Consider the following 57,671-nt stretch of genomic DNA (forward strand, 5'->3'; position numbering starts at 1 on the left):
GTACTGGACCACCTTAAAATACAATCGGCCCATTTTGTCGGCATGTCTCTTGGTACCATCATCGTGCGCAATATTGCTGAACTGGCAATGCCAAGAGTGCGCTCGATGGTTCTGGGTGGAGCGGTAACGCGCTTTAACACACGTTCACAAATACTGGTAAAAATTGGCAACATGAGTAAGCACATAATCCCTTATATGTGGCTCTACAGCTTATTTGCGTACATTGTGATGCCTCAGAGGGGACAGAAAGAGTCTCGCCACTTGTTTGTTAGAGAAGCTAAGAAACTGTGCCAAAACGAATTTAAGCGTTGGTATCGACTAACTACGGAAGTCAACCCACTGAATCGTTACTTCAAGGAGAGGGAACTACCGATTCCGACCCTGTACCTAATGGGTGAGAAAGACTACATGTTCATCAAGCCGGTGAAAGAAATGGTGGCTGAACATAAGTCCAGCCAACTATTAGAGATTAAAGATTGTGGCCATGTTTGTAATGTCGAGAACCCCGAAGAGTTCAATCGTCACTCAATTGCCTTTATTAAGTCGGTGACACCTCAGTAGGCGCTAACGCTTGGCAACTCCAACAGGCGCCAAACTGCGCTTCATTCACTTCATGACACCTTGGACACACCCAATCCCTTTTTTCCAAATCTGCTTTTAACTGTTCTTGCCACTCGGCTATGATAGCTTTCGCTTTAACATGTTGTTTGTTATCGATTAGCCAGACATAAGGCAAGGTATTTTCATCAAATGGCACTTCACCTCGAAGCGTGTAAACCCCTTCACCTCTAACTTCACAAAGGATTCCTTCATTTTTCAATTGTTGTTGAACGATATGCGCCTCCGTCGGACTATTGCCAATAAAAACCTTCATTATTCTTGTACCTGTGGTGAGCGAGAAATTCGCGCCATAATCCACTTAGCAATCAGTGGAAATAATCCCAACAAGGCAAATGAAGCTAAAACTGCTGGGGAAACGATACCTGACAAACTGTTAATATTGGCGAGCTGTGTACCGGCATTTAAGTAAACCGCAGTTCCAGGCAACATGCCTAGCTGGCTCACTAAATAGTACTTTGACACTTTAATTGGTGTTAAGCCCATTAATAGGTTGATTAAGAAGAACGGAAATACCGGAATCAATCTTAGCGAGAACAGATAGAAAGCCCCGTCCTTTTCTACACCTTTATTGATAGTTTCTAACTTTGAACCGAACTTGCTTTGAACCCAGTCACGCAATAAAAAGCGACTACTCAAAAATGCAATGGTTGCACCAATGGTACTAGCAAAAGAGACAAGAAGAAGGCTGGTCCAAAAGCCAAATAAAGCGGCACCTAGTAACGTAACGACTGCAGCTCCCGGAATTGAGAATGCGGTAATGGCAATATAGGCAAAAAAGTACACTAATGCGGCAGTAACAAAATTCTGACTGATATATTCGCTGAGTGCAGCTTGCTGAGCCTGAGCATTTTCCAGTGTTAAATATTGTCCAAAATTAACACCTAGAATGATAATGACGGCGAGAAGTGCGATTCCGAGTATTAGCTTTTTGCTCATGATGCTGTCCTTGTGACGACTCTGTATTAGTTTAGTAGACAGGGCGTGGATAGATTTACTTTCATCATAAACTAAAAAAATCAGCCGTTAGGCTGATTTTTTGTATAGAGCGATAAGGGCTAGTTTATAAGACTGGCCAATTCTTCTCTTTTATTTTGCGGAATCACGGACCAGTGCGTGCCATTAATGGCACCCTCTAGCGCCCAAAGTAACTCAAGACCTACAGTATTTGAGTGAGTTCGTTGGATTGCTTTAAAAGCCTCCACAGAACCTTGCTCTTGCAGATCGTATACCGATTCAATTCCAGCTTTCTTAAGCATACGCTCAGTAGCCAGTCTTAAATTAGGTAAATCTTTGAGTCGATTGGGTTTTGTTTCCGACTGTTGCACTTTTTCTGTTTTTGCGAACTCTAAGGCAGAGCGAGCATGAGTCAAGATAACATCCTGATCTTGCCAACAGTCCTCAGGGAGTGCGAAATACTTAGTGACAACGGGGAACCCACGCTTCTTATAAACGTATGGCTTGTAGCCAAGTTGCTTAAATTTAGCGATCGTCTGACGGTTAGTTCTGATATGTAATTTGTTATTCACTGCTAATGCAAACATGGTATCGTCAATAAAGATACCAAATCCACCAAACATAGAACGAGACTTAACTCTTCCAAGCTGAGCGAACAATTGCATCGAGTTTTTTAGTATAGGATTGTCCATGCTTATTCTTTTCTCGGTGTTATTGATTGTGTCACCAAAATCAGGTCCGAGAGTATAGCAAACGGGTGTCAGCCTTCTGTTAGCGGTAAACCAAAAGAATGCTAATACCTTTGCCATCGGTAACCCCGCTACCTATCAAATAAATTTGGTTTAGGCCGGTGGCTTTGCGTCCCACCCTTTCAAGTGGTTTGCCCTGTGCGTGACATATTTAGAATAAATGAAAATGACTCACATCTATGACGGTTGTATGGTAAAAGTGTGATATTGCTTCAGATAATCGATTGGGATTTGTGCGGGAGAGTGTGTCGAAACAAACAATAAAGCGTTCAGTTTATTGGATGAGGATCAAAAAAAAGTGCCTAGAAAGGCACTTTTTTCAGGATTATGTGAGTTTTTTGACAGAATCACGTTCTACAATCTCAGGGTGCATTTCGAAAATGCGTTTTTCGTGACCTTTATCTTTGATTCGTTCTAGAAGAATCTCAAACGCATTCTTACCTACACGACGCTTCGGTTGGTGCACTGTTGTTAGTGGTGGAGAGAAATACTCAGCCAATTCGATATTGTCATAACCGATAACGGAAATATCTTCTGGAACTTTTACACCTAATTGTTGCAGGCGACTCATTAAACCGAATGCCATGGTGTCGTTGAAGCAGAATACGGCAGTTGGACGAACTTCCATTGCTGCAATACGGTTAGCGGCAATCACGGCCGTATCACATTCGAAGTTACCTTCTAAGATTCGGTCATCTTTCATCTCGATACCCGCTTCCGCTAGAGCACGCTGATAGCCGACAATACGCTCTTGGCAAACGGCTTTCTCTAGGTGTCCGCTCAAGCATGCAATGTCAGTATGACCGTTATCGATCAGATATTTAGTTGCGAGATAGCCGCCTTCTTCCGAGTTATCAATGATCTTGTCGGCTTGAGAGCTTTCTGGGCCCCAGTCCATAATCACTTTCGGAATATCTGAATGACGGTCTAGCATTTCTAGTAGCTCTTCAGTTAAGTCGGAGCACATAACCAAAATGCCATCAACACGTTTTTCTGCGAGCATGCGAATATAGTCGCGCTGTTTCTCGTAGACACCACCCGTGTTACATAGGATTAAAGTATAGCCTTGGCGATAGCAGTAGCTTTCAACACCGTCGATGACTTCCGAGAAGAACAAGTTTGTAGATTGAGTGACAAGCATTCCAATCGTTTTGGTCGAGTTACATTTCAAACTACGAGCAACCGCACTTGGTGCATAGTTAAGTTCATCTACCGCTGCCATCACTTTTTCTTGTGTGGCTTCTGCTACAAAACGAGTTTTATTAATTACGTGAGAAACGGTGGTCGTTGAAACGCCAGCCAGACGGGCGACATCTTTGATTGTTGCCATAGCTATATCCTTTTATCGCGGAGTGCTATTAATAGCCAATACCGCTTCGAATTCTGGAAGCCAATATATGGGTTCCTAATAAGTAGTGCATTCTGAATGAAAAAACCGCTTTTCAGCGGTTTGGTTCAACAGTTCGACAGATTATTATTGTGCTTGTTGAATACCAAAGCGGCTTTTGCATTTAAACGGCGGATTGTAGTCTTCCCCATTGATACAAGCAATCACTTATACAACAAATTTATAGATAAGGCGCACTTTTGTCTGTAACGGTGAGTGATAAACAGTACATGCGCCTCAAAATCTTAGGCTTGATCACCTTTTAAGTAATCAAGATCTAGCTTGATGAGTGCTTGAAGTACTGTTGATACCGCGGCGTAAAAACCAAACTCATCGTGCTGCTGACATTTAGTCACGAATTGTGGCACCCAAGTTAGCAGGTGTTGTTCAATAAACTCTGCTTGCTGCTCCATCGCCTCATTCATGTGAGCTTCTGACTCTAATTCGTTGGAACGAATAATGAGGTTCCCGAGAAAATCGAGCTCAATAGCCAAATGATCCGCTGGTTCGTTTAAGTTTTCAGTTACCGCAATATTGTGCTCCGCAAGCAACTCTGACATGACTTGAGCGGGTTTGTCGTTTAACAGACCTGACTCACCAATATATAAAGAAGCATAAGGTAGTGCCCCATGCTTATCTGTTTTCAAAAACAGATCACAAAAATCAGCAGACAACTCAAGTTGGGCATCTTCTCTTACTTGCAGTCTGTTTAGTGCGTCGACCATAGAGGCGATAGGAGCTGATAGTGTTGGGTTTTCACCCAGTCCAGTAAGGAAAGCGCGTATATCTGGGCTTTGATATTTCTCGAGTTCTTCTGTGGTTAGTTCTCTAGCAAAGAGGCTCGAAAGCCACCAGTATAATTCAGCACGTTGTTCGTTAAATGCTTTGATTTCTTGCATTTTCTTATCTCCAAAAGTGTTATCTCTATTTTAGCTAATAAAGATGAACAACAGTAATCATTGATGTGAAAAAAAAAGATGAAAAATGAAGGGTTGTGAAGACATGGTCATGTGGAACAAGGTTTTTGGATAAATCTCTGTTGCATATCTGAAGTTAAGATTTCTATTTGTTTTGAATCAAGAAAAAGCAAGTTTTCTTCAATTCACGTCAATGTAGGCTAGAATTGTGACTAATTATGAATAGAATGACTCTGTCATTGAAAGATTGAGATAGAAAGACATGAAATATCACGTACTAGTAGTGGAAGATGATGTCGTTACGCGCAGCAAACTAGCGGGTTACTTCGAAAGTGAAGGTTACTTGGTGAGTGAAGCGGAGAGCGGCGAACAAATGCGTCAGATTCTACAGGAAGCCAGCATCGACTTGGTGATGTTAGACATCAACTTGCCGAAAGAAGATGGACTGATGCTAACGCGTGAATTAAGAAGTCAATCGGATATTGGCATCATTCTAGTGACGGGTCGCACAGATAGTATCGACCGTATCGTTGGTTTGGAAATGGGCGCAGATGATTATGTGACGAAACCATTCGAATTGAGGGAACTCCTAGTCCGCGTCAAAAATTTGCTATGGCGTATTTCTCTAGCCAGAAAACAACCTATTATTGAAGAATCGGTGCAGAATGAGAACTTGATTTACTTTGGTGAATGGGTGTTTGACAAGCAACGCCGTTCGCTAAGTAACAATGGAGAGCCAGTAAAACTCACTAAGGCAGAGTACGAACTCTTAGTAGCACTATCGGCATATCCTAACCAGGTACTTAGCCGAGAGCGTATACTTAATATGATTAGCCATCGAGTTGACGCGCCAAACGACCGCACTATTGATGTTTTAATTCGTCGCATGCGTGCGAAGATGGAGCTGGATCCGAAGAACCCACAGATTTTCATTACTGTTCACGGTGAAGGGTATATGTTCGCCGGTGATTAGCTTTCTATTCTGTTGCAATCATGACATAAAGTCCGTTGCAACTAGACTTTTTGAATAGTCGAAAAAAACGCCTCACTTTATAAGTGTGGCGTTTTCTTTTGTGCCTGACTTTTATTGAGCGTTTGCGGCTTCTTGCGGTTCTTCAGGAGCAAGCTGCGCTTCAATGTCTTGCTCAGTGATCTTATCTACACCCTCAGAAGACTCTAACTCAGAAACGGAAGGTAAAAACTCTTGGTTACCTTCGTTAGCCACCCAATCACGAAGGTTTTGCCATATTAACCCCATGGTCTCGTGCCAGTACCGCTCAGTTTGCTCCAAGTAGCGAGATGATGGAGTATATTTCTGCCATGCTTGCTCGATGTCTTTTTGTGCTAGGAAGTTAGTTGGCGCCGGGAGTGGGTTTAAGCCTGCAGCTTCAAATTCGTGCATAGCGCGCTTCATATGGCTAGCTGACGTCACCAAAACCAGCTTCTTATTTTGCACGAATCCAGCAGCTTGTCGGGCTTCTTCCCATGTGTCTTTTGCTGTTTCCAACAAAATGATATCCGGTTTAGCAATACCTAAAGCAAGGGCAACTTTCGCCATGGTTCTAGCGTGACTGACACCGGTACCACCATCATAACCAGATAGAATTAATTTAGCGCCTGGATACATTCTGAGAATCCGGATACCTTCACTTAAGCGCATTAATGAAGCTCGGCTCAGTTCTGAAGTGGGCGGAATTTGGTCGTCGACCACGTGCCCACCACCAAGGACCATCACGTAGTCGATGGTTTCATTAATGGGTAAGAACGCACTGTATTGGCGCTCAAGTGGCATTAACAGGCGGCTAGATAAGGGTTGGAATGAAATAAGAAAAGTCCCACACAGAGACACGAGAATAATCAGGCTTCCTAGTTTACGGCGTGCCGTAAACATGATGAGAACTAAGCCCAAGAAGCCAAGAATTAACATGGCAGGTAAAGGCATTAGTAATGAAGACACAACCTTTTTCAGCTCAAACATAGAATAATAGTCCGAAAAAACACCACTTAACGCTAAAAAAGGGAGTTGCCCCTTTATTCCTGTCACTTATATGACAGAATAGCTGTACAACTGGTTATCTTAACTCAATATACCGTGATGCAAGACCGAAATTTCGACGATATCGCCCACAAATTTGCAAAAAATATTTACGGCTCAGAGAAGGGTGAAATCCGCCAAACTATTGTTTGGGAAGACTTAACCCAAGCTCTCGCTGCGCTGGATGATACAAGAAAAAAACTAGAAGTTTTAGATGCAGGTGGTGGATTAGGGCAAGTTTCGCAACGAATTGCTGAGAGAGGACACAAGATCACATTGTGTGACCTCTCTTCTGAAATGCTCAAGTTGGCCAAGGCAGATGTTGAAAAAAACGGGCTACTCTCGCAATATCGCTGGATACATAGTCCAGTACAGCGTATTGCAGAACATATGAGTCAACCAGTAGACCTGGTGTTGTTTCATGCCGTTATGGAATGGTTAGCTGAACCTAGACCCGCTCTAGAAGCGGTTTTACAGCAAGTGAAACCTGGTGGTATCGCTTCTGTCATGTTTTACAATCATCATGGATTGGTATTTAAGAACGTCATATGTGGCAATATTCCTCATGTACTTGAAGGCATGCCGCATAGAAAAAGATTTAAGCTTCAGCCACAAAAAGGGCTGAAGCCAGAGGAAGTGTATCAATGGATAGAGGATGCGGGATTTGAAATATGTGGCAAATCTGGCATTCGTTCATTCAGTGATTACATTGGCAATATGCAATACATGGGAGACTACACCGCTGAAGATGTTCTAAAAATAGAACAGCAACTGTGTCGCCAAGAACCCTATCTCTCCATGGGCCGATACATACATGTATGGGCGAGGAAAAAACAATAACAGGAAAGACCATGAGTGATAACACTCTGATTGCAGATGACCGACCGATTGATGAACTTGTCGGCTGGGTCAAACAGCATGATTTTGCATTAAATCTTTCCACTGAACGGTTGGCATTTCTCATATCCATTGCGGTATTGAGTAATGAAAGATTTGATGAAGAACTTGGGGAAGGGGAACTGCATGATGCGTTCAAGATCGTCACCCAACAGTTCGAGCAAACGGGCGAAGCGACCGCGTTTCGTGCCAATAATGCAATTAATGAATTAGTTAAACAGAGGCTGCTAAGTCGTTTTACCAGTGAGGTAAACGATGGCGCGAGCATCTACCGTCTCAGTCCACTTGCGATTGGCATTACGGATTACTACGTCAGGCATCGTGAGTTCTCCAAGCTCAGACTCTCTATCCAGCTTTCAATGGTGGCGGATGAAATGGCGAAAGCCATTCTCGCGGCTCAGGAAGGCGGAACGGTTGGTCACTGGCGCAAGAACGTATTTGGCGTTTTGAAATACTCAGTGGGTGAAATCTTCGACCAGATTGATTTGAACCAACGAGTTATGGATGAACAGCAGCAATCAGTCAAAGTGCAAATCGCAGAGCTACTCAATAAAGACTGGCGAGAAGCAATCAACAATTGCGAAGCTTTGCTGTCTGAAACCTCCGCGAATCTTCGTGAGCTTCAAGATACTCTGCAAGCAGCTGGGGATGAGCTACAAACTCAAATTCTAGATATCCAAGAGATCGTCTATGGTGACGATGAGCTTGAGTTTGTGGGAGAGGCGCTCTTTGGCTTGCAAATGAAGCTGGATCGAATCATTAGCTGGGGTCAGCAAGCGATCGATTTATGGATTGGTTACGATCGTCACGTACATAAATTTATTCGTACTGCGATCGATATGGATCAAAACCGTGCATTCAGCCAAAGACTTCGCCAGTCAGTAACGGACTACTTTGATGCGCCATGGTATTTAACCTATGCCGACGCAGAAAAACTCACAGATCTTCGTGATGAAGCTTTGGTGCTTCGTAATGACGAAGTGACGGGAGCTGTGCCACTTGAAGTGGAATATGAAGAATTTGAACAAGTAAATGATGAACTAGCCGAACGTATTGGAGACATGCTGAAAGTGCATAAAGAGCAGGGTGCTCCAATTGATTTAGGCATAGTGCTTCGAGATTATCTTGCAGCACACCCATACACTCATCATTTCGATCTCGCAAGAATCGTTGTGGATCAAGCAGTTCGGTTGGGCTACTCCCAATCCGATTACTCAGCCATTCAACCAGATTGGCAAGCTATCAACGATTTTGGTGCAAAGGTACAAGCAAATGTCATCGACAAATATTGACGAATACATGTCAGAAAAACTGGCAAAAGCGATAACAAATCCGCTTTTTCCTGCACTAGATAGTGCACTTCGTGCGGGTAAACACATCTCCTCAGAGGACATGGATAATCACGCCCTTTTGTGTGATTTTGATGTGGAGCTGGCGAGTTTCTATCAGCGTTATAACACCGAATTGGTGAAAGCGCCTGAAGGATTCTTCTATTTACGCCCTCGTTCGACTACGTTAATCGGTCGAAGTGTGTTGTCAGAATTAGATATGCTGGTGGGCAAAGTACTGTGCTTTTTGTATTTGAGCCCAGAGCGTCTAGCTCATGAAGGCATCTTTACCAATCAAGAACTGTATGACGAGTTATTGGCACTCGCTGATGAAAAGAAACTGATGCGCCTCGTCACTAATCGCGCAACAGGATCTGATCTCGATAAAGAAAAACTGTTTGAAAAAGTACGTACGTCTTTAAGACGTCTACGCCGCCTAGGTATGACGATCTCTATTGGTGATACAGGTAAGTTCCGTATCAGTGAGGCGGTGTTCCGCTTTGGCGCCGACGTTAGGGTTGGTGACGATATGCGTGATGCTCAATTGAGACTGATCCGCGATGGCGAAGCGGTAGCGCATACTCAAGCACCATCACAAGGTAGCTTAATTCCTAACGAAGAAGTGAAAGAGACAGAGTTAACCGAACAATTGGATATTCAGCAAGATGATCAGGAGGCTGACGTATGATTGAAAGAGGTAAGTATCAATCAATGACGATGGTCAACTGGAACGGCTTTTTCGCGCGTACTTTTGACATTGATAGCCTAGTGACCACGTTATCTGGAGGTAACGGTGCGGGCAAATCTACTACAATGGCGTCATTCATCACGGCTCTGATCCCCGACCAAAGCTTGCTTCACTTTAGAAATACGACAGAAGCCGGCAGTTCTCAGGCATCGAGAGACAAAGGCCTATACGGTAAGCTGCAACCAGGTACATGTTACTCGGCACTCGACGTTGTGAACTCACGCAATCAACGAGTCTTGTTCGTGGTTAAGTTGCAGCAAGTTGCTGGACGAGATAAAAAAGTCGATATTAAACCGTTTATTATTCAAGGTTTGCCAAGCAGCGTTAAGCCGACCGATATCCTAATTGAAGCAGTGTCTGACAACCATGCTCGTGTCCGCCAAATCAATGAAGTGAAAGATGCGGTCAGTGGTATGGAAGGCGTTCACTTTAAGGCGTTTAATTCTATTGTTGATTATCATGCGCAAATGTTTGAGTTTGGTGTCTTGCCAAAGAAATTGCGCAATAGCAGCGACCGCTCGAAGTTTTATCGCCTGATTGAAGCCTCGCTATATGGTGGTATTTCAAGCGCCATTACTCGCTCGCTTCGTGACTATCTATTGCCTCAAAATGGTGGCGTGAAAAAAGCATTCCAAGATATGGAATCGGCACTGCGCGAAAACCGTTTGACCCTAGAAGCAATCAAAACGACGCAAGCCGACCGCGACCTGTTCAAGCACCTAATCACCGAATCAACGAACTATGTTGCTGCAGATTACATGCGCCATGCCAATGAGCGCCGTAATAAGCTCGAAAGTACAATGGCGATGCGCAATGAGTTGTTTGGCTCAAGACAGACCTTGATTGCACAGAATGAATTGCTCAACAAGGTTCAGAAAGAATTGTCTATGCTTCTCGAAAGCGAATCTGGGCTCGAACAAGATTATCAAGGCGCGCAAGATCACTTACTGTTGGTTCAAAATGCTTTGCGCCAACAAGAGAAGATCGAACGTTATCAGGAAGATCTTGAGGAGCTCAACGAGCGTCTTGAAGAGCAAATGATGGTGGTTGAAGAGGCCACCGAACGCAAGTTAGCCGCAGAAGAGCAAGCGACATTCGCTGAAGAAGAAGTGGATAGCTTAAAAACGCAGCTCGCAGATTACCAACAAGCTCTGGATGTGCAACAGACCCGCGCGCTGCAATATCAGCAGGCGGTCCAAGCGTTAGAGAAAGCGCGTGAGCTGCTTGATGATGATGCTCTTGAACAAGATGGTGCTGCGACTAAGCTAACCCAGCTGAAAACTGAAGAAGCTGAACGTACTACTCAATTGCTGGAATTTAAGCATAAGCTGGATATGTCTTCTGCTGCGGCGAAGCAGTTTGAACTTGCATTAGAACTCGTCCAGCAAGTTGCAGGCGATGTACCTCGTAATAAAGCAGCAAGCGCAGCGAGACTAGCGTTAAAGCAAGTGGATGAGCAGCGTCAACTGCTAGGCAATGAATCCCAGTTAAGAGCACAGTTCCGCGATACTGAAAAGAATATTGAACGTAAAGAGCAAGCTCAGCAACTGGTTAACGATCTCCATAGTGTTGGCGTCACAATAGCCAATGAGATGGATATTGAGATAGAAGCGGAGCGTCAGCGCGAAAAAGTGCTAGAAGGCGAGCAACGACTTGAGCAGTTACGTGAATCATCAAGTGACGCGAAGCAGCGTGAACAGGAACTCGTTTCTGAAATTAGTAAACTTGAACGTTATGCTCCTCAATGGATTAAGTCATACAATGCGCTAGAAGAGTTAAGAGAGCAAAGTGGCCTGGAACTGACAGATCGAGCGGATGTTATCAGCTCAATGCAAGAAGTGAATGATAACGAACGTAAGACCTCATTTGAGCGCGACTCACTAGCGAAACGTCGTGAAGAACTTGATCTTGAGATTGAACGTCTTGCGTCTCCGGGTGGTTCAAATGATCCACGCTTGAAAGGCTTGGCAGATACATTGGGTGGCGTGCTTCTCTCTGAGATTTACGATGACATTACTATTGATGATGCGCCGTACTTTAGCGCAATGTATGGTCCTGCTCGTCATGCGATTGTAGTGTCAAACCTTGACGGAATTAAAGAAAAGCTGGTAGAGCTTGATGACTGCCCTGAAGATCTGTACATCATCGAAGGCGACATCGATGCATTTGATGATAGTTCATTTGATGCTGACGAATTAGATGGTGCAGTGTGCGTACAGCTTAATGAAAGACAGTTACGTTACTCGCGTTTTCCGAAGATCCCTCTATTTGGCCGAGCGGCGCGTGAACAGCGTTTGGAGCTACTGCGTGAACAACGTGAAGAGACCGTTGAAAAACACGCGAAAGCGGCGTTTGATGCTCAAAAGCTGCAACGTCTATACCAAGCATTCAATGCTTTCGCAGCACAGCATATGCAGCTAGCATTTGAATCCGACCCTGAAGTACGGCTAGCACGTCTGCGTGAGCAACGAAGTGCTGTAACTCGTGAGCTAAGCGACCACAAACAACATGAACAGCATATCAACGCGCAGCTGGTGGCGACAAAACAATTGGTTGGTTTACTTGACCGATTGGCGATTTCATCAAATGTTTTGTTTGATGAGACATTGGTTGAGCGATTTGCAGAGCTGCAATCGCAAATGGAACAGCTAACCTCAGCGAAATCGTATGTTAATCAACATGGTTCCGCATTAGAAAAACTATCTAGTGTGGTCAATGCGTTGGATAGTGACCCTGAACAGTTTGAAGCGTTAACGGAGCAATACCAATCTGCGGACAAAAATCTACAAGCATTAAAAGCTCAGATCTTTGCCGTTGCCGATTTGGCTGAGCGTCGTCCTTACTTTGCTTATGCAGATTCCATAAATATGTTGAATCAAAGTAGTGAACTTAGTGAGCAACTTAAAGCGAAGTTGGTGCAAGCTGAATCAACGCGTGCTCGTTTGCGCGAAGGCTTAAAGCAAGTTCAGGAGCAAGCTAACCAATACAACCAAGTACTGGCGTCTCTTAAGAGTTCTCATCAAGCTAAACTGGAAACGGTTCAAGAGTTTAGAGCAGAGCTTCAGGAATACGGTATTGTCCCTGATGAGTCTGCATTGGAACGCGCAGAGCAGCGTCGTAATGAGCTTCAGTTAGCGTTGCAAACATCTCGTACTCGTAAGAGCGAATACGAGAAAACCATGACGTCCACTGAACTTGAAATGAAAGGTTTGGCGAAACGTCTGAAAAAGGTTCAGAAAGAGTACGTTGAGTTACGTACTTATGTGGTAGCAGCAAAAGCGGGATGGTGCAGCGTATTGCGTCTAGCCAAAGCTAATGACGTAGAACGTCGATTACACAAACGTGAACTCGCCTACATGAGTGCTGGTGAATTGCGTTCAATGTCGGATAAGTCACTGGGTGCACTGCGTTTGGCAGTTGCTGATAGTGAAGACTTGCGTGATTCACTGCGTCAGTCGGAAGATACTTCAAAACCAGAACGCAAAGTCCTGTTCTATATCGCTGTATATCAACATCTAAGAGAGCGCATCCGTCAGGATATCATCCGCACCGATGATCCTGTTGAAGCTATTGAAGAGATGGAAGTAGAGTTGGCCCGCTTGACCGAAGAACTGACGCAACGCGAAAACCGTTTGGCTATTAGTTCGGAATCGGTATCAAGCATCATCAAGAAAACGATTCAGCGTGAGCAGAATCGAATTCGTATGCTTAACCAAGGTCTATCGAATATTCATTTTGGTCAGGTGAAAGGCGTAAGACTTAATGTCAAGATTCGTGAGAGCCATGAGCAATTGTTAGTAGCTCTAACGGCTGAGCACAAAGACTTGTTCGAGACAACACGTTATACCTTCTCTGAAGCGATGGCCAAGTTGTTCCAGCGTGTTAACCCACATATCGATATGGGGCAACGCTCTCCGCAAGTATTGGGTGAAGAGCTACTAGATTATAGAAACTATCTTGAGCTCAGTGTCGAGGTTAACCGTGGTTCTGATGGCTGGTTACAGGCAGAATCGGGCGCACTATCGACAGGTGAAGCCATCGGTACAGGTCAGTCAATTCTGTTAATGGTAGTGCAAAGCTGGGAAGAAGAATCGCGTCGTTTACGCAGCAAAGATATCTTGCCTTGTCGTTTACTGTTCCTGGATGAGGCTGCGCGTCTTGATGCTAAATCCATCGCGACATTATTTGAACTTTGTGACCGCCAAGGGATGCAGCTACTCATTGCCGCTCCGGAGAACATTAGCCCAGAAAAAGGGACGACGTACAAATTGGTGCGTAAAGTGTTCAAAGATCACGAGCATGTTCATGTTGTCGGTCTTCGCGGTTTTGGTGAGAATAAACGATTAGATGACGCTGAAAAGTTAGTTGAACAAGCAACAGCGTAAAGAAAAACCAAAAAGCCTTCTTGTTAGAAGGCTTTTTTACGGCTTATGAAGTTTGGGTGGAGGTTTTAGCCTAAGAGTTCTCCGTTTTTCTTAATAGATCGCTTTTCACGATTTCTAGCGCCTTGAGTGCCACTTTAGGATCAATCTCATTACTTTCCAGTAGAAAGATGAGATCAACGGCAAGTTTGATTTCTTCAGGTGCGTTATCGAGCCCAGATTCAGAAGACATTATATAAACCTCATCTTTTGATTGATGGTGTGCTGAATCGCATTCATAGCATTGCGGCAGCGTTGTAAACGTTGTTCGGTCGAGATAAGTTGTGGTTTGGTAGTTTGATCATCTATCAGGCACTGTTCTTGTTGCCTCACAAGAGTGCACAACTTTTGTTCCCAAACTTGATGTTGTTTAAGATCAGCCCTCAGTTGTTCGAGGGACTTGCATTCTAAAGCAGTATCAGTGTGTGTATTAGCAATGAGCAAGACTCGCTCAATCGCTTCAAGCTGCTCGGTAAACTTTGTCACCCAAATCTCTGAAGAAGAGCCGCTAATACCTTGTTTACTCAATGTGATGATTTTATCTAAGTTTCGCTCGGCTTCTATAACGCAAGGTTGAAGCAGTAAGTTGGAAGCGGAGAAAAGGTGTTCATCAAAGAGTGGCTTTTTATGACCACGATTTCGAAAATCAAATTCTTGAGCATCTTGATGGAGTTGCTTTAGTCGAGCTTTAACTTCAGACAATTTCATTGCAGACTCCTTCTCTCTTCTATCAAATTATAACCAAGCATCATACGCTAGTTTGATGGCCAGAATGCTTACCACGGTAACAAAGATAGGTCGAATGAACTTGGCACCAAATCGAATAGCGGAATGTGCGCCGATATAAGCACCAGCCATTAAGCACAGCCCCATGGTTAAGCCCAAGACCCAATTAATATGGCCCAATACCGCGAACGTTATTAATGAGGTAAAGTTACTGGTGAAGTTCATAGCTTTTGAGAGGCCGGAAGCGAATAAAATGTTCAGTCTATATAAAGCCATTGAACTGACGGTCCAGAATGCACCAGTGCCGGGACCGGCAACACCATCGTAAAAGCCTAAAGACAGCCCTTGTAAGTACTGCTTTCGATTAAACTTTGGACAGCCTACATGGACCTTGTTCTGTTCATCGCCTTGAGGTGCTTTTTGAAAAACCGTGTAGAGCGCTGCGGCAAGAATAATAAGAGGTAGGATCTTTTCTAACCATTCGGTGCTGATCATATCAACAACGAGAGTACCAATAGTCGCGCCGATGAGTGTCGCAATAAAAGCTCGATACCAGCATTCAGGGCTAAATAACCTTTTGCGATAGTAGGTAAACGCTGCGGTAGATGAGGCAAACGTAGCTGCTAGCTTGTTAGTACCGAGTGCTATGTGTGGAGGAAGCCCTAGCGATAGCAGTGCAGGTACCGTTAGCATTCCGCCGCCGCCTGCGACCGCGTCAATAAAGCCTGCAGCAAAGGCGACAAGCGCCAAAATAACCAACATGCTAGGTTCGATAAATTCCATCGAGATTTGAGACCTTAGTATTCTATTGTTCTTTTAAAAGGGGGTAGGGAATCGAGCAGAGACTTGCCATACCTTTTTGTGACGATTCGCCTATCGAGAATATAGAGAGTTCCACAGTCTCTTTCTTTACGTAGCAAACGGCCTGCAGATTGTATCAGTTTTTTACTCGCCTCTGGAACTGTAATCTGAAGAAACGGATTGCCACCTTTGCTCTCTATATATTCGGCGTGTGCTTGCTCGATGGGAGAAGTCGGCACCGCAAAAGGTATTTTAGTGATAATCAAGTTCTCTAGTAGCTCCCCTGGTAAGTCTAGCCCTTCAGAAAAGCTTCCTGTTCCAAAAAGCACACTGGTTTTTTGACATTGAGTCAGTGTTTTATGTTTATTTAGAATTTCTGTACGTGATTTCTCGCCTTGAATCTGCAGATGCCAACCTTTTAGAGCGAATTTCGATCGCACCTCATCGGCAACTTTATTCATTTGCCAATAAGAGGAAAACAGCACTAAATTACTTTTGCCGTCCTGAATAAAGTCGAACAGCTTTTCAGTCAACTCTTCAGTAAACTGAGGGGCCTGCGGTTCATTACGCATTTTGGGCACAATAAGCTCTGCTTGTTCTGCATAATTAAAAGGTGACGCTAAAGCTAAAAATTGGACGCCATCTTCAGATTTCTGACTGATACCTGCTTGGTTACAGAAAAAAGCGAAGGAATTGAGTGCACGCATCGTCGCTGAAACAAGTACGGCGCCTACACATCGAGACCATAACTGCTGATCTAATTGCCAGCCTACCTCAAGAGGCGCGACACTGATTACGTAGTCACCCTCACGCTCTTTGCTTTTTTCTACCCAGCGTGCCAATGGTGCACCTTTCTCTTTTTTAGGCTCGGCCATGAGTCGCCATACCGCAGCTAGATTATCAAATCGCTGAATATAGAAACCCAATTCGGCTAAAGCGGGTTCGGCTAGTTTGGCTGAAACCTCTCCGTCTTTGAGTCTTTCTGAAATGAGGTCAGCAATTTTCGCCGATGCTTGTGCGCCTTTTTGAGAAAACTGTTTGAGTGCTTTAGACTGCTCTTCTAGCCAGCTGGGTAACTCGCCATTCTCGAAACGACAACTGTCTTCTTCAAATGGAAGACCAGAGCAATAAGAATTGACCTCATTTAATAGAGGGATGAGCTGCTGTATGGAATCCTGTAGTTCGTTGCGAAAGCGACCAACCCGCTTCTCGTCAGCTAAACCAGAGAACTTACTCGCAGACTGATTCAATCTTTCTAACCAAGAGGCGGCACCCTTTAAAGTAGCCGCTGCGGATGCATGGTCTCTAGCTACGTGCGGTAGATGGTGAGCTTCATCGAAGATAAAGATGGTATTTTCGGGATCTGGGAGGATGACGCCGCCACCAAGGTCTGCGTCCGCCATTACCAAACTATGGTTGGCAATAATGACATCGTTTTTATCAAGTTCAGACCGCGCTTTAGCGAATGGGCAGCCTCGGTGAGCAGGTAAACTGTTATTGCAGCTGTGCTTTTCGCTAACGATGGTTTGCCAAATGACATCATCAATGGGCTTCGGCCAGGAGTCTCTGTCTCCGTTCCATTTACCTTGAGCTAGCTTCTCGTACATGAGTTGAAGCTGTTCGATATCAGATTTTTTAGGCTTACTTTCAAACATGGCCATTTGACCACCATCGGCACCGCATGCCACGGCCAATTTCTCGGCGCAACAATAACGCTGTCTTCCTTTAGCAATAATAAAAGAGAAGTTTTGATCGGTAATACGTCGGAACAGTGGCAAATCCTTATCAAGTAACTGTTCTTGCAAGGCAACTGTTGCGGTAGAAATAACCACCTTACGATTATTTTGAACGGCAACAGGTATAGCTGCCATTAAATAAGACAGACTTTTTCCAATCCCAGTACCTGCTTCTGCAACAATAATACGAGTTGATTTGTGATACTGGCCACAAAGTGTTTTAGCGATCTCTGAAACAAGATAGTTCTGAGCTCGACGCGGAACAAAGTTTTCTAGCTGATTCTGAAGGTTTTGATAACTCTGGCGAATGGATTGTTGGATTTTACTGGTAAGCATAAACAGCCCTAAATTGACGACGAGCGAGTGTAGCACACTTTAGCTAGTGAAAAATATGTTCAAAAACAGTCGTATCTAGTGTGGGTATTTAGATCAAAGTCACAAAAAATAAGTGAACTTTCACATTAGGTTATATTTTTCGCATGATAAAAAATATAAAACGCCAAAAAACATACTTGTAACGAATAAAGTTCTGATTGATGTATATAATTCACACTGTTTATAGAATTATATTTATGAATGTTACCCAAAAACAAGACTAGTATTGCAATCGAAAGGTGTTCAAAAAATTTGCGATACGTCACTATGAAATTCACAAGTTCTTGATTTTTAATGTTTTACATATATTTATTTATTTTGTTTAGAGTGTTTGACATTGCCTGATAACTTTTGCATTCTTGGTTTCGAGATTTAAAGACGCTGAATCAACCAAAGGACAAAAGGTTGTCGTTCTGAAGGAAGATTTAGACGTCACATATATTAAAAAAGGGAACCGAAAAGGAATTCCCATCTAAGAAAAGGCAGTGGATTATCATGAAAAAAACTCTAGTAGCTCTAGCTGTACTAGCAGCGGGTTCTGCGCAAGCAGGTATCGAAATCTATAACGAAAACAAAGTTACTGTTAACCTAAAAGGTGACATTGAAGTTGTTTACAAAAAAGGTTTCGAAGACGGCGCTGAAACTAAGCAAGAAATTCAAGACGCAGATTTTGGCTTCGACGTACGTTATGCAATTAACGATGACCTACAATTTGGCGCTTACTGGGAATTCGACGGTAGTGCAGATAACGGTCTAACTGGTAACGCAGTTAAAGCTGGTAACACTTATGTAGGTGTTTACTCGCAAACTGCTGGTTCTTTAATCGTTGGTCGTCTTGACTCTATGCTTGACGATGCTGGTATCGGCTCTGACTATCAATTCGGTCTAAACTCTTTCTTCTCAAACGGTTCACCATTCGGTGCTGATGAGTCTATCCGTTACGATATTGATAAAGGCAACTTTTACGGTGGTATCGCATACAAGCAAGATAAAAACGGCAACGCTGGCCTAGGTACAGATGGCTATATGGTTGATGCTAAAGCTGGTTTCCGTGTTGCTGACTTTGATTTCACAGGTTTCTTTGGCCAAGCTGATTTCAAAGGTGATAACCTAGCATTGATTCCAGATTCAATGAATGATGGCGATAAAGAAACTCTATACGCAATCGAAGGTCGTTGGTCTGGTGTTGAGAACCTAAACCTTGAGTTAGGTTACTACAACATGAAGATGGATCCAAAAGCTGGAGATAGCGTTACAGCACAAACGTTCGGCTTCGCGGCAGATTATACTATGAATCAGTGGATATTTGCTGCTGGTGTTAGCCAAGTTAATCTAAGTGATGACAACTATGTAGACACTTCTGCTACTAGCCAAGTTAACAACGATAAAGAAACAAACTGGTTCGTGAATGCTGGTTACAAGGTTGCTCCATCTGCAACTGTATATGCTGAAGTTGGTGGTAGTAACGGTTACTCTGAAACAGACACAACTAACGGCTACTACACTCAAAACGGTGTTGGCTTCGCAATCGGTGCTAAAGCTGAATTCTAATTCAATTTAGAATTGCCTACTATATAGAAAGAGCCACCTTAGGGTGGCTCTTTTTTGTGCGTGCAATCAATCTTCTACAGCTAAATATTCCTAAAAATAGCTATTTTAGGATTCAAATCTATGGCATTCTAGCTCAATAACCCAATCGTATTTTGTAAGGGAGTCGGGTCGTGAAAAAAAGTATGGTGGCCGCATTAGTAGCACTTGGTTGTTCTTTTTCAGTAAGTGCTGCAACACTAATTCCGCTCAAAGGTGTTTCGGTTTATTTTATCAATGGACAAGAAGCCGAAAGCCGAATAGGAAAAAACGAGTTGGTGGAAGGTGAAAACCAAGTTGTAGTGAGAATGGATAAGAAAGTAGGGAAAGGCAGTAGCTCAGGTCTGTTCACCTCTGCTCCATACGTTCTTACCTTCAATGTTTCTGGTGATGAAGTAAAGATCAATCATCCAGTTGCCAGAAGTGAACAAGAGGCAAAAGCCGCATTTAGAACAGATCAACCTGCCTGGCGCATCACACAAGACGGCAGTACCCTTTCCTATTCCCAAGAGAAACTTCAAGCACAAAGCGGTTTCTTACCTTATATGAAAATGGATGAGCTGATTGCAGCACACAATGCTGAAAGAGGTATTGTCTTCGATAATGGTCAAATGACTAAGGCGGAACAAGCTGCTACAGCAACCATAGTGACAACAGCTGCGGTAGCAACTTCTAAGGATGTTACTGCTGTAAATAATAACGTTCCGAAAACTACAGTAAAAGCTGAACCGACAAAAGCAGAAAATGTCGAGCAGCTGAAAGCTTGGTACCTTAAGGCCTCAAAAGAAGAACGTAAAGAATTCCGCAAGTGGATGATTGATCAGGAATAATCACTTCATGTGATGAATATTACAAAAAGGAGGCGTCTGCCTCCTTTTTTTATTAGTCGGGTCTGACAGGAAGTTAACCAACGTTTAGCGATTTTAGGCTATCATTGCTTTAACTAACGTTTGTCTCAAATCTTACTGTGAACCGATTTATCTCTCATATTCTACGCTTTCCTAAGCTAACACTTTTTCTCGTCCTTTCTCTGACCGCCCTTTGTGCTTGGTATGGTCAACAACATTTTAAAATGAACGCGGATTTGTCTACTCTAGTAAAACAAGAGGGGCAATGGGTTGAGAACTTAGCAACGTTAGATCGCACGTTCCCTGATACTGGGAATGTCGTATTGCTTATTACTAGTAGTAGCGACCCGCAGTTAAAGCAGCATGTTGACGATTTATCGGACGCCTTAGCAAACGAGGCTTTGTTTAAAGACGTATTCGCGCCAAGCTCACTGTCTTGGTTTGAACAATACTCGCTGGGCTTCTTTTCAGACACAGAATTTCAACGTTTATTAGAGACAGCACAGGATGAAATTGCACCTGCCGCTCAAGCAGCAAGAGCACAAAACATCAACCAGTACTTTGGCTCCCTCGATAAGCAAGATCAAGCATCCCTTGGACCTCTGCTGTCAGCGATTGATAGCAAAGTAGTGGATTGGCAACAATTATTAAAAACTAACTTAGAGCTACCTAAAGCATTTGCTATTACGATAGTGGCTCAGCCTGACGAGACAGTAAAAGAGCCCAATAGGGCGATAATAGAAACTATTCACCGTGTTATCGAATCTCAGAATTTACCGAATGACATCAAAGTCCAAATTACTGGCCAAGCAGCCTTAGACTTTGATGAAATCGCCGATGCGAACAACAGTATTACTATTGCTGGATCTGCGTCTTTGTTAGGTTTGGTTCTAATACTAGCTATTGGCATTCGCTCTCTACGTGTCATTCTTGCTTGCTACGTAACAGTACTAGTCGGTTTAGTATGGACATTTGCGGCAGGTCTATTTGTTGTTGGTTCTTACAATACGATATCCATCGTATTTATGGTTATGTTTATCGGTTTAGCCGTCGATTTTTCCATTCACCTCTGTTTGCATATTCATGAACTGAGAACGAGAGGTGATAGTAATGTGACAAGTTTGAAAGAGGCAGCAGCCCATTCCATTAGACCGCTTACACTGTGTGCTTTATCTTCGGCCCTAGGGTTCTTAAGCTTCTATCCTACTAGTTACACTGGTTTAGGTGAATTGGGCATTATATCTGCGTTGGGTATGATTTTAGGTCTAGCCGCCACGTTTATCATTATACCGTTGTTCTTCACTTTGTTTGGGTATCCAACCGTGAAGCACCAAGTGGATACTCACCGATTTGTATGGTTTGGAAAAAAACTGAATGAAAACAAAAAGCTGGTAGTCGCAGCTTCATGCCTTCTTGCTGTCGGTATGGGGTATGGTGCAACACAATTTAAATTCGACTTCTCGACATTGGTTCTTAAAAACCCTAATTCCGAGTCGGTGGCGGGCTTAAATGCACTTCAGCAACACGGTCTTGGTTCGAGTTACCAATTGTATGCTATAGCAAAGGATCAGCAAGAAGCTCAGCAGTGGAAAAAAAGGCTATTGAATCAGAAGAGCGTTCAAGACGTAACAATTGCGAGTGATTTTATACCTAATAATATCGAACAGCGATACTCACAACTAAACAATGCTATAAATGCTCAGTCAGTCGACGAACCAATGGATTATGCCGAATTTAGACAGTCTGCATTGTCAAAACATTGGGTTGATGCTGAGAAATTACCTACAGATATTGACACCCAGAAAGTGACAATGGACCTCTTTGAAAACCTTTCATCACTTGCGAATAATCCAGAAGCTAAGCTTGTCGCTCCGACAGTCAGTCAGTTACCAAAATCACTTCAACAACGCTACATTGCTAATAGTGGAGAGTGGTTGGTTGCCGTTACTCCCAAGGGAGATATGACAAATGTTCATGAATTAGAACAGTTTATCTCCCAGGTGAAAAAAATCGCTTCTAATGCAACAGGACGTGCAGTAGCAGAGCAAGAAGTTGGAAGCATTATTGTCCAAGCGTTTCAAGCCGCCATCTTGATGTCGGTATTTGGTATTGCACTGATTTTGATTTGGACAGTAGACAAGAAGCGTGATGTTATTTTGATCTTTATTCCGCTTGGCCTAGCTGCAATCACCACTTTAGGCATGATGCATTGGTTTAATCTATCAATGAACATGGCCAATATTATTGTCATCCCTTTGATATTTGGATTGGGAGTCGATAATGGTATTCACATCGTTAAGCGTTTTAGAGCCGTTAGAAACATCGATGCTTTCTTTAAAACCTCTACACCTAAAGCGTCCTTGATTAGTTGCCTAACGACACTCGCCACGTTTGGAGCGCTAATCGTCGCAGAACATAGAGGGATGCATTCTATTGGCTTAGTGCTAACCATCGCACTTAGCTGCATCTTGGTATTTAGTTTGGTTTTACTACCGGTATTACTAGAACTAACAAAGAAAAAAGCGACATAATAGGCGCAAAGACAAGACCAAAGCCAAAAAGGTGGTCATCCCTGCACAGGCAGGGACCTACTTAAAGCGCGCATTCAGTGCCGTTGCAACAAGACCCCAGCCTTCGTAGGTAATCAATCACCTGAAGCGACCCTAGCGAAGAAGCAATGTCATTCCTGCACAGGAATGAATCTATCCAAAGCGAACATAAGCTCAAATTAGATGCAAATTCCATTATTATCTAATTAAATCGATGCGTTAGATTTCTCTTCAGCAATCTCGGTAGCTAGAATCGCGCATCCAAAGTAACAAAAAAGCTCTTACGTTGCCCCAAACCCATTTCAGTTACTAAAACCCAATTTGGAGTAAACTCGTACTGAGCGCCTAACAGGGTGTTCCAGTTATTTGCAAGACTTTGATTAACAGTAAACTTGGCGTTTTGTATGAAGCCTAGGTCTCCTAATCCACCAAGAGGCAGATCTTTGACGTTTCCAGTTAAAGTTTGTTCGATGTTTTGATACTGAGCACCAATCCAAGCTCTAACTGGAAAGTCCGTATTTCTTGAAAAGTCGTAGCCAATTCGCGGCGATACAACAATAGAATCTATTTCACCATCAATTACTGTCAATTTTGTTTTTGTATAACTGGCGTCAACAAGAGCAAATACACTTTCGTAGCCACCGGCTAGAACCGTACCTGCACCGTACATATATCCATCTAAGTCCAGACGAAATGGTGCATTAATATCGTCAATACTAACTTCGTGCTGGCCCAAAAAGCCTAAGTCAATTGTACCGTTGGCGGATGTAATAGTGGTTTCTGAATAGCCATTTAACTTACCACCAATTGCATAGAAATTAAGAAATGGCAGGACCCAAACATCCGCCTTTAATGTAAGTACTTCACTTTCTTGGTAGCCGCCCTGTGTGTTGATATTCAGGTCTTTAATAATGCTAGGTAAACCAGTCAAAGCAATAGAGTCGACATTAATACCTTGAGACACATTCATATACCCTAAGCTAAGCCCAACCGCTTCGGGTAGAGTATATCCACGCTCTTCTGCTTCTTTCTTAAATAGAGGTAGCTCGATGGCGTTCGCTGAACTTAGACCTAGAGAGATTAAGGCAGAAGTGCTTACGGCACGCTTGAAAACGGTAACAAGAAAATTGGTCATTTAAGGACTTACTATTGGCTCAAATTATAAGATCGCGGATTGTAGTGGACTAAAACATATATGGGAAGAGAATTAGTGGTGAGTCTGAGCAAAAAGTCCGCTAAATGATCATTGCGGACTTTGGTTAGAAGCGAGCTATTAGTTATTTGTCGACATTGAGGGCAATTGAGTTTTCAGTTGCGAACGCTGTCGCGACGTTACCATTAGCTAATGTGATTCCAGAAGCAGACAAGAGTACGTTTGTCGTTCCAGCGGCTGCGACGGCAAAATCATAGGTTCCAGCATTGACCTCTAGTACAGCGGTATCTTTAAAGTTAACGCCTTCCAAAACAACGGTGTTCGCAGAGAATCCGGTGCCCGCTGCTGCTGCGTGAATATCAACGGTGCCTGCAACTGGATTTGCGTGTAATACACGTAGTTTTGCGTAGGAGGCCACACTTCTGAGATCATCTTCGATCACCACAGGTTCAATAGATTGATCCGAAAAACGTCCCACGGCAAAAATCGTCGTTTCCGAGCCAGCAGAAAATAATGTTCCTGGAGCTTGGATTGCTTCTGGTGTAGTTGCTCCAGTAGGGGTGACGGTTAAGTTATACGACGAAGCGGCCAAATCAAGGCTTTTGATTTTTTCAAAACCAATAACATTTAATCCTGTCACTACGTTACCTGATGCTCGAACGTCGACGTCACCGAGGTCGGCAACGGCATGACCTACTCGCACTGTTGCTTTTTCTCCTGTACTACGCAACACGCTGACAGCGGAACCGTCAGCAACCAGCAAATTAACAGGTGATACCATTCCTCCACTGACATTTGGCACAGCGGTAACCATTAGATCGCTGCCACCGTCTAATGTCAGGGTTCCACTGTCGTAAACTACATCTGCATCAGTACTCTTTCCAGCCAGCGTAATTCTAATGCGATAATCACCCGCAGGTAATGTAACAGGGAGCTGAGATTCGTCTTCTTTGAAAGTAAGGTCTGAAACAGCGATAGTGCTGGCACTAATACTTGGATCTGTCGTCAGGTGAATATCGACGCCACCAACTCCCGGATGACCGTGTAATACGTCCAATCGCACGGATTGAGCGCCTGGACCGCTGGTCGAACGTGACAAAATTACAGGCTCGATTGCGTTAACGTTATTTACCGCAAAAACGTCATACTGCATGTCTGGTGCAAAATTGACAGCATTAGCAGTGATGACATCCGCGGTCGTATCTCCTGCCAATAAACCTCTGACGATGAGGTCGTGATTGCCCGCATCTACAGTAATTAGCCCGCTGCCTTGTTGATAATCTACTTCAGAAAGTCCGCTGGCGATAGCTCCGTCAAGTAATATTGAAACCTGCGGTGCATCAGCACTAGCATGCGTTACACGAAGTTGAGAAGTAGGGGTTGAGTCGTGAGAGTCGCTTCCACAGCCAGCTAGGAACGTTGCTGCAGAAGCAAATAGTGAAAGTTTGACGATGTTCATGTTAAGCCTCATTGCATTCATTATTTGCAATTTGGCTTACGGTTTCCCTAGGCTATCAGTTCATTGCGTGTAGAGTAATTAGCTCTTTAGTTAAGAATAAGGTGGTAAGTTCTAAACTAAAAGATAAGCACTCGGACTGCTATGATTTCTAATCTAGTTGTTCTAAAGGTAGCCAATTTACATGAACACCTGCTTGCTCAAACATATCTTGGCTCAGTGAAATTTTTTCACCCCAACGAGACAGAAAGTCTTCCGTTTGTTGCGGACAGTGCACGACCGAAATACCAGTTTGAATAATCTTTGCAGCGCAATTAGGGCATGGGAAATGGGTAACCCAGATCTCACAACCGTCTAAATCTCTCTTTGCAAATAAAATTGCGTTCTCTTCAGCATGCAGAGTTTTGAGATATTTGGTTTCTCGTTCATCGACTTCTGCACTATCAGAAATGCCATGGGGATACCCATTAAAGCCGACAGAAACGATTCGATTATTTTTGGTAATAACGGCACCAACTTGCGTCGATGGGTCTTTACTCCAGGAACCAACCAGTTCCGCCATCTGAATGAATCGTTTCGCCCATTTAGAGACCATAACTACTCCGTTCTTTATCTAATTTGACCAATTCAAAATCTTTTTTGAGTGTACAAAACTTACTAGGGTAAAACGAGGGATTTCTGTAAACGATTGCAAGGCTGAGCCTTGTAGGCTCAAATAGGGCGGGACTTGAAAAGGCAAACGATATATTTGTGCTTAGTTTGCGTTCAACCCACAACATTTTTGTGACTAATACGAAATTCTTTGTCAGAGTATCGCTAATTCTGTTTTAATTAGTCAGAAGATTATTAATCATATGGCAGAATTTGACGACGTCTTTAAGGATAGGAATAAACAATGCGAAAAACACTGTTAGCGGTTTCCCTATGTGGTCTGTGTTTTAGTGCAGGAAGCCTTGCGTTTGTAAAAGATTGGTCAACAGTGAGCGTAAAAAAAGTTGAGCAAGGTGCCAAGCAAGGCGATCTATTTGCTCAAATAGAGTTGGGTGACCGCTATGCTGACGGCAATGGTGTCAAAGAAAATGACGCCAAAGCGGTGGAGTGGTATCACAAAGCGGCCAAACAAGGCAGCGAATCCGCCATGTACAAGCTAGGCATGATGTACGACAACGGTCATGGTGTAAATTACGATGCCAAAGAAGCGGCGTCATGGTTCGAAAAAGCGTCTCAAAAAGGTAGTGTTCAAGCCCAGTATTATTTGGCTGGTATGTACAAATGGGGACGCGGTGTTCCCAAGAGTAATAGTAAGGCAGTAGAGTATTATCAATTAGCTGCTGAACGCAACTTTGATGTAGCACAGAATAGTTTGGGCGTAATGTATGCTAAAGGGCTGGGCGTCGAGCGTGATGATCTTGAAGCAGTAAAGTGGTATCGAAAGGCTGCTGAGAACGGATACGCTTATGGGCAGCGAAATTTGGCTTATAAGTATTCATTAGGAGAGGGCGTAGAGCTCAATAATGTAGAAGCTTATGCTTGGGCCTCTGTTGCATCTACTAATGGTTATGCGACGGCGGAAAAGCTCCGTGATGATTTAGCGCTCAAGTTAAACGCGGACGAGTTACAGCAGGCTCAACAGAAAGCAAAGCTTTATTTAGAGTCGTACTCTTCGCATCAATGATAGAGCGGAGCCTTCTTAGAAACAAAAATGAGGAGCTGTAGCTCCTCTTTTTGTTTCATGTTGCACCGCATTGAGGCTGAACTACCACTCATTTTTTGGTGCGTCGTATTTTCTGCGATAGCGGGGTAGCATGGTCTCATTACCCAGTATGCCACCTTGGTGAATGTACAATAGAGAAACATCTGGGTTATCACTTAACCAAGGTAGTAGGCAACGCCACATCATTGGGTCGTAAAGTAGATCAAACTCTACGTGGGTTTCAGCTTGTAGTAACCGCCAGATCTCATAATCTTCTAAATACAGCTTGCCAAAGTGATGTTTGTTTTCGAGCTCAAGAATGGTCGGGTAATAAGAAAAGTTACCAAGCTCGTCAAACTGTTGTATTAAGTAATCTTTACCGCCCACACAAGGGCAAGTAAGAACCTCAATACCTTGGGGGGCGAGAACTTGTGCCAAATACAGAGCTGTCGTTCCAGTTCCTGAAGGTAATGCCACTTTAATCTGCTTGTTTTTTTCAAACCTCGACCAACTTAGAATTTCCTCTGCTAACTGCACGATACCTTGACGGGCTGATTGAAAGCGTCCCCCCTCTGGTACGATATAGCTGTCAGTAGAATTGGCGAAGTTGGCTTGTATATAGGCATGCGGATGCAGTGCGTTGGGACCTAGTAGCTCTTTGAGGGAGACTATCTCTGCACCAAGCTCTTTAGCTGCCCTGTAGTTACCATTAGGGTTTTGGTCTAACCATTCTGGTTTGTGATCAACAAAATACTTGAGCTTTATACCTTTTATTTTAGCCAGCGCAGCCAAAGAGGTTAAGGAGTTTGCTTGAGCGGAGCCCCAACCAATGAGTTGAGTAACGTTCGTCAAATCTGTTTCAAGCAACTCAGCGAACTTCCTCGCCTTATTGCCGTTGAAATGACTATGTAGCAAGTCATCTCGCTTCAAATGAAAATCGTGTCCTTGAAACTGATGTTGTGTCACAGGACTGTTATTGAGGTTCACGATCATACCTGACTCAAAAAAGTGGACGCTGATTCTACCTTCTCACCATGATAGACACAAACAGAGCACATACAAATGATTACATTGGCGAGCCATTAAATGTGGCAGAATAGCGCGTTTTCTTAGCTTAGCTTAGAAAGTGTGAAACAAGAGTCAGCTAAATTTACATAAAACTGACTTAGTGCCCTGAGTGCTATGCTGATTAGATAAATCATAGGATTTTCACTGTTAGGCCAAGAATATTTATCGATAAGTGGCACTTTAGTAAATATTATTGTTAATTTGCCGATACACACATAGGTGTGGGTTATATTTGCGGTAATTATGTTCTAAAGGTCAATGTTTTGTATTGCTAAAACGCATCGACCCTTTTAATTCTTTGAACGCCCTAGTAAACTTTGTTGTCCTTCTTCGTGTCAGAGTACACGATTTAACTGTGAGTTTAAAAAATGAGCCAGCCTTTTCTCCCTTTATGTAGACCTGCTGTAGATGAGCAAGACATCCAAGCCGTGGTCGATGTCCTTCGTTCCGGGTGGATCACCACGGGTCCCAAAAATGCAGAGTTAGAAAATAAAGTGTCTGAACACACTGGTGCTCCACATGCCGTTGCTCTTAGTAGCGCGACTGCAGGTATGCATCTAGTATTGTTGGCTTTAGGTATCGGTCCTGGAGATGAAGTTATCACTCCATCACTTACTTGGGTTTCTACCGTCAATATGATTACGCTTGTTGGAGCAAAACCAGTATTCGTAGATGTTGATGCTGACACCTTGATGACGGATGCTGAGAAAATTGAATCACTGATAACTAGCAAGACGAAGCTTATCATCCCGGTGCATTATGCTGGGGCATCGCTTGACCTTGACCCTATTTACCAGTTAGGTGAGAAGCACAATATCCCTGTGATTGAGGATGCGGCTCATGCTTTAGGTACCGAGTACAAAGGCAAACCAGTGGGCAATCGTGGTACATGCCTATTCTCTACTCACGCAATCAAAAACGTGACGACGGCAGAAGGTGGTGTACTTACCACGCATGATGCTGAATTAGCTGACAAAGTGCGTCGTTTAAAATTCCATGGTCTGGGCGTTGATGCTTTTGATCGTGAAACTCAAGGACGAGCGCCTCAAGCAGAAGTCGTGGAGCCTGGCTTCAAATACAATATGCCTGATATCTGTGCAGTGTTAGCGCTTGGACAAATGGATCGAATTGCGGAAATCACCGAAAAACGTACGCAGTTAGCGCTGTCTTATCGCAGTCAGTTGGCGTCTATCAAAGGTGTGACGCCACTAGGTTTGGCTTCTCATGAGCACAAACACTGTTGGCACCTAATGATCGTTAGAGTGGATCCTGCTGTTGCAGGCCTTACGCGCGACGACCTAATTGCCGCACTAAAAGAAAAAGGTATCGGAGCAGGTATTCACTTTAAAGCCTGTCATACTCAAAAATATTACCGCGAAAACTACGCGGAATTGTTCGGGGCGATTAACCCTGATTTACAGAATACAGAACGTAACAGTAATCAAATCTGCTCACTACCGCTGTTTCCTGATATGACTCAGGATGATGTCGAGCGTGTAGTTAGCGCCGTTTCAGAAATAATTGGGTAAACCATGAAACACAATCAAGCAATCAACTTTGTCTCTATCGTTATTCCGGTATACAACGAAGAAAACTGTCTACAAGAACTCATTGACCGTACGACCAAGGCGAGTGATAGCCTAGGTAAAGATTACGAGCTCATTCTTGTGGACGATGGAAGTCGTGATCGCAGCGCGGAAATCATTGAAGAAGCATCAGCGAAAGAAGGGAGCCATGTTGTTGGCGTTATCTTGAATCGTAACTATGGCCAACATAACGCTATTATGGCTGGCTTTGAGCAAGTACGTGGTGATTTGATCATCACACTTGATGCAGACCTTCAGAATCCACCAGAAGAAATCCCTAACCTTGTAGCAAAAGCTGAAGAAGGGTTCGATTCTGTGGGGACAGTTCGTAAGAATCGTCAAGATAGTGCACTTCGTCGTTACCCATCAAAGCTTATCAACAAGCTAGTGAAACGTTCTACTGGCGTAGAGATGAATGATTATGGTTGTATGCTTCGTGCGTACCGCCGACATGTTGTTGACGCAATGCTTGAGTGTCACGAGCGCAGCACGTTTATTCCTGTGCTAGCGAATGGCTTCTCTCGCCACACCACTGAGATCGATGTGCATCATGATGAGCGTGCTGATGGTGAGTCGAAATATAGCTTTATGAAGCTTATTAGCCTAATGTTTGACTTGATCACCAGTATGACAACAGCGCCATTACGCCTGTTGAGCATTGTTGGTGGTGGTATCGCTGCGGCAGGTATCGCGTTTGGCGTCATCCTTATGTTGATGCGCATTATGTTTGGTTCTGAGTGGGCAGGTGATGGCCTGTTTACTTTGTTTGCTATCCTATTTGTATTTGTTGGTGCACAGTTTGTGGGTCTAGGCTTACTTGGTGAGTACATTGGTCGTATTTACTCTGATGTAAGAGCGCGCCCACGTTTTTACGTGCAAGATGTTTTAGTCGGTGAAGCCACTAAAAATGCACGTGAAAGCGACGAATTAAAAAATAAAGAATAAGATTTGTATTTAGAGGAATATTCCATGAAAGTAGTAGTGTTTGCCTACCACAATATCGGTTGTACTGGTATTCGTAGCTTGCTAGACGCGGGTGTAGAAATCGAAGCAGTATTTACTCATGTTGATGACAGCAACGAGAACGTGTTTTTTGACTCTGTAGCGAAACTTGCAGCAAAGAACGGTATTCCAGTTTACGCACCTGAAGACGTGAACCACCCACTATGGGTTGAGAAAATCCGTGCGATGAAGCCAGATGCACTGTTCTCTTTCTACTATCGCAATATGATCAGCCAAGAAGTGCTAGATATCGCTCCTAAAGGTGGTTTCAACCTACATGGTTCTTTGCTTCCAACATACCGCGGTCGTGCACCAATCAACTGGGCATTAGTTAACGGCGAAACTGATACTGGTGTAACGCTGCACCAAATGGTTCAGAAAGCGGATGCTGGCGATATCGTTGGTCAAGAAAAAATTGCTATCACTGACGCTGATACGGCAGAAACGCTTCATAAGCGTATGAACACAGCATCTAGCGATCTACTGAGCAAAGTGCTTCCAGCTATCGTAGATGGTTCATTCAAAACAACGGCTCAGGACGAAAGCAAAGCAACTTACTTTGGCCGTCGTACTCCTGCTGACGGTGAGATTAAATGGTCTAACGATTCTCGTACCGTATTTAACCTAGTTCGCGCGGTAACAGAACCGTTCCCAGGCGCATTCACTTTCCTTGGTGAGCGTAAGCTGACTATTTGGAGCGCGGAAGCAAGCGACAAAACATTTGATGTAACTCCTGGTACTATCGTTTCTACTACACCATTAACGATCGCTTGTGCTCAAGGTTCACTGATTGTTAAATCTGGTGAAGCAGAAAACGGTCTATACCTAGGTGGTGAGCAGCTAGCTGCTGAGCTTCACCTTGTTGAAGGCATGCGCTTTGGTCCTCAAGCAAGTGCACTTATTAACGCTAAGAAGCGTCAAAAAGTACTTATCCTCGGTGCTAACGGCTTCATCGGTACTCACCTAACTAAGCGTCTTCTAGACGACGGTGGTTACGAAGTTTATGCAATGGACATGAACTCGAATCAAATCGAAGAGCACCTAAGCCACCCAGATTTCCACTTCGTTGAAGGTGATATCACTATCCACAACGAGTGGATCGAGTACCACGTTAAGAAGTGTGACATCATTCTTCCACTAGTGGCTATCGCAACACCAATCGAATACACGCGTAACCCACTTCGCGTATTCGAACTCGACTTTGAAGAGAACCTGAAGATCGTTCGTGCGTGTGTGAAATACAACAAGCGCATTATCTTCCCATCGACTTCTGAAGTTTACGGTATGTCGACGGATCCTGAGTTCAACGAAGATACTTCACCACTGATCGTTGGTCCTATTAACCGTCAGCGTTGGATCTACTCAGTATCTAAGCAGCTACTTGACCGTGTTATCTGGGCTTACGGTAAGAAAGATGGCCTTAAGTTCACGCTATTCCGTCCATTCAACTGGATGGGCCCACGTCTAGATAGCTTGAACTCTGCACGTATCGGTTCTAGCCGCGCGATCACACAACTTATCCTAAACCTAGTTGAAGGTACGCCGATCAAGCTTATCGACGGTGGTGAACAGAAGCGTTGTTTCACTGACATCTCTGAAGCGATTGAAGCGCTATTCCGCATCATCGAGAACAAAGAAGGTCTGTGTGACGGTCAAATCATCAACATCGGTGCACCAGAAAACGAAGCGAGCATCAAAGAGCTTGCTGAGACATTGGTTGAGAAGTTTGAGAACCACCCACTGCGTGATCAGTTCCCTCCATTTGCTGGCTACAACCTAGTAGAAAGCAAAGCGTTCTACGGTGACGGCTACCAAGACGTTCAACACCGTAAACCAAGCATCGCAAACGCGAAGAAGCTGCTTGATTGGGAACCAAAAGTTCACATGAACGACACAATCGAAGAGACTCTAGATTTCTTCCTTAAAGGTGCAGTAGCAGAAGAGAAGTAATGGAACAGAATGAAGTCACTAAAGTCGGTCTTCGTATCGATGTAGACACTTTTAGAGGCACCAAACTTGGTGTACCTAAGCTACTCGAAATTTTCGAGAAGCACGGAGTGAAGGCTTCATTCTTCTTTACTGTTGGACCTGATAACATGGGGCGCCATATATGGCGCCTTTTGCGTCCCGCATTTCTGAAGAAGATGCTTCGCTCTAAGGCCGCTAGTCTTTACGGTTACGATATTTTAATTCGTGGCACTATCTGGCCAGGTCCTGTGATTGGCAAAAAACTTCGTCCAATTATTGAGGCGGCTGATAAAGCTGGTCATGAAATTGGTTTGCATGCTTGGGACCACCACAAGTGGCAGATGAAAACCGATACCATGTCACCGGAAGAGCTGCGTAGTGAGATTTCCAAAGGCTATAACATGCTGAAGGATATTACTGGTAGAGATCTGCCTTGTAGTGCAGTAGCTGGCTGGCGCTGTACTGATCAAACGCTTATTGAGAAAGATGCTTTCCCATTTAAGTACAATAGCGATTGTCGCGGCGATTCTATCTTTTCTCCAGGTGAAGGAATGGCACCTCAAATCCCAGTGACCTTGCCTACCTATGACGAGCTTGTCGGGCAAGATGGTGTCGACAACAGCAACTACAATGATGCTATTCTTAAGCTTATTAAGCGCGATGGTTTGAATGTTTATACAATCCACGCGGAAGTAGAAGGTATTGTTTGTGCTGAAATGTTTGAAGATTTGATTGTCAGAGCTAAGCAACAGAATATAGAATTCGTACCCATGATAGATCTGCTTGAAGGGGCAGAATCGCCACTTCCAAGTGATGCAATAAAAAACATCGAAATGGAAGGACGAGAAGGGTGGCTAACACACCAAGCGTCATTTGTAGAACGCATGGGATTGTAGTCGCTTTTACGCCTTAAATGTCGCTGCATGTAGATTTGAAACTAGTATAAGCCCATGATGTCATGGGCTTTTATTCAATTGGATGAAGAATGCAACAATCACGAATTAACTGGGCGGTGTGGATACCGCTTTTCTTTATTGCGTTATACATACTACCGCTTGATCTGCGCCCACTGTGGTCACCAGATGAGCTACGCTACGGAGAGATCTCTCGCGAGATGGTGGCTTCCGGTAACTGGATAGTTCCTACCTTTAACGACTTACGTTACTTCGAAAAGCCGATCATGGGTTATTGGTTTAACGCCATTGCACAAGTTATTTTTGGTGACACCAATTTTGCTGTGAGAATTGCGTCGGCACTTGCTATGTTTGGTTCTGCACTATTTTTAGTTTCTCTCGTTGGCAGAATGACAGATCGCCGTCAAGGTTGGCTAACCGCAGGTGTGTTTCTTAGCATGTTTATGGTGGCAGCAATCGGTACTTATAGCGTACTCGATGGCATGTTGGCATTCTGGCTTACTGCTTGTTATGCCGCCTTCTATTTTGCAACGGAAGCGACCTCTACGAAACAGCGATGGTTACACTATGGCTTAGCTGGGTTCTTCTGTGGTTGTGCTGTTTTGACGAAAGGCTTTTTAGCGCTAGCGTTACCAGTTATTGTCGTTATACCTTACATGATTATGCAAAAGCAGTTCCTAGAGATATTAAGATGGGGCTGGTGGGTGATGTTTGTTGCGCTTATCACTTGTTTGCCATGGTCTCTAGCTATACATGCAGCTGAACCAGATTATTGGAATTACTTCTTCTGGGAAGAGCATATCCATCGTTTCTCTGCTGAAGATGCGCAGCACGCTGCGCCGATATGGTATTATGTACCGTTCCTATTCTTAGGAACTCTACCTTGGGTATTTTGGGCTCCGTCTGCTCTTGTTCAGTTAAAGGGTGAGTTTTCAAAGCCACTTATTCGCTACTCTATTCTCTGGGCGGTAATGCCATTTTTGCTGTTCTCCTATGCAAGTGGAAAACTGGCGACGTATATCTTACCTTGCATGGCTCCAATTGCGATTCTATTGACCCATGGCATTATCAAAGCCTATAACAGCAAAGCGAAAGGCCTAACAATAGGTTCGATTATTAATGGTTTATTCTTTGCAACGGTTGCTATTACACTAATGGTGATGTTCTTTATGGGTAAGCTACCTTTGGATGAGTCTGAATCTTATCGTCCTTGGATTGCGTTGTTCATACTAGGATTTTGGGCTACTTGTGCTTTCTATGCAGTGAAAGCCAAAGCGTTCGAACACAAGTTTGCTGCGTATATGGTATCGCCTTTGGCTCTTTTCGCCTTGTTCTCCACTGTGCTTCCAAATACGACGATTGACTCAAAAATGCCAGCACGTTTCATGGAGCAATTAGCACCAAAAGTCACCGATGATATGGTTCTTATTGCGGACTATCCGGATACAATGTCAGCACTAAACTGGTACTTGAAGCGCAGCGATGTCTATCTCACCAAGTCTATGGGTGAGGTGGATTACGGTCTGAAATATGAGGACTCGAAGCATCGCTTCATTGAGTGGAATCAGTTAGATGACTTTATCAAAGAGAAACAGTTGACGGGTCCAGTGCTCTTACACTTTAGAGACCTACCGCCGTTGCCAGAAGGTTTCCCTGAACCAGATGATCACGTTGATCGTGGCCGTTATCATGCGCTGATCTTTAATCAAAAAGATGCCCAGTAATGACAGTACTGCTGTTTGTACTTTCAGTCGTCGCAAGCTCGCTTAGCCAATATTGGCAAAAGCGAGCAGCTATGTATTTTGAAGAAAACCCGCAGCTGTCCGCAGTAGGGAAGCTATTGAGCTTTCCTATGCTTCTTGGAATTGTCTTCTTGGGAACCAGTGCCTTAACTTGGTTGGGTGTACTGAGTCAGTGGGATGTATCAGTTGCTTATCCGTTACTAAGCGTTAATTTCGTTATCATGTTATTGGTTTCTAAATTTGCCTTTGGTGAAGTCATTCTGCCCAAGCAATGGCTTGGTGTAATGTGCATAATGATCGGCGTTGGCATTATTGGAGGAGCTGGTTGATGGTAGCGAAAGATCTTAAAGCCGGCTTGCCAATTGCACTAGTGAGTGTCCTGCTAATATCTACTGCTCAGCTCTCTATGAAATGGGGAATGGGAGGGATTGCATCGCAATGGGACAGCATTGTTGTTTTATTTGAACAGGATCAATTGCTTGAGCTGCTAGTACATGTGTGGTCAGCTTTATTTGGTGTTGGCATCGGCTTAGGATGCTATGCACTGTCTATGGCGTGTTGGGTAATGGCTTTAAAGCACTTACCCCTTGGGGTTGCATATCCTTTGCTTAGTTTGAGCTATGTGATTGTCTACTTGCTAGCAGTGACTTTACCGTGGCTCAATGAGACATTTAGTTGGGTGAAGTTGTCCGGGATCGGTTTTATCCTCCTAGGGCTGACTTTTATCTTTACCGCGAAAAAGTCCAGCCAATAGGCCGGACTTTTTTTGTCTCAGACTTACCTGCCGCGTCCATCAACCATGATTTTTAGAGTTCTAAAGACAATATGAATGTCAGTGGACAGCCAAGTCTTAAATGATGACAGTGACAAGGCATAACTGTGGTCGTAACCAACCTTACTTCTCACATCTTCAATGCACGTATCATAACCTTGATTAACTTGTGCTAGTCCAGTGATACCGGGCAGGACGTCGTAAGTTCGTTCTACAAAGAATGGAATGTCATTCTCAAGCTTGTTATAGAAGTCAGGGCGTTCTGGTCTTGGCCCTATGAGCGACATATCGCCTTTGAGTACATTAATAAACTGCGGGAGTTCATCAAGTCGGGTTTTGCGAAGAAAGCGGCCTACAGGTGTGATTCGCGGATCGTCTTCTGTCGCCCATGTTGCGCCTGAATGGGATTCGGCATCCACATACATTGAACGATACTTGAGTACATAAATGAAATCCATTCTTTCAGGAGTCCATTTCCCTACTCTGAGCTGCTTATAAAATATGGGTCCTCTCGAGGTAAATTTAATTGCTAGCGCTACAGGTAGAAAAGTGATTGCAAGGATGATCATGCCAACACTAGCACCTACAATATCGAAAATTCGTTTTGAGAAGTGAATTGAGCGTCTTTCATAGTTAGTCATAATTATCCTCCTAGCGCGCGAGACGCTGCCATTTTCCATTTTCAAGTCCAAATAAGTAACGAAGCCCACCAATTAAGTTAGCAGTATGGCCAACGATTAAGTATGTAATTAAACGAATGAGTCGCAGCTTTTGAAGAGGTGGGCAGTAGTTCGCTATTGCGGCAATAACGTAAACGGCTACCTGCGAATAAAACAGTACCAAGAAGATAGCGTTTGTTTGCGCCAACCAAAGTGACGAAATCAAGCATGTAATCATTAAGTATGGTGTAAATAGGCGTAGTCCTTTGCCCGAGAAAAAGGTAAATGCAGTCCGACCATATTGCGGCGAGAATAGATCAAACAACATGATGACCTGTTGCATGTTGCCAGCTGAGATACGTAATCGTCGCCGAAAGTCTTGGGCTGATTCAGTGGGTTCTTGCTCGATGGCATTCATATTAGGTGCGTATGCGGCTTGATAGTGATGGCGAACAATCCTCATCGGAATGATGAAATCATCGTTGATTGTATTGTCCGGTAACAATTCAAATAGCGGTGTACGTATGAAATACAGTGCTCCATGTGCACCAATCGTAGACCCCATAGTGGATTCACGATATTTGATGTTGTTTTGGTATTGCCAGTAGTCTGACTCTCCGGTTTGACCGGCATGAAGCAGCTGATAGGTTGAGTTTACGACACCGATGTTCTGATCTTTGAAGAACTCACTGGCAATTAGAAGGGCATCTACGGAGATAATTGCTGAAACATCTGAAATGCAAGTAATATCACTGTCGACTTTCGGAATGTATCGGTTAAGGACCGCAACTTTCCCGGTATTATCTTGCTGATTGATAATTTCAAAATGGGTATCCGCGCATATGGCCTCTTGTATTGTTGACTCAGCGATATTAAGAGTGCTGTCTTCACTGCCGTCATCAATAATCACAATTTTTAGCTTATCTCTTGGATAGTCTAACGATGCGCAATTTCTGACTTTATCCGCTATCCACTGCTCTTCATTATAGGCAGGTATGATAATGGTAACCGTCGGTAGTACACGATCTCTACGAACGCAACGATAGCCTCTTGGTATTGCACCACTTGTGATTATTGGATGTCGATTAGCCCACCAGCGGAGAATCACTGGATATCCAGCATGGTGATACACTATGAAAAATGCGCTTAGAATGAATATTCCAATCAATACTACTTCCATATTATGTCCTTTCTATAATTAATCTTGACTAGCCAAGAGTTAAGCCTTGAACACAAGATTTCGATAGGCTTCGCTCATTGAACGTACATCATTATTCTCGACAACAAAGTCTCGTGGACAGAATAGGTGACGTGTTTTTAATGCTTTCTCTAAAGCTTGCACCAATGAAAACACTCGATTCGATTTCGTTGTCACACCAGATAAAGGGCATAGAGTTTCCTTTGCCGCACCAACATCCGTAACCACAACTGGAATGTTGCACGCTTGTGCTTCAAGGGGCGAAAGTGGAAATCCCTCACAAACTGAAGGAAGACAGAACAGATCAAGCGATTGGTAAAACGAAGGCATATCGTTTACTAATCCAAGAAAGTGAACCCTATCCTCAACTTTCAAAGCTTTGGCAAGGTCTTTGAGCTCTTGCTCAAGGGAACCTATACCTGCAATAGCGAGGTGGATATCGTTCGAAAGTCGTGCAACGGATTTGATCAAAGTCGCTTGTGCTTTAACAGGTTCTAAACGACCAGCGGTGCCAATGAGGGTAACTTTGGCTGGCAAACCAAGGATACGCCTTGCTCCAGCCTGATTCGCAGGTACGAATCGGTTACAGTCCACTCCATTTTTAATTACAGTCGGCGTGGTATAAGGGAATAGCTGAGAAAGCTGCTGCTGAACTCTTTGCGCATCAGCCACTAAGATTGGGTTAACCACCTTGAGTGCGAGATTTTCTACCTTTTGACGTTTTGCATCGGTTAAGTGCCACATATCGTGCTCGGTATGAATTCGTGCTGGGACTCGGTTGAGTCTTGCTGCAATGCCACCATAGATTAGAGGGCCAATATGATGAGTGTGGACAACTTGAGGCTTTAGTACCTTAAGTAGTCGATACATCACTCGAAGCAGAGTAATTTGTGAACCGGGCTTTTTGCCGAGAAAGAATAGATGTGAGCGATATTTGATAAGTTGTGGCCAGTGTTTAATTGCTTGTTCAAGCTCCCCTTCCAAACTGATGATGAATACTCTTTCATCTTCTTTCGCTTGCTTAAGCAGTTCAAGAACCATTGTTTCAAGTCCTCCAGGAGCGAGGTGTTGAACAACGTGTACGACCTTGTATGTGCTACCGGAGTTGTGTTTTGGAATAAGGGGTGAGCTTGCCATAATTTGCTCCTTGCATAGGCGTTGCATTGTTAATCTAACGTTGCACGGGTTGTGCCAAGTTAATAAGTAAATAAAAACATGTAGTTAAGCTCAAAATACATAGCTTTCCCGATATGACATTCATTCTGAATATCATTCGGCGGCAATCTTAGGAATCGCAGTAATCAAAGGCACACCGGATATTTGAGTGAGTTGATCCCTACGGCGTATAGTTGTATCAAAGAGCTCAAGAACAATTGCCATACCTATGCCCAGAACAAGTCCAGCGATAACACCAACAGCCGCAAATACGGTTGGTGTGAAATTCGTTGGTGAACTGGGTGTATAAGGGAGATCGATGATTTTGACTCGTTTATTTTGCTCAAACACACCTAATGAACCGGTCAATTGTGCCATTTCGTAACGTTCCACTAGTTCATCGTAGAGTTGTCTTTTAAGACTGACATCACGTTGTAGCTTCAATAATTGTTTGGCATTACTACCGTAACTTTGGGCGTTGACGGTGAGCTCATCAATCATAGACTGCAAGCTATTAGTCTCTTGCTTGAGTGATTCGTACCGACCTCGAACAAGTTGGAGGCTGTGAAGCTGGGTAATTAGAAGTGGCTGAATATCGCCTACATCGCTAACTGAAGTCACACTGGCAATATCCCACAGTTGGTCGCTGTTGAGTTCGGGTTGCTCAGACTGAAGTAATTGGTTGCGCTCTTTCTCTAGCCTACTAAGTTCTCTAAGTTTGGCCTGCACGGCACTGTGGGTATCAGTGTATTTTGCTTTAAGTAAGGTTAACGCGCTTCGAGTTTCAATGATCTGTTCTTCCAATTTGCCGACTATCGGGTTGGTTTTGGAGAGTTGCTGATCAAGCGAGCCTAGGCTTTGTTCTACGCCAGATAGCTCAGCTTGTTTTTCCGCCAAAGTTTGCTTAAGCGAGGCTAGTCGGCTCAGATTCTCATTTTGCATTTCAGGTGTCGCTGAAGAGTGTTGGTTGTAATAATCGGCTAACGCTTGTTCGGCGTTTTCTAGCTCTTGTTTGCGTTTCTTAATATGGATAGTCAGAAATTCACTGGAATCTCTGATCGATGAGCGTTCAGGTGCCAAAAGTTCTTCGATAAAGTGAACACTTACTGATTCTAGCAGCGCCTTCATGCCCTCTGGTGAGGATGAGGAGTGTTCAATTTTTATGAAGTCTTTGCCTAATTGAGTAACGGTTAGGTTGGCAGAAAGCTCAGCGATAATTTGATCTTTTTGAGATGCGGTCATGGAGTCATTAATAAGGCTTAGGTCACTTGCAACTGACAACAGCACGTGTCGGCTGTTGAGGAGAGTTTTAAGTGCTGACAGACGATCTTTGAGCATGGTCGAGACGGCAATATCTTCAAGGAACGGATTCATTTTGGCGGTTTCTTGAATCAGCATGCTGGTATGCGATTTATATTTCAGAGGAGTCAAGACGCCAATAGCATAAGCGACAAACGGCATGATCAAGATTGGCATTGCTATCGCATAACGACGCCTCCACGCTGCCGTTAAGATAGCTAAAAGCCTCAGCTTTAGCTCACTCATAAGGCCTCCAAATAGCGCTCTAGTACTTGAGTTCTTTGTTCCCAGCTCTCGCTGTCGACTAGACCTTCAGGAAGCTTAGTCGATTGCTTTGCCGCTGACTCAAGCGCTTTTATCATTTCGCCAACATTTTGAATCACGATGATATGTTCACGGTAGGGCTTAAGTGCCGGAAATTCGGTAGTAATAACCGGTCTTCTTGCGGCTAAATACTCTTTCAGCTTAAGAGGGTTACACGCACTAATTTGTGCGTTTAAGACGAATGGCAGCAAACTGACGGTCCAGTGCTGGCTGTAACATGCGAGTTGCGCATGAGGCTTGGGTCCCAGATAAAAGACGTTGTCGGCCTGTACAATTGGAAACTGTTCTAGTTCGAGTTGACCAATAAATACGAAATCCCAATGCGGCATGGCACTTATCACCTGATTAAGGAGATCATAATCTAGCCAATTAGAAAGACTGCCATAGAAGCCAGCAATTGGACGTCCTCTGTTTGGTAAGTCATTGGCGCGCTTGGTAGGCTGGGAGAAGCGCTGACAATCCACACCATGAGTTAGCAAGCGAGTTTTCCTTTCCGGGAATTTTCTCAGAAGCTTTTCGCTTGCCGTAATGACCATATCAGCCTCTTGAACCAGATGACGTTCATGCTGCAATACCGTGTCATGATCAACTCCTGCGAGCGCTCCAAAATCGTCACCGCAGTAGTAGACAATAGGTAGATTACCTAATCGTTGGCAGACGTCAGCAGCGGTGGGTAATGAACTCCAAATAATGGGATTGTTGAGTTTTAGTCTTTTAATAACGGGAACCAACTGTGACTCCATCAAGGCTGCTGCCAGCTTTCTAGACCATGTTGAACGAGGCGCTGGAATCGTCATCAGGTTTACAATAGTAATAGTCTCTGGTACTGGCTCGGATTCGAGTTTCAGTTGTTTGGACTTATCACGTCGGAGTAGCTTGTTTAGTGCTCGGGCCGCATCGTGTTTAGTAAACTTGGGTTGACGTAAACCAATGGAATTTATCCAGAGTACTTTCCGCTGACTGGCAAGGCGCTTGACGAGATGCTGAGTGCTAGAAGGCAAGGCACCATAGTCTTCTCCGAATACAATCAAATCTCTCATAACATAATCCTTGTTATTCAGTAACGGCCAATTAACGCTATATCGTCTGATCGATATGTCTAACAACTTTCGCAGGGCATCCAGCGGCGATAACATTGGCGGGTAAATCGTTAGTCACGACGCTACCTGCAGCGACGATGGTTCCCTGTCCAATTGTCACGCCAGTTTGCACGGTTACTCCTGTCGCTAGCCAAACGTCTTGCTCTAGGACAATGCTTCCAATGCGATGATCTTCATCGGGTGCACCTTCTGCTCTTTGGCGTGCATTGAGCGGATGTCCTGAGTAACCAAATAATTGACAACGTCCCGCGATTCTCACGTTGTCTTGAATTTCAACTTTTTCGGCAACAGCGATAGTGACCTGCCAACCTATATCAACATTGCTACCGACGATAAGTTCTGGATGTATTGCAGGGTTAGGGTGAGGTGTAGTTCGAGCGCTAAAAGTGGTGTGTCCTGACACTCGGCAGTCATTGCCTAATGCAATTTTCAGGGGACCAGTGACAAGTGGCAATCCGCTGTAAAGATAGAGTGAGTGACCACATTTCGATACGCGCCCTTTAAATGCAGGCGTGTATACAAGTAGTCGAGATAGTGTTTCGATTCCATTTCGCAAAATAGTTAATAACGCATAGAGCGCTTTGTTATAAAACGATGGCGTGGGAATGCCTGTCGCACGCGCTCTTTTCAAAATGACAAAAAGGTTTCTCATTTTGGGATTTGGATGAGACCGAAGCCAATTTTTGAAATCGAATGACGAAGTAGTATTCATTTTGACATTCCTTCTCATTATTCTGAGTCGTAGATTTTAGGATACTAGAAGGGGTATCAAGAAATGCGCCAATAATTATAGTTATATTAATCAAAGGGTTGTCGTCTACTTATGTTCTGGGCTTTCGCACTTCTCAAATTGCGAAGCAATTTGTGACACTGCGATGGTCAGTGCAGCGAGAATATAAATCGGCCATACGAAGCCTTGAGTGAGAAAAGTACCGGATACAAAGGTGCCTATAAGGCCACTGTATACCGCCAGTGCCATTGAGCGCAGATAAGGTGGGATATCCGCTCTACCATCTATGAAAGTGAGCGTTTGCCTAGCACACTTCAAAAGCTGATAAATGAAAAGTAAGAAAACAATAAGCCCAATAAAGCCAGTCTCGGCTAACACACCAAACCAAGTACTGTGAACAGCGTGGTTTAATCCATCCCAATGAGGACTGTAGAAGAAATAGTTATAGTAAAAGTTATCCAGTCCAACACCTAAGACAGGGTTGTCTAGTGCCATTTTATAGGCAGCTTCCCACGCATAGATCCTGCCCATTGCAGATTCATCAATGCCTTCTTCCGCAGCTCCTCCAGAGGCTCGTCCGGATATGCCAGCTAATGAGTAGAGCGCAAGAGCACCGATAACACCTAAAAAGGCAAACAGAGTCTTTGATGGAATGATGCGCCAAGCGTAGAACCCCAGCACCGCAAGTGACCCTAACAATCCTCCTCGGCTTTGAGTTGCGACAATTGCAAAAAACAGAACCGCAGAAGTTAGGAGCGACAGGGCTCGAAATGACCACCCGATTCCTTTCGTCGTCATAGTGGCGACAGTAAATGCAAGAGGAAACAGCAGCACTAAGGCAAGATCATTTGGGTCGCCAAGCATAGAGCCGAAACTTCGACCAATAGTGACCCTTGAGCCTTCGACTAAACCAATACCATTAGCGGAGTTATAGAGTGCAACACAACCTACAACAAGTCCCGAAATAACAATCAGAAATGAAAAACGTGATAGCTCTTTGGGAGAGGTAATCAACCATGACACGGCCAATGTCATGATAATTATTTTGACGTAAGTGCCACTAAACATCGCGATGGCAACGCTTCTATTCGCGGCAAACACGACTCCTATAATGACAATCCCCCAAAATATAAACAGCCATCGGTAAACCGGATGCCAGTAAAGCTGTATTTTTCCACTAATTAAGGTATGCCAAAGTAACGCGGACAGGGCGGCAGCCGAGAGCATTAACGGAATTTTCAATGGATAGAGTGCGGGAAAAACTTCATGAATTCGGAAAAAAGAAAATACGATAAATAGCGTTACCAACCAAAAGGTCTGACTCAAAACAACCAATATAGCGATTGGAATTAGTCCGATAGCCAGACCCACAATAGGGTGGGGTACCAATGCCCATATAAGGCCTACCAGAGCACACAACGTAACACTCAGTAGTGTATGTTTAGAGTGGTTAGAAGAAGGAGTGGCGGTAGTCATCGCCATACCTTGCTTACAACGACATCTAGCCCATTCCAACTGGAATCGTGCGCATCGACGCTAGTCATGACTAAGCTCCAACTCAAGAATGGAATTGCATGTAGCGAGTATGTAAGTAGTGATTGGGCGATAACTCTTCTCAGCATCGTAACACTGAGCAACCTTCATCGCTTCGACGGCAATCGCATCCCTTGAGAAGGGGTCTTTGTAACAATGGTGGAGAACTTTTGCGAGAGAACTGGGTTCATTGCCATTATATTTCAGACAGCTGTAACCGTCTGATAACACTCGACTCCAATATCCATTGTCCCTCGGAATAATAGGGCACATGCCCGCAGCCATCGCTTCTAAAATTAACAGGTTAGCCGATTCATCAGGCGCAGTTGATACAAAAATACTGCATTGCTGCCTTATTTCATCGATATTTCGCCAGCCCTGATACCAATGTAGCCCTTTAATTGGGCGAGGGATAGAGGTGCTTTTATCAGCTGATTTCAGTAATGATTGAGAGTAGTAACAGATATCTCCGTCAATAGGCCGAGGAACTTGTGCCACCGCAGTTAAGAGGTGCTCGATATGATCTTGATTAAGGTCTCCTGCCCAGAAAATTCTCGAGTCTGCGGTTTTTCTTACGGTTGGCCAATCAGCGATTGTGATACCACTTTGGAAGCTTTGCCAGTTTTCATCTTTCAACGTGTTGTTTTGTTGTAGCAGATGTCTGTTTAATTCTTCAGTACCAGCTAGGTAGAAAACTTTCGTGGCTTTTGTTAGGCACCACAGGTTTGTGGCAGAGTCATAGAGTTTTGAATAAACCAAGTGAACGAGCGCATAGCCCCAACACACTCTCAACCAGTAGATTGGGAGGGCCATTTGAGGCTGAGAAAACGATAGCATCACATGCACCTTTGGGAGTGTTGTTAAGAAGTAGAGACAGTAACAAAGCTGGCAGAAGCTTTTGAACCAATCAGTAATTGATAACCGCTTTTTAGAGTCAATAGGGAAAGGGAGTGAGTATATCTGCAACGGGATTTCGTAGTCTTTCAGTCGTGTCCAATGACTGGCTTTCGCGGCTAAGACGCTTATCTGCACACTTTCATTACCGAGCTGACGCAGCAAAGAGTGCAACGCTAAAGTATCGTTGTCTTTAGTGGAATAAGCATCGAAGACTACAATATGTTTTTGGCATTGTTTGGTCATATCTAAGGCCTGATTGAGATGAATAACTATCTCGAGGGATAGCCCATCAATTTGCGTAATAGATATGTTTAGAGCAAGTAAGATGCCACGTTACTAACTCTTTATATTACAAATAGTTAAGGATAAAACTCTTCAGGTGCGGTTGTACTTGATAATGGAATTCTCAATATAGGAATCACAATGACAGCTTAATGATAGGTGTTACTGGGTTACGGCATCGCCAAAACCATAAATGGAGAGTACTTGGGGAATGATGACTTTGGTGGAGTAGTTCTGTTCTATCGTTTGTTGCGCGTTAAGCTTTACTTGCGCTTTTTCAGCGGGGGAGAGTGAAAACCAGTGCTTTAGCGCGTCATACATCTCCTGGTTACTGTCAACGATCCATCCATTGATCCCCGAGTCTATCATGCTAGGCAGTTCGCCCAGTTTAAAGCTAATAAGTGGAATGCCACGAGACATCGCCTCTAACGCAGCCATAGGCAGCCCTTCATACTTCGAGGTGATGAGTAATACATCGATGTCAGGCCATACACGGGCCATCTCTTTTTGGTGGCCATGGAAAGTGACGTTAGGTGAATTGTGTTGTTTTAACTCTAGCTCCATATCACCAGAGCCATAAACATGAAAGGCATTGCGAGGAAACCGATTTGCGATATCTAGAAAAGTGTCTGGGCCTTTTTCTGGACTTAATCGCCCTACGAACGCTACGTTTTGATTTGTGGATTCAAGAAACTCAGTTTGTGGGACAAAGTTATTGACCAGTACACTAGAATAAGGAACTTTCCCTTGGATCGCGCGACTTACACAAATCCGCTTATGACTGACTATGGCACTGACTCGATCTACAGCGTCGTACCAGCGAACTTTTCCGATCGGTGTTTCACCAGCATGAAAAGTCGATACTATGTTAATTGCAGATGTCGCGCCGCAAAGGCGAGATAAGCGAAGTAGTATGTTCGCTTTGTAGCCATGTGCATGAATAACAGTGGGTTTTTGGTTTTGCGAAGCCGCTTTGTCAATGGCTTTGTTTAGCCTCAGCCAAATAGAGTGTTGCGGATAGTCGACATCCAATATAGTGGTATCAATATTAGCGGTTTGAAGCTGCGCAATGAGTGGCGGCGTAGGTTTATGCGACGTTAAAAATACAACTTTTACGTTTTGCTTAAAGGCAATCAAGCCTTTTGCTAGCTCAAGGACGTGCGTCTCTATACCGCCAAAAGTACTACTGTCTAACAGTAGCCAAACCCGCTTGCTACGAGGCACTGTCTTCTGCCTCCCAAGCTTGTTTTTTTCGGTAGACAGTGGATGGGCTTAACTCTAGAAGCACGGCCGCATTGAGCACATTGCCATCACAAAAATCGATAGCCTGCTGTATGGTTTCTCGCTCAACCTGCCACATAGGACGAATGTTAGGTGTTCTAGGCTCAGTATCGCTGTCAGGCTGAGGTTGCACGGCGGCCATTTGGACCGTCTCTACCATATTGTGGTCAACGGTGTTTTCTGGCGTTGGATGTTGTACCACTGAGAGAAGACTTTGTGGGGTGCTAGGACGAACAACTGTTGCTGGTCTTGTTTGGACCATTTCGGCGGGCAGATGATTAACGCCCAAAGATTTGTCATCGTTAAGAACCACAATGTTACGTATTACGTTTTGCAACTGTCGAACGTTCCCAGGCCAGTCATATCGTTTGAGATAACGCTGTGCTTCTTTGGAAATAGATTCAAAACGGCGTTTATCTTGCTTCGCGTAACCTTTCAAGAAGTGTTCTGCCAGAGTGACGATGTCACGGTCTCGCTCACGCAGTGGCGGCATATGAATTGGAACTACATGTACGCGATAATAAAGGTCTTCACGGAAACGACCTTCTTTTACTTCAGCTAATGGGTCACGGTTCGTCGCGCAAATAATGCGAACATCTACTTTTTGTTCTTTGGTTGCACCTAGTGGTGTAAACGTGCCAGTTTGCAAAAAGCGCAGAAGTTTCTTCTGCATTTCTAAGTCCATTTCGCACAATTCGTCCAGGAACAAAGTACCGCCGTGTGCAAGTGACGCAGCGCCCTTACGATCCGTTGTCGCCCCTGTAAATGCGCCTTTGACATGTCCAAAAACTTCGCTTTCCATTAAATCTTTAGGAATAGCGCCACAGTTTATGGCAATAAAAGGCTGCTCTCGACGTTCGCTTTCGTTGTGAATGGCGTTGGCGCAAACCTCTTTACCGGTGCCACTTTCACCAATAATAAACACGCTGGCGTTGGTATCCGCTACTGCATCGATAATTTTGTATACACCTTGCATGGGAATACTGGCGCCAATAAAATCATGAAATCGTTCACGTTCCATCTGCTGTTGAATATCATCGAGCATAGTTTCCAATTGAACTTGCTTTAGATGAATGTTGACGGACGTTTTTAAGCGGTCAGCTCGAATTGGTTTTTCAAGGAAGTCTTTCGCGCCTTTTTGAATAAGCTTGACGGCAGTATCTACACTGCCATGTGCGGTAGCGACGATAACCGGAATCTGCAGGTTTTTTTCTTCCATCCATTCAAGGATCTCGTCTCCCTGCATATCGGGCAATTGCAGATCTAGGATTATCAATGAAGGCAAGGTTCGTTCTAACAGACGCTTTGCTTCCGCGCCGGTAGCCACATGCAATAATTCGTAGGGCTCGTTCTGCAAAAACTGTTTATAAAGTACTGCGAGTGAAGAAGAGTCTTCAATAAGGAGCACTTTCGGTGTCATATTTACTTCCTTGTTTAATATCACTGCTGATTAAAGGATAGTACAAATAACGACGATTTTTAGTAAATTACTGTCTAACGCGCTGAATATAAAGAATTTGCGCAAGAGAGTGTCAAATAGGCAACGACAGGAATCTATTGCTGACCACTTTCTTCTTAGCCCACGATGTTATTTTGGAAGGTAACCAACCCAGACGATCAATCTCGCGGCAAATCTCACTTGCTAGTGAAGGTTGATCCCGGTAGTTAAGTACGGTTCCCAATAAGTGGGTGTGGGTACCTTCTTGTAATGCCTGAACTGCATCGGCTACTTGGTTGGTGAGCGTGACCCCGCTTAGCACAACCAAATAAGTACCATCACATGCGTTAGCGACACAGTGCGCTGGGATGTTGTTTTGATTAACGTTGAGGATAGGTGACGTATCAATAACCACTCGATCGTATTGAGTTAGCCATTCTGCAACTTGTTGCCTTAAGTTGGTTGGGTCCTTATACAACAAACGAGTTCGTGGGTCGCTAGGTGCGGATACCCCAAGAAACACTTTTGGGGAGTGTTTATCTTGCACCCAGTGGCTGTTCTTCGGCGTGAGTTCTGATGAAAGAGAGGGAACATCAGACAGTTCTATGCTCATCAGACTTGGGTGGTATAGATTGAGGTCGACCAACAGTGTTTTATGACCAGCAAGAAGGTAGCGCTCAGTCAAAGCTTGCGCTATCGAAGAGGTGCCTTCTTGGCTGTTGCAGGCTGTAATACTGATTGAGCGGCATTGCTTCAATTCTGCATTGAGATAAAGCTCTTCAATTTCAGCATGAGTCGCGGGAATAGACATTATAGCGCTCCTATTACAGCGATCGTCGAGACGATCCTGAAGATATCGGTTAAGCCCAGTCGAGCTTGTTCTGCAAAGCTATTACGGCGGTCCGGGATATAAATAGTATCGCCTGCGCGAATCACGGGTAACATTTTGATATCAGCAGTTTTACTGAACTCCACCAGATCAAAGGTTCTTGCTTGTCCTTGGCAGCAAGACATGTTGACGACGCTAATCTTCTCTACATAAGCTCTATCACTTGGTCCTCCTGCCTCTGCTAAAACGTCAAGAATTGTCATATTGTCGTTAAACACGTATCGTCCGGGGTTATTGACAGCACCTAATATGCGAATGGTTTTCTCTTTAGGCGTATCTAACCAGTTACGGTTTTTCTCTGGGACATAAATCGTATCTCCGCGCTTAACCAGTGGAATAATGGACTCATCACCGGTCTCAAAGTAAAGCGAGAGATTGAGCTTGCTTACTTTCGAATAAGGCTTGTCTCGGTGAGTCACGCGAATGTTGTGAATGTCCGCGTCTTTAGTTGGTCCGTCTGCCGCAGATAAAATATCAAGAAAATGCATATCGTCCGTGAATCGATAACGGCCCGGAGCATTGACTTGGCCAAACACGTAGATGGAGGCATCGGAGCTTTGTCTTACCCACTGAGCTTTGTTATCTGATGGATCTTGTGGTAAATCATGAACACGGACAATAGCGCCAGCTGAAATGTAAGGCAGCTCTGATTGAGGAGCCCCTCGTTTTATGAAGGCATCAAGATCAAACACCACCATTTTATTGCCGTTAGCGACTTCGATTTTTGAGGTGTCTGCGCGGCCGCTTGGACCTCCAACATGCGCCAGTAAGTCCATCAGATCCATTTCATCTGACCATTCAATTCGGCCAGGTCGAACTACTTCACCGATTACGTTGACTGCTCGGTCTGGGGATACTTTAAGCCACGATTTCTCGTTGATATCGGTTTTCTCTGGTACAAAGATAGCGTCACCAGGCTCTATTTTTGGTGCTTGACTGCCTTTTAGACCTTCGGTGTACGCCGTCATATCAAAAGGGACTACTCGGCCATCGGACTTTATTACGCGAATCTGTCTAGACTCTGCAAATCGTGTTGGGCCTCCGGCATTGGCAAGGATATCCATAAAGGTCGCGCCTTTTTTACCTTCAAAAGCACCGGGAGCGGCTACTTCACCCATGACATACACGGTATTGGAGCCGGATTTAATTTCCTCTTCTTGTTTGGGAACAAAAATCGTCGCTCCGGCTTGCAGAGGAGGTAACAAGGAAACATCACCACTGTCTAAATAGCGTTTTAAGTTGAATAGTGTAGGGGTGTTATTGCTGATTACTCGAATTTGCTCCACGCTCGCATAACGCGTAACGCCGCCTGCTCGCATCAGCACGTCTACTAGGTCGCTATTCGATTTATAGGAGAAGGAGCCAGGTGCATTCACTTCACCAAATACTTTAATGGCTTGGCGTGAGTCGGCACTATCACCCGAATCAGCAAGTTTAGCCGGGTCAAACTCTTGTTCAATATTACCGACTAATGGGGAAGCTGGTACAAATAAGGTGTCCAAAGATTGCAGGGCTGGGAGGTTTTTGTCATCACCAGTATCAAGGAATCGCTTGTAGTCGAATTCCTGTCTATCTGCACCTCGTTTTAGCAACATTTTGTTTAACTGGGCTCCGGAGCGCAGTCCGCCAGCGGCGTGCAATGCCATTTGGACATTTGAGTTGTAGGGAAGCGTATATTCTCCTGGTGAGGCAACATAGCCTTGCACTGAAATTAGAATTTGCCGTTCTGCGACATAAACTTGGACGTTTGAGGTGTCACGAAAAACTTTATCAAGCGCACCCTTTACCGCCGTGGTGAGCTGTTCTTCGTTATAGCCGGCAACGAATACAGGGCCTACTTCTGGTAGTGTAATTCGACCACGTTTATCAACCTGAAATCCCCTATTTAAGCTCGATTCGCCAGGCAAATCGACTTGAATGAGGTCGCCGACTTGTACCTGCTTCTCGTTAGCTAGGGAAAGTGGTGCAAATAAGGCGAAGAGAACAGTTACGCATAGTAGTACTATTACTTTAGCTTGGTTCATCACAACGCTCCTTGAGTGGCATTGCTATTTTTATCCGCGATGACTTCAATGCTGACTCTTCGGTTGGTAAGTCGAACTCCCGGGCTGTCACCCTCGTAGAGAGGCAGTTCTTCACCAAGTGAGTGTGTTTCGATACGACCAGGAGCTAGGCCAAATATAGTTAGGTAACGCTTAACTTGCTGCGCACGTCCTTTCGCAATCTTTTCATTGTATTCGGTACCTCCGGTAGCATCGGCGTGTCCGGTAACAGAAAGGCGAATGGTAGGATGTTGCTTAAGGATGTTTGCTGCTTCCGCGAGATGACCCATGTATTTGGGATTAACTTCGACAGAGTTGTACGCGAACTGGTTATCGACATTAAGAAGTTGGTAGACACGCTTAACCACTTGCATTAGATCATCAAAATCCTTGCCTTTGAGAGGGGGCGCACATGTCGCCTCATTCAATACGTAGTCGAGACGCAACTCCAAATCATTGAGCTTTTTACGTTGAATGACGATGTCGTTAGCAGCGTCAATCCATAGGCCGCCCTCTAACTCTCTTGCGATGCGATTTTGTTTTTCTTGTGCCTGAAGAACGGCAGCGGGGAAGCACCATTGTGCTCCTTCTTCAATCAAGGAATCTAGGTGCAGCGCGGCTAGCTTCCAGTCAAATCGCAAACCGTGCTCAGGTCCCAAGGGTTCATCTGGCATCACTGGTGAAAAATCAGAACCTGCATAGTTCTCGGCAATACCACCTGTTCCCTCATCTGGGTAGCTTGTACAAGCTAAAAGGAGATATGCCGAGAGACAGGTAATGCATAGCTTTACACCCGTTTTTACGTCCATGTAGTTACCACCTATTCTGCCAACAAATTAGTATAATTATGTGTTACAGGTATTCGTTACTCGCATGCGTGTTCACAGGAATTGCCTGACCAATTCGAAGCAACTGTATGATTTGTAGCGGTTGTCCCGTTACGTTCTCTAATCGCATTTTGCGTTCGCGTTCAACTAGACGCTTATATAGATAAACAATAGCACCGATGCCTGAAGAATCCATAAAGCGGACTTGACTTAGGTCAACCTCTATCTCTTGGTGCCAATCATTGTGGATAATGTCATCGATTTGAGGCTGTGCTTCACGGCTTCCTCGAGCATCAAAATCACCATATAGTTCTAGTTTCAAAGTGTGGTTGTTGGTCTCTGCTCTTAGTAGTTCCATCTTGCTGTCCTTATCAAGGGGAGTGTGTTTCGAGTAACAGAGCACGGACTGTGCCAAACTTATAAATATAAATAATTCAATGACTTATTTGCATGCAATAGAGTCTGTCGCAAAATAAAAAAAGCGCTTCTCAAATTGAGAGGCGCTTTTTTATATTGACGTTAGGCTTAACGAGGTCGTCGTTTAGGGCTTCTGGATGGTTTCCCATTGCCAGATGGTTGCCCAGACTTTTTCTTAGGTTTCGAACCTTTACCTGAGTTTCTTTGGCTGTCAGTTCTGATATCTGGTTGACCTTTAGTATGTTTGGTCGCGAATCTGTTTGCACCGTGTCGACCTGACTTTCTTCGTTGGGCTGGCGTCTTAGCATCAAGATCTTCTGCAGGGACTAAACAGCCCGGTTTGTCACCGATCAAGTACTGCTTGCTCATGCTCGTTAACGCTTCTCGGAGCAAAGGCCAGTTTGCTGGGTCATGATAACGTAACAGCGCTTTATGCAACCGACGTTGACGATCTCCTTTAGCAACAGGCACATCCTCACGTTTTTTATACTTCACACGCTTGAGTGGGTTGGTCTCTGAGTAATACATTGATGTGGCATTACACATCGGTGATGGATAGAAGTTCTGAACCTGATCACATTCGTAGTTGTTCTTTTTCAACCACAACGCGAGGTTCAACATATCTTCATCTTCAGTGCCAGGGTGCGCAGAGATAAAGTAAGGAATGAGGTATTGTTTTTTACCAGCCTCTTCACTGTACTTTTGGAACATCTCCTTGAAGCGGTCGTAAGTTCCCATACCCGGTTTCATCATTAAGTCGAGCGGATTCTTCTCGGTATGCTCAGGAGCAATCTTCAAATAACCACCGACGTGATGCGTAACAAGCTCTTTCACATATTCCGGTGATTCTATTGCCAAGTCGTAGCGGACACCCGATGCAATCATCACCTTTTTGACCCCTTTAACTTTGCGAGCTGCACGATAAAGGTCAATAGTGTGTTTGTGGTCAGTATTGAGCTTGTTACAGATGCCAGGGAAGACGCAAGAAGGACGACGACAGTTGGCTTCTGCTTTTGGATCTGAACAGCCAAGACGATACATGTTAGCTGTTGGACCACCTAGATCAGAAATCGTACCCGTGAAGCCTGGAACTTTATCGCGAATCTCTTCAAGTTCGTTAAGAATTGAGTCTTGCGAACGGTTTTGAATAATGCGGCCTTCATGCTCAGTAATCGAACAGAATGAGCAGCCACCAAAACAGCCACGCATGATGTTCACAGAAGTCTTGATCATGTCATAGGCAGGAATCTTGGCCTTACCGTACATAGGATGTGGTACACGTGCATAAGGTAGACCGAATACGTAATCCATCTCTTCGGTAGAAAGTGGGATTGGTGCTTGGTTTACCCAAAGCTCACGATTACCGTGCTTTTGAATCAAAGCACGCCCCGAATAAGGGTTTGTTTCCAGATGCATGACACGACTGGCGTGCGCGTACAAAATACGGTCGTTGTTAAGCTTCTCGTACGGTGGCAGTCTCACTGCCGTTGTTTTTGCATCATGACGAGAAGGGCGAATCGTAATTGGCTTAGCTTCAGGCTCTTTCTTTTGTGTATCGCAATTTGATTCTACTTCGTACGGGTTTTGAGGCACGAACGCTTTACCCGGCTTTTCAATGCGAGAAGAATCAATAATCGTGTAGTTTTCTGGTTCTGCAGGAAGATTAACAGCAGTCCCGCGAATATTGGTCATGTTGCTAACAGTTTCTCCATCAGCAAGACGGTGTGCGACCTCAACTAAGGCACGCTCGGCATTACCAAATAGCAAAATATCCGCTTTAGCATCAAATAACACAGAGCGGCGAACTTTATCAGACCAATAATCATAGTGCGCAATTCGGCGCAAACTCGCTTCTATACCACCCAATACAATGGGGGTCTCTTTGTAAGCTTCACGACAACGCTGAGAATAGACAAGTGTTGCACGATCGGGTCTTTTTCCACCTTCGTTATTCGGCGTGTACGCGTCATCGTGACGTAGCTTACGATCGGCAGTATAGCGGTTTATCATCGAGTCCATGTTACCTGCAGTAATACCGAAAAACAGATTCGGTTGACCAAGCTTCATGAAGTCATTCTTGTTGCTCCAATCTGGTTGGGCAATAATGCCAACGCGAAAGCCCTGCGCTTCTAATAAGCGTCCGATGATCGCCATGCCAAAACTAGGGTGATCGACGTAGGCATCACCAGTAACAATGATGATGTCGCAGCTGTCCCAACCAAGGGCATCCATTTCTTTTCTGCTAGTTGGCAGAAAACGAGCCACACCGAAGCACTCGGCCCAGTATTTTTTATGCTCATGGATTGGGGAAACGTCGTTGTACATATTTTAACCTCTAGTTTTGGAGGCGGGCATTATATACCCCTACGTTGATGACTTCAAAGCCCAAAGAAATTGTGGTTTTTCAATGTGAATAGCATTCGAGGGTTACCTGATATATTATCAGCGCCATCAATTACCACTTTGAATGTCAAACCATGATTACCGCTGTTTTAACCCTTCTAGCGCCTGCTTTAACGGTAGCTCTGCTTATCCTGACCCTAATACTGGCAAAAGGTGATATTTGCCCTGGTCAACGCGGACGTATCCACAAGTTGTTTCCAGCTATCGGAATTTTGTGGTTAGCAATCGCATCATTAAAAGTTGAGGCGTTTCTTGTGGTATTCGCGGTGTTTTACTTCTATTCCCAAGTTAAAACTGGCAAAACGCGAGAGAAAGGCCCTTTTTGGGTAGTGCATTTAGCCAATGGTTTCAGTATTGCGTTTGCGGGTATCATTGTTGCTCAACAGCCAAATTTAGCTCAGTCTCTTTCTCTAGTCTGTTCTGGCCTACTGCTAGGTACGGCTTTTGCTCACCTGCTTTTGACTATCGCGAGAACCCGCTTACAGGCGTTTCATCGTATTTTGCCTGTCTCTGGGGTGATCTTTTCAATGCTTCTTGCGGTGAGCTTTGTCGTAAATGCTTACCAGTGGGAACCAGAAATCGTGACTCAATACACGTCTGCTGTGGTTAGTTCATTGGTGATGCTGGTGGTCGGAATAGTTATCTGGAGTTGGCACATCATTCGTCATAGCACGCCAACCAAAGGTCAATTGACGATCGCTTTTCTTAGTTTAATGGTTACTAACGTCGGGTTGTTGCAACTCTATTGGCTGGCGTAATCTGCCACTTAGGTCACTTTCTATTTTACTAATTAAGGCTAGTCTTTAAAGGCTAGCTTTTTTTATGGAGTACGATTATGGATTTAAGTAACGTGAGCCGTTTTGATAGCATTATCTTATTGGGCATCGTTAATGAAAAGCTTCGCTTAGAATGTGATTCGTTCGAAGAGCTTGTTAGCATGTACGAAATGGATGTAGAAGGGGTCGTTGGCAAGCTAGATATGCTGGGCTATCAATATGATCCTTTAACCAATCAGTTTAAAGCGTATGAACGCTAACTCTAGTTCAGCGGTCAGTCGTAGCGAATCCAATGTATGAAATAAGGGAAAGTGAGTTGATTCGCTTTCCCTTATGATCCTCTATCCGCAGCACTTTTTGTATTTCTTGCCGCTGCCACACACGCATGGATCGTTTCTGCCGACCTTGAGCGCTTGCGTGGTGAGTGGGCGAGGCGGAATAGAATCGTCTAACTCGCCATCGATGTAATACCATTGATCGTCTTCAAAAATGAAGCGAGATCGTTCGGTAAGACAATATTCAAAGCCGTCCTCTTCAAGATAAGCTTCAAAAGACACGAAACCTTCATGCTCATTCGTTCCGCTCTCAGTACCGGTAACCTTGAGCTTGGTCCAATTGCTATTAATTGAATCAGCGATTGAACTGCGTTCGGCTTCGGCATCGCAGCTAGGGTGATAGGTGGCGACAACAAAGTCGACATTTTTTGTCTTATGAGCACTAAACCGAGCGCGCATAAGCTGTTCAGGCTTGTTCGCCTTGCGAACGTCTTGGTGTATTGGTAGGCAGCACGACTCAAACGGTGCATCGTTACCGCAATAGCATGATGTCATAAAAAATCCAAGTTAAGCGTGGGTGTGATATTCCGTTTCGATCGCTAATAGATCTTCGGTCCATTTGATGGCTTCATCGTAATACTTAGCTAACATCTCGTCATTAAGAGCAAGTTTATCTCTGCAGGCAATCACCGTCGTCCAGTCTGCCGCTTCATAAGCTTTCACCAAGGTTAAGAGTTTTCCAAGTGTGCCTCGTTTGGTCACAAGGGCACTTTTAACCAGATTATCAATTGGCATCTTTTGAACCAACTCTTCTAGAGGTTGATCGAATAACGAGTCAAGTAATGAGAACATGCCAGTCAGAAAACCCAATCCATCATCCAAGTTGGTGTTCATATCATTAAGCAATAATTCACAAAAACGGGCGCGCTGAATCGATAAGCTATATAAGCTGTCAGGCTTATCATCTTGCGTTGAAGTGATTGCGACTAACGAAATGAACTTTCTCAGGCGATCTTCGCCGAGATAGACCAGAGCTTGTTTAAATGACTTTATCTCTGCTCGTATCAGGTAAGAGGCGTTAACAAATGTGAGCAGCTTATATGAAAGCGTGACATCTAGAGAGATAAGTCGCTCAAGCTCATCGTAATTGATATTTGGGTTTGAAATCTCTTTACAAAGCTGAACTACAGTCAAAAAGGAAGGTTTGATCTGTTTTCTTCTTATCAGCTGAGGACGGCTAAAAAAGTAGCCCTGAAACTGGGTGAAACCAACTTGCTTTGCGAGTTCAAACTCTTCATAGGTTTCAACCTTTTCCGCAAGAAACACGATGTTTTGATCCTTGAGGCGCTCGATCAGAGTCTCAGCTTTCGACAAAGAATATTGGCGAATGTCGATCTTGATAATCGAAGTATACGGCAAGAATGGTAGCCATTCTTTACGTGGCACAAAGTCATCAAGTGCAATGGTATAGCCTGCTTTCGACATCTTCTTTATCGCGGCGAGGAGTTCCGCAGTGGGCTCGCAACTCTCTAAGATTTCGATCACCAAGTTATCTTTAGGGAATAGAGTAGGGACCAAATTCACTAAACTCTGGTACGGAAAGTTAACAAAACCTAGCTTATCACCAATAGTACTATAGTGAGTTGCAAGGAAGTGCTCAGAAAGGAGACGGTTTGTCGCCAGTTCTGGATCGATATCTGGAAAGGTATTGTTCGGCCCGTCTCTAAATAGCAACTCATAGCCAACAGTCTTCTGTTCGCTATTTAAAATGGGTTGCCGAGCAATGTAGGAGTATTTCAAATTTTGCATCGTGATCTCAAAAACGTTGGACTATCTTAACGTTTTATTGCAGTCCTTGACTAATTATATGTCGAATTTTCTGCGGTTTGGCTCATGCTTTAAGCAAAACGGCGTACTTCTAAATGTTGCGACTCTGGTGTACAAACCAAAACAGATCCTTGTTGGTACCAGTCACCAAGTACGATGCGTGTGTAAGGCTTATTATCAACCTCGAATTGGTGAATATTAGGTCGGTGTGTATGACCATGAATCATCAAGTCGGTTCCGCATTGTTTCATCAGTGTTTCCACTTCTGATTGAGTGACATCCATGA

At 44.2% G+C, this 57,671-nt stretch carries 51 protein-coding genes and 1 riboswitch (2 of these 52 only partly in view); of the genes, 19 read left to right on the forward strand and 32 right to left on the reverse strand.

All coding sequences use genetic code 11. The annotated features are described in order from the left end of the window. Positions 1-561 carry the 3' portion of an alpha/beta fold hydrolase gene (locus OH456_RS13305; protein WP_006074947.1) on the forward strand. 240 nt of this gene lie to the left of the window's left edge, so only the last 561 of its 801 coding nucleotides appear in the window; its start codon lies off the left edge, out of view; the stop codon is at positions 559-561. Here OH456_RS13305 and OH456_RS13310 read toward each other — a convergent pair. The 5 genes from OH456_RS13310 to torD form a co-directional block, all read right to left on the reverse strand. Continuing rightward, on the reverse strand, positions 539-874 hold the full coding sequence (locus OH456_RS13310; protein WP_006074948.1) for a putative signal transducing protein: 336 nt from the start codon (positions 872-874) through the stop codon (positions 539-541). The genes OH456_RS13305 and OH456_RS13310 overlap by 23 nt on opposite strands. Further along, on the reverse strand, positions 874-1,557 hold the full coding sequence (locus tag OH456_RS13315; RefSeq protein WP_006074949.1) for a TVP38/TMEM64 family protein: 684 nt from the start codon (positions 1,555-1,557) through the stop codon (positions 874-876). Before OH456_RS13315 ends, OH456_RS13310 begins: the two co-directional genes overlap by 1 nt. 119 nt (positions 1,558-1,676) lie before the next feature. After that, positions 1,677-2,267 carry a TfoX/Sxy family DNA transformation protein gene (locus OH456_RS13320; RefSeq protein WP_006074950.1) on the reverse strand — a complete coding sequence of 197 codons (591 nt, stop codon included), beginning with the start codon at positions 2,265-2,267 and terminating at the stop codon, positions 1,677-1,679. A 115-nt stretch (positions 2,268-2,382) separates the two neighbouring features. Further along, positions 2,383-2,470: riboswitch (cyclic di-GMP riboswitch) on the reverse strand. A gap of 179 nt (positions 2,471-2,649) precedes the next feature. Beyond that, complete coding sequence (purR, locus tag OH456_RS13325; RefSeq protein WP_006074951.1) at positions 2,650-3,654, reverse strand: HTH-type transcriptional repressor PurR; 1,005 nt, start codon at positions 3,652-3,654, stop codon at positions 2,650-2,652. A gap of 302 nt (positions 3,655-3,956) precedes the next feature. After that, positions 3,957-4,610 carry a molecular chaperone TorD gene (torD, locus tag OH456_RS13330; RefSeq protein WP_006074952.1) on the reverse strand — a complete coding sequence of 218 codons (654 nt, stop codon included), beginning with the start codon at positions 4,608-4,610 and terminating at the stop codon, positions 3,957-3,959. A 280-nt stretch (positions 4,611-4,890) separates the two neighbouring features. Between torD and torR the strand changes: the two genes are divergently transcribed. After that, positions 4,891-5,601: a two-component system response regulator TorR gene (torR, locus tag OH456_RS13335; protein WP_006074953.1), complete on the forward strand. Its 711-nt coding sequence runs from the start codon at positions 4,891-4,893 to the stop codon at positions 5,599-5,601. Between the two features lie 111 nt (positions 5,602-5,712). Here torR and elyC read toward each other — a convergent pair whose 3' ends face one another. Then, positions 5,713-6,606, reverse strand: a complete 894-nt coding sequence (gene elyC / locus OH456_RS13340; protein WP_006074954.1) for an envelope biogenesis factor ElyC — start codon at positions 6,604-6,606, stop codon at positions 5,713-5,715. 114 nt (positions 6,607-6,720) lie between these two features. Between elyC and cmoM the strand changes: the two genes are divergently transcribed. From cmoM to mukB, 4 genes are read left to right on the forward strand one after another with little or no spacing between them, the layout of a single operon-like run. Beyond that, entirely contained in the window at positions 6,721-7,503 is a 783-nt protein-coding gene (gene cmoM, locus OH456_RS13345; protein WP_038223139.1) for a tRNA uridine 5-oxyacetic acid(34) methyltransferase CmoM, read from the forward strand. An 11-nt stretch (positions 7,504-7,514) separates the two neighbouring features. Further along, a complete protein-coding gene (gene mukF, locus OH456_RS13350) occupies positions 7,515-8,852 on the forward strand; it encodes a chromosome partition protein MukF (protein ID WP_006074956.1) in 1,338 nt (445 codons plus the stop codon). Beyond that, positions 8,833-9,576, forward strand: a complete 744-nt coding sequence (gene mukE, locus OH456_RS13355; protein WP_006074957.1) for a chromosome partition protein MukE — start codon at positions 8,833-8,835, stop codon at positions 9,574-9,576. Before mukF ends, mukE begins: the two co-directional genes overlap by 20 nt. Then, positions 9,573-14,021: a chromosome partition protein MukB gene (gene mukB, locus OH456_RS13360; protein ID WP_270033651.1), complete on the forward strand. Its 4,449-nt coding sequence runs from the start codon at positions 9,573-9,575 to the stop codon at positions 14,019-14,021. Before mukE ends, mukB begins: the two co-directional genes overlap by 4 nt. 70 nt (positions 14,022-14,091) lie before the next feature. On the opposite strand, the gene rsmS is transcribed toward mukB, so the two are convergent. The 4 genes from rsmS to dinG are packed head-to-tail and all read right to left on the reverse strand — an operon-like array spanning position 14,092 to position 17,656. After that, positions 14,092-14,250 (reverse strand): pleiotropic regulatory protein RsmS, encoded by a 159-nt coding sequence (gene rsmS / locus OH456_RS13365; RefSeq protein ID WP_006074959.1) that lies wholly within the window; start codon positions 14,248-14,250, stop codon positions 14,092-14,094. Next, complete coding sequence (gene priC / locus OH456_RS13370) at positions 14,250-14,765, reverse strand: primosomal replication protein PriC (protein ID WP_006074960.1); 516 nt, start codon at positions 14,763-14,765, stop codon at positions 14,250-14,252. The genes rsmS and priC overlap by 1 nt, the downstream gene beginning before the upstream one ends. A 27-nt stretch (positions 14,766-14,792) precedes the next feature. Next, positions 14,793-15,566 (reverse strand): sulfite exporter TauE/SafE family protein, encoded by a 774-nt coding sequence (locus OH456_RS13375; protein WP_006074961.1) that lies wholly within the window; start codon positions 15,564-15,566, stop codon positions 14,793-14,795. Positions 15,567-15,580: 14 nt separating this feature from the next. Next, complete coding sequence (gene dinG, locus OH456_RS13380; RefSeq protein WP_270033652.1) at positions 15,581-17,656, reverse strand: ATP-dependent DNA helicase DinG; 2,076 nt, start codon at positions 17,654-17,656, stop codon at positions 15,581-15,583. A 534-nt stretch (positions 17,657-18,190) separates the two neighbouring features. Here dinG and OH456_RS13385 point away from each other — a divergent pair. From OH456_RS13385 to OH456_RS13395, 3 genes are all read left to right on the forward strand, one after another. Then, positions 18,191-19,246: a porin gene (locus OH456_RS13385; RefSeq protein ID WP_270033653.1), complete on the forward strand. Its 1,056-nt coding sequence runs from the start codon at positions 18,191-18,193 to the stop codon at positions 19,244-19,246. 170 nt (positions 19,247-19,416) lie between these two features. Continuing rightward, positions 19,417-20,112 carry a YccT family protein gene (locus OH456_RS13390; RefSeq protein ID WP_270033654.1) on the forward strand — a complete coding sequence of 232 codons (696 nt, stop codon included), beginning with the start codon at positions 19,417-19,419 and terminating at the stop codon, positions 20,110-20,112. A gap of 254 nt (positions 20,113-20,366) precedes the next feature. Beyond that, on the forward strand, positions 20,367-22,661 hold the full coding sequence (locus OH456_RS13395; RefSeq protein WP_270033655.1) for an efflux RND transporter permease subunit: 2,295 nt from the start codon (positions 20,367-20,369) through the stop codon (positions 22,659-22,661). 265 nt (positions 22,662-22,926) lie between these two features. Here the strand turns inward: OH456_RS13395 and OH456_RS13400 are convergent, their stop codons facing one another. From OH456_RS13400 to OH456_RS13410, 3 genes are all read right to left on the reverse strand, one after another. Next, entirely contained in the window at positions 22,927-23,814 is an 888-nt protein-coding gene (locus tag OH456_RS13400) for a TonB-dependent receptor (RefSeq protein WP_252038186.1), read from the reverse strand. 142 nt (positions 23,815-23,956) lie between these two features. Further along, entirely contained in the window at positions 23,957-25,291 is a 1,335-nt protein-coding gene (locus OH456_RS13405) for a DUF4397 domain-containing protein (RefSeq protein ID WP_270033656.1), read from the reverse strand. Positions 25,292-25,439: 148 nt separating this feature from the next. Then, on the reverse strand, positions 25,440-25,883 hold the full coding sequence (locus tag OH456_RS13410; RefSeq protein ID WP_006074386.1) for a dCMP deaminase family protein: 444 nt from the start codon (positions 25,881-25,883) through the stop codon (positions 25,440-25,442). Between the two features lie 300 nt (positions 25,884-26,183). Here OH456_RS13410 and OH456_RS13415 point away from each other — a divergent pair, with 300 nt between their 5' ends. Beyond that, positions 26,184-26,963, forward strand: a complete 780-nt coding sequence (locus OH456_RS13415; protein ID WP_198558047.1) for a tetratricopeptide repeat protein — start codon at positions 26,184-26,186, stop codon at positions 26,961-26,963. 81 nt (positions 26,964-27,044) lie between these two features. Here OH456_RS13415 and OH456_RS13420 read toward each other — a convergent pair whose 3' ends face one another. Beyond that, the gene (locus tag OH456_RS13420; protein WP_031495093.1) at positions 27,045-27,968 is read right to left on the reverse strand and encodes a 1-aminocyclopropane-1-carboxylate deaminase/D-cysteine desulfhydrase; all 924 of its coding nucleotides are present in this window, start codon (positions 27,966-27,968) and stop codon (positions 27,045-27,047) included. Positions 27,969-28,417: 449 nt separating this feature from the next. On the opposite strand from OH456_RS13420, the gene arnB reads away from it, so the two are divergent. From arnB to arnF, 7 genes are all read left to right on the forward strand, one after another. After that, positions 28,418-29,578 carry a UDP-4-amino-4-deoxy-L-arabinose aminotransferase gene (gene arnB / locus OH456_RS13425; protein ID WP_006074389.1) on the forward strand — a complete coding sequence of 387 codons (1,161 nt, stop codon included), beginning with the start codon at positions 28,418-28,420 and terminating at the stop codon, positions 29,576-29,578. 3 nt (positions 29,579-29,581) lie between these two features. Beyond that, entirely contained in the window at positions 29,582-30,580 is a 999-nt protein-coding gene (gene arnC, locus OH456_RS13430; protein ID WP_006074390.1) for an undecaprenyl-phosphate 4-deoxy-4-formamido-L-arabinose transferase, read from the forward strand. 24 nt (positions 30,581-30,604) lie between these two features. After that, positions 30,605-32,587, forward strand: coding sequence for a bifunctional UDP-4-amino-4-deoxy-L-arabinose formyltransferase/UDP-glucuronic acid oxidase ArnA (gene arnA / locus OH456_RS13435; protein ID WP_270033657.1), 1,983 nt, complete (start codon positions 30,605-30,607; stop codon positions 32,585-32,587). Continuing rightward, complete coding sequence (gene arnD, locus OH456_RS13440) at positions 32,587-33,501, forward strand: 4-deoxy-4-formamido-L-arabinose-phosphoundecaprenol deformylase (protein ID WP_006074392.1); 915 nt, start codon at positions 32,587-32,589, stop codon at positions 33,499-33,501. Before arnA ends, arnD begins: the two co-directional genes overlap by 1 nt. An 89-nt stretch (positions 33,502-33,590) precedes the next feature. Continuing rightward, positions 33,591-35,243 (forward strand): lipid IV(A) 4-amino-4-deoxy-L-arabinosyltransferase, encoded by a 1,653-nt coding sequence (gene arnT, locus OH456_RS13445; RefSeq protein WP_124939969.1) that lies wholly within the window; start codon positions 33,591-33,593, stop codon positions 35,241-35,243. Continuing rightward, entirely contained in the window at positions 35,243-35,590 is a 348-nt protein-coding gene (locus OH456_RS13450) for an EamA family transporter (protein ID WP_124939968.1), read from the forward strand. Before arnT ends, OH456_RS13450 begins: the two co-directional genes overlap by 1 nt. Continuing rightward, positions 35,590-36,015, forward strand: a complete 426-nt coding sequence (gene arnF / locus OH456_RS13455; protein WP_124939967.1) for a 4-amino-4-deoxy-L-arabinose-phosphoundecaprenol flippase subunit ArnF — start codon at positions 35,590-35,592, stop codon at positions 36,013-36,015. The genes OH456_RS13450 and arnF overlap by 1 nt, the downstream gene beginning before the upstream one ends. A gap of 23 nt (positions 36,016-36,038) precedes the next feature. Here the strand turns inward: arnF and OH456_RS13460 are convergent, their stop codons facing one another. The 15 genes from OH456_RS13460 to OH456_RS13530 all read right to left on the reverse strand — a co-directional run bounded on the left by OH456_RS13460 (position 36,039) and on the right by OH456_RS13530 (position 54,429). Next, a complete protein-coding gene (locus OH456_RS13460; protein ID WP_236109441.1) occupies positions 36,039-36,674 on the reverse strand; it encodes a sugar transferase in 636 nt (211 codons plus the stop codon). A 10-nt stretch (positions 36,675-36,684) separates the two neighbouring features. Next, positions 36,685-37,872: a glycosyltransferase family 2 protein gene (locus OH456_RS13465; protein WP_270033658.1), complete on the reverse strand. Its 1,188-nt coding sequence runs from the start codon at positions 37,870-37,872 to the stop codon at positions 36,685-36,687. 39 nt (positions 37,873-37,911) lie between these two features. Next, positions 37,912-39,027, reverse strand: coding sequence for a glycosyltransferase (locus OH456_RS13470; protein WP_270033659.1), 1,116 nt, complete (start codon positions 39,025-39,027; stop codon positions 37,912-37,914). A 132-nt stretch (positions 39,028-39,159) separates the two neighbouring features. Further along, positions 39,160-40,590 carry a GumC family protein gene (locus OH456_RS13475; RefSeq protein ID WP_270033660.1) on the reverse strand — a complete coding sequence of 477 codons (1,431 nt, stop codon included), beginning with the start codon at positions 40,588-40,590 and terminating at the stop codon, positions 39,160-39,162. Beyond that, on the reverse strand, positions 40,587-41,708 hold the full coding sequence (locus OH456_RS13480) for a glycosyltransferase family 1 protein (RefSeq protein ID WP_270033661.1): 1,122 nt from the start codon (positions 41,706-41,708) through the stop codon (positions 40,587-40,589). Before OH456_RS13480 ends, OH456_RS13475 begins: the two co-directional genes overlap by 4 nt. 37 nt (positions 41,709-41,745) lie before the next feature. Continuing rightward, positions 41,746-42,480, reverse strand: coding sequence for an acyltransferase (locus tag OH456_RS13485; RefSeq protein WP_198558040.1), 735 nt, complete (start codon positions 42,478-42,480; stop codon positions 41,746-41,748). Between the two features lie 105 nt (positions 42,481-42,585). After that, positions 42,586-43,974: an O-antigen ligase family protein gene (locus OH456_RS13490; RefSeq protein ID WP_124939960.1), complete on the reverse strand. Its 1,389-nt coding sequence runs from the start codon at positions 43,972-43,974 to the stop codon at positions 42,586-42,588. Between the two features lie 60 nt (positions 43,975-44,034). Beyond that, positions 44,035-45,171, reverse strand: coding sequence for a glycosyltransferase (locus OH456_RS13495; RefSeq protein ID WP_270033662.1), 1,137 nt, complete (start codon positions 45,169-45,171; stop codon positions 44,035-44,037). A 201-nt stretch (positions 45,172-45,372) separates the two neighbouring features. Then, positions 45,373-46,434 (reverse strand): glycosyltransferase family 4 protein, encoded by a 1,062-nt coding sequence (locus OH456_RS13500; RefSeq protein WP_198558038.1) that lies wholly within the window; start codon positions 46,432-46,434, stop codon positions 45,373-45,375. Continuing rightward, positions 46,424-47,911, reverse strand: coding sequence for a sigma-54-dependent transcriptional regulator (locus tag OH456_RS13505; RefSeq protein ID WP_006074405.1), 1,488 nt, complete (start codon positions 47,909-47,911; stop codon positions 46,424-46,426). The genes OH456_RS13500 and OH456_RS13505 overlap by 11 nt, the downstream gene beginning before the upstream one ends. Before the next feature lie 112 nt (positions 47,912-48,023). Continuing rightward, the gene (locus OH456_RS13510) at positions 48,024-48,740 is read right to left on the reverse strand and encodes a CpsD/CapB family tyrosine-protein kinase (protein WP_252038177.1); all 717 of its coding nucleotides are present in this window, start codon (positions 48,738-48,740) and stop codon (positions 48,024-48,026) included. After that, on the reverse strand, positions 48,740-50,842 hold the full coding sequence (locus OH456_RS13515) for an SLBB domain-containing protein (protein ID WP_006074407.1): 2,103 nt from the start codon (positions 50,840-50,842) through the stop codon (positions 48,740-48,742). The genes OH456_RS13510 and OH456_RS13515 overlap by 1 nt, the downstream gene beginning before the upstream one ends. After that, the gene (locus OH456_RS13520; protein ID WP_006074408.1) at positions 50,842-51,669 is read right to left on the reverse strand and encodes an OmpA family protein; all 828 of its coding nucleotides are present in this window, start codon (positions 51,667-51,669) and stop codon (positions 50,842-50,844) included. The genes OH456_RS13515 and OH456_RS13520 overlap by 1 nt, the downstream gene beginning before the upstream one ends. 43 nt (positions 51,670-51,712) lie before the next feature. Beyond that, positions 51,713-52,045, reverse strand: a complete 333-nt coding sequence (locus tag OH456_RS13525; RefSeq protein ID WP_006074409.1) for an STAS domain-containing protein — start codon at positions 52,043-52,045, stop codon at positions 51,713-51,715. A gap of 167 nt (positions 52,046-52,212) precedes the next feature. Beyond that, the gene (locus OH456_RS13530) at positions 52,213-54,429 is read right to left on the reverse strand and encodes a YgiQ family radical SAM protein (RefSeq protein ID WP_270033663.1); all 2,217 of its coding nucleotides are present in this window, start codon (positions 54,427-54,429) and stop codon (positions 52,213-52,215) included. Positions 54,430-54,581: 152 nt separating this feature from the next. On the opposite strand from OH456_RS13530, the gene OH456_RS13535 reads away from it, so the two are divergent. Beyond that, on the forward strand, positions 54,582-55,265 hold the full coding sequence (locus tag OH456_RS13535) for a hypothetical protein (RefSeq protein ID WP_038225976.1): 684 nt from the start codon (positions 54,582-54,584) through the stop codon (positions 55,263-55,265). A 77-nt stretch (positions 55,266-55,342) separates the two neighbouring features. After that, a complete protein-coding gene (locus OH456_RS13540; RefSeq protein WP_006074412.1) occupies positions 55,343-55,543 on the forward strand; it encodes a DUF4250 domain-containing protein in 201 nt (66 codons plus the stop codon). A gap of 81 nt (positions 55,544-55,624) precedes the next feature. On the opposite strand, the gene OH456_RS13545 is transcribed toward OH456_RS13540, so the two are convergent. From OH456_RS13545 to lpxH, 3 genes are all read right to left on the reverse strand, one after another. After that, positions 55,625-56,113, reverse strand: coding sequence for a YchJ family metal-binding protein (locus OH456_RS13545; RefSeq protein WP_124939954.1), 489 nt, complete (start codon positions 56,111-56,113; stop codon positions 55,625-55,627). Between the two features lie 12 nt (positions 56,114-56,125). Further along, entirely contained in the window at positions 56,126-57,358 is a 1,233-nt protein-coding gene (locus tag OH456_RS13550; RefSeq protein WP_270033726.1) for an EAL and HDOD domain-containing protein, read from the reverse strand. A 98-nt stretch (positions 57,359-57,456) separates the two neighbouring features. Beyond that, on the reverse strand, positions 57,457-57,671 hold the final stretch of the coding sequence (lpxH, locus tag OH456_RS13555; protein WP_038222973.1) for a UDP-2,3-diacylglucosamine diphosphatase. It continues 511 nt past the right edge of the window; 215 of the gene's 726 nt are visible here — the last part of the coding sequence; its start codon lies beyond the right edge, outside the window — the gene reads right to left on this strand; the stop codon is at positions 57,457-57,459.

The sequence above is a fragment of the Vibrio sp. La 4.2.2 genome (assembly GCF_027586995.1).
GTDB lineage: Bacteria > Pseudomonadota > Gammaproteobacteria > Enterobacterales > Vibrionaceae > Vibrio > Vibrio mediterranei.

Coding starts and splice junctions, on each gene's coding strand:
- OH456_RS13310 (WP_006074948.1), bottom strand. CDS start 874: ATGAAGGTTTTTATTGGCAATAGTCCGACGGAGGCGCATATCGTTCAA.
- OH456_RS13315 (WP_006074949.1), bottom strand. CDS start 1,557: ATGAGCAAAAAGCTAATACTCGGAATCGCACTTCTCGCCGTCATTATC.
- OH456_RS13320 (WP_006074950.1), bottom strand. CDS start 2,267: ATGGACAATCCTATACTAAAAAACTCGATGCAATTGTTCGCTCAGCTT.
- purR (WP_006074951.1), bottom strand. CDS start 3,654: ATGGCAACAATCAAAGATGTCGCCCGTCTGGCTGGCGTTTCAACGACC.
- torD (WP_006074952.1), bottom strand. CDS start 4,610: ATGCAAGAAATCAAAGCATTTAACGAACAACGTGCTGAATTATACTGG.
- torR (WP_006074953.1), top strand. CDS start 4,891: ATGAAATATCACGTACTAGTAGTGGAAGATGATGTCGTTACGCGCAGC.
- elyC (WP_006074954.1), bottom strand. CDS start 6,606: ATGTTTGAGCTGAAAAAGGTTGTGTCTTCATTACTAATGCCTTTACCT.
- mukF (WP_006074956.1), top strand. CDS start 7,515: ATGAGTGATAACACTCTGATTGCAGATGACCGACCGATTGATGAACTT.
- mukE (WP_006074957.1), top strand. CDS start 8,833: ATGTCATCGACAAATATTGACGAATACATGTCAGAAAAACTGGCAAAA.
- mukB (WP_270033651.1), top strand. CDS start 9,573: ATGATTGAAAGAGGTAAGTATCAATCAATGACGATGGTCAACTGGAAC.
- rsmS (WP_006074959.1), bottom strand. CDS start 14,250: ATGTCTTCTGAATCTGGGCTCGATAACGCACCTGAAGAAATCAAACTT.
- priC (WP_006074960.1), bottom strand. CDS start 14,765: ATGAAATTGTCTGAAGTTAAAGCTCGACTAAAGCAACTCCATCAAGAT.
- OH456_RS13375 (WP_006074961.1), bottom strand. CDS start 15,566: ATGGAATTTATCGAACCTAGCATGTTGGTTATTTTGGCGCTTGTCGCC.
- dinG (WP_270033652.1), bottom strand. CDS start 17,656: ATGCTTACCAGTAAAATCCAACAATCCATTCGCCAGAGTTATCAAAAC.
- OH456_RS13385 (WP_270033653.1), top strand. CDS start 18,191: ATGAAAAAAACTCTAGTAGCTCTAGCTGTACTAGCAGCGGGTTCTGCG.
- OH456_RS13400 (WP_252038186.1), bottom strand. CDS start 23,814: ATGACCAATTTTCTTGTTACCGTTTTCAAGCGTGCCGTAAGCACTTCT.
- OH456_RS13405 (WP_270033656.1), bottom strand. CDS start 25,291: ATGAACATCGTCAAACTTTCACTATTTGCTTCTGCAGCAACGTTCCTA.
- OH456_RS13410 (WP_006074386.1), bottom strand. CDS start 25,883: ATGGTCTCTAAATGGGCGAAACGATTCATTCAGATGGCGGAACTGGTT.
- OH456_RS13415 (WP_198558047.1), top strand. CDS start 26,184: ATGCGAAAAACACTGTTAGCGGTTTCCCTATGTGGTCTGTGTTTTAGT.
- arnB (WP_006074389.1), top strand. CDS start 28,418: ATGAGCCAGCCTTTTCTCCCTTTATGTAGACCTGCTGTAGATGAGCAA.
- arnC (WP_006074390.1), top strand. CDS start 29,582: ATGAAACACAATCAAGCAATCAACTTTGTCTCTATCGTTATTCCGGTA.
- arnA (WP_270033657.1), top strand. CDS start 30,605: ATGAAAGTAGTAGTGTTTGCCTACCACAATATCGGTTGTACTGGTATT.
- arnD (WP_006074392.1), top strand. CDS start 32,587: ATGGAACAGAATGAAGTCACTAAAGTCGGTCTTCGTATCGATGTAGAC.
- arnT (WP_124939969.1), top strand. CDS start 33,591: ATGCAACAATCACGAATTAACTGGGCGGTGTGGATACCGCTTTTCTTT.
- OH456_RS13450 (WP_124939968.1), top strand. CDS start 35,243: ATGACAGTACTGCTGTTTGTACTTTCAGTCGTCGCAAGCTCGCTTAGC.
- arnF (WP_124939967.1), top strand. CDS start 35,590: ATGGTAGCGAAAGATCTTAAAGCCGGCTTGCCAATTGCACTAGTGAGT.
- OH456_RS13460 (WP_236109441.1), bottom strand. CDS start 36,674: ATGACTAACTATGAAAGACGCTCAATTCACTTCTCAAAACGAATTTTC.
- OH456_RS13465 (WP_270033658.1), bottom strand. CDS start 37,872: ATGGAAGTAGTATTGATTGGAATATTCATTCTAAGCGCATTTTTCATA.
- OH456_RS13470 (WP_270033659.1), bottom strand. CDS start 39,027: ATGGCAAGCTCACCCCTTATTCCAAAACACAACTCCGGTAGCACATAC.
- OH456_RS13475 (WP_270033660.1), bottom strand. CDS start 40,590: ATGAGTGAGCTAAAGCTGAGGCTTTTAGCTATCTTAACGGCAGCGTGG.
- OH456_RS13480 (WP_270033661.1), bottom strand. CDS start 41,708: ATGAGAGATTTGATTGTATTCGGAGAAGACTATGGTGCCTTGCCTTCT.
- OH456_RS13485 (WP_198558040.1), bottom strand. CDS start 42,480: ATGAATACTACTTCGTCATTCGATTTCAAAAATTGGCTTCGGTCTCAT.
- OH456_RS13490 (WP_124939960.1), bottom strand. CDS start 43,974: ATGACTACCGCCACTCCTTCTTCTAACCACTCTAAACATACACTACTG.
- OH456_RS13495 (WP_270033662.1), bottom strand. CDS start 45,171: ATGACCAAACAATGCCAAAAACATATTGTAGTCTTCGATGCTTATTCC.
- OH456_RS13505 (WP_006074405.1), bottom strand. CDS start 47,911: ATGACACCGAAAGTGCTCCTTATTGAAGACTCTTCTTCACTCGCAGTA.
- OH456_RS13510 (WP_252038177.1), bottom strand. CDS start 48,740: ATGTCTATTCCCGCGACTCATGCTGAAATTGAAGAGCTTTATCTCAAT.
- OH456_RS13515 (WP_006074407.1), bottom strand. CDS start 50,842: ATGAACCAAGCTAAAGTAATAGTACTACTATGCGTAACTGTTCTCTTC.
- OH456_RS13520 (WP_006074408.1), bottom strand. CDS start 51,669: ATGGACGTAAAAACGGGTGTAAAGCTATGCATTACCTGTCTCTCGGCA.
- OH456_RS13525 (WP_006074409.1), bottom strand. CDS start 52,045: ATGGAACTACTAAGAGCAGAGACCAACAACCACACTTTGAAACTAGAA.
- OH456_RS13530 (WP_270033663.1), bottom strand. CDS start 54,429: ATGTACAACGACGTTTCCCCAATCCATGAGCATAAAAAATACTGGGCC.
- OH456_RS13535 (WP_038225976.1), top strand. CDS start 54,582: ATGATTACCGCTGTTTTAACCCTTCTAGCGCCTGCTTTAACGGTAGCT.
- OH456_RS13540 (WP_006074412.1), top strand. CDS start 55,343: ATGGATTTAAGTAACGTGAGCCGTTTTGATAGCATTATCTTATTGGGC.
- OH456_RS13545 (WP_124939954.1), bottom strand. CDS start 56,113: ATGACATCATGCTATTGCGGTAACGATGCACCGTTTGAGTCGTGCTGC.